The 56,889-nt window shown below is 68.1% G+C and carries 50 protein-coding genes (2 of these 50 only partly in view); 26 read left to right on the forward strand and 24 right to left on the reverse strand.

All coding sequences use genetic code 11. The annotated features are described in order from the left end of the window. The 3 genes in view from AB0L70_RS06010 to AB0L70_RS06020 are tightly spaced (each overlapping or abutting the next) and all read right to left on the reverse strand, a layout consistent with a single transcriptional unit that may run on beyond the window. Nucleotides 1-113, reverse strand: the beginning of a protein-coding gene (locus AB0L70_RS06010) for a response regulator transcription factor (RefSeq protein ID WP_363680514.1). The gene continues 535 nt to the left of window position 1, outside the view; 113 of the gene's 648 nt are visible here — the first part of the coding sequence; its start codon is at nucleotides 111-113; its stop codon lies off the left edge, out of view. Further along, nucleotides 106-867, reverse strand: a complete 762-nt coding sequence (locus AB0L70_RS06015) for a sensor histidine kinase (protein WP_363680516.1) — start codon at nucleotides 865-867, stop codon at nucleotides 106-108. The genes AB0L70_RS06010 and AB0L70_RS06015 overlap by 8 nt, the downstream gene beginning before the upstream one ends. After that, nucleotides 765-2,147 (reverse strand): hypothetical protein, encoded by a 1,383-nt coding sequence (locus AB0L70_RS06020; protein ID WP_363680518.1) that lies wholly within the window; start codon nucleotides 2,145-2,147, stop codon nucleotides 765-767. Before AB0L70_RS06020 ends, AB0L70_RS06015 begins: the two co-directional genes overlap by 103 nt. Nucleotides 2,148-2,289: 142 nt before the next feature. On the opposite strand from AB0L70_RS06020, the gene AB0L70_RS06025 reads away from it, so the two are divergent. Further along, nucleotides 2,290-2,916 carry a hypothetical protein gene (locus tag AB0L70_RS06025; RefSeq protein ID WP_363680520.1) on the forward strand — a complete coding sequence of 209 codons (627 nt, stop codon included), beginning with the start codon at nucleotides 2,290-2,292 and terminating at the stop codon, nucleotides 2,914-2,916. A gap of 45 nt (nucleotides 2,917-2,961) precedes the next feature. Here AB0L70_RS06025 and AB0L70_RS06030 read toward each other — a convergent pair whose 3' ends face one another. The 4 genes from AB0L70_RS06030 to AB0L70_RS06045 are packed head-to-tail and all read right to left on the reverse strand — an operon-like array spanning nucleotide 2,962 to nucleotide 8,253. After that, nucleotides 2,962-5,043 (reverse strand): ABC transporter ATP-binding protein, encoded by a 2,082-nt coding sequence (locus AB0L70_RS06030; RefSeq protein ID WP_363680522.1) that lies wholly within the window; start codon nucleotides 5,041-5,043, stop codon nucleotides 2,962-2,964. Continuing rightward, nucleotides 5,040-6,773 (reverse strand): ABC transporter ATP-binding protein, encoded by a 1,734-nt coding sequence (locus tag AB0L70_RS06035; RefSeq protein ID WP_363680524.1) that lies wholly within the window; start codon nucleotides 6,771-6,773, stop codon nucleotides 5,040-5,042. The genes AB0L70_RS06030 and AB0L70_RS06035 overlap by 4 nt, the downstream gene beginning before the upstream one ends. Further along, nucleotides 6,773-7,441 carry a TetR/AcrR family transcriptional regulator gene (locus AB0L70_RS06040; RefSeq protein ID WP_363680526.1) on the reverse strand — a complete coding sequence of 223 codons (669 nt, stop codon included), beginning with the start codon at nucleotides 7,439-7,441 and terminating at the stop codon, nucleotides 6,773-6,775. The genes AB0L70_RS06035 and AB0L70_RS06040 overlap by 1 nt, the downstream gene beginning before the upstream one ends. 41 nt (nucleotides 7,442-7,482) lie before the next feature. Further along, complete coding sequence (locus tag AB0L70_RS06045; protein ID WP_363680528.1) at nucleotides 7,483-8,253, reverse strand: TetR/AcrR family transcriptional regulator; 771 nt, start codon at nucleotides 8,251-8,253, stop codon at nucleotides 7,483-7,485. A gap of 176 nt (nucleotides 8,254-8,429) precedes the next feature. Between AB0L70_RS06045 and AB0L70_RS06050 the strand changes: the two genes are divergently transcribed. The 10 genes from AB0L70_RS06050 (at nucleotide 8,430) to AB0L70_RS06095 (ending at nucleotide 22,833) form a co-directional block, all read left to right on the forward strand. Next, entirely contained in the window at nucleotides 8,430-10,310 is a 1,881-nt protein-coding gene (locus AB0L70_RS06050) for an ABC transporter ATP-binding protein (RefSeq protein ID WP_363680912.1), read from the forward strand. Between the two features lie 947 nt (nucleotides 10,311-11,257). Further along, nucleotides 11,258-13,495, forward strand: a complete 2,238-nt coding sequence (locus AB0L70_RS06055; protein WP_363680530.1) for a DEAD/DEAH box helicase — start codon at nucleotides 11,258-11,260, stop codon at nucleotides 13,493-13,495. Continuing rightward, nucleotides 13,492-14,685, forward strand: a complete 1,194-nt coding sequence (locus AB0L70_RS06060; RefSeq protein ID WP_363680532.1) for an SWIM zinc finger family protein — start codon at nucleotides 13,492-13,494, stop codon at nucleotides 14,683-14,685. Before AB0L70_RS06055 ends, AB0L70_RS06060 begins: the two co-directional genes overlap by 4 nt. Before the next feature lie 182 nt (nucleotides 14,686-14,867). Beyond that, entirely contained in the window at nucleotides 14,868-15,368 is a 501-nt protein-coding gene (locus AB0L70_RS06065; RefSeq protein ID WP_363680534.1) for an N-acetyltransferase, read from the forward strand. A gap of 187 nt (nucleotides 15,369-15,555) precedes the next feature. Continuing rightward, nucleotides 15,556-17,253, forward strand: a complete 1,698-nt coding sequence (locus AB0L70_RS06070; protein ID WP_363680536.1) for an ABC transporter substrate-binding protein — start codon at nucleotides 15,556-15,558, stop codon at nucleotides 17,251-17,253. Nucleotides 17,254-17,281: 28 nt separating this feature from the next. Next, nucleotides 17,282-18,235 carry an ABC transporter permease gene (locus tag AB0L70_RS06075; RefSeq protein ID WP_363680538.1) on the forward strand — a complete coding sequence of 318 codons (954 nt, stop codon included), beginning with the start codon at nucleotides 17,282-17,284 and terminating at the stop codon, nucleotides 18,233-18,235. Further along, the gene (locus AB0L70_RS06080) at nucleotides 18,235-19,116 is read left to right on the forward strand and encodes an ABC transporter permease (RefSeq protein ID WP_363680540.1); all 882 of its coding nucleotides are present in this window, start codon (nucleotides 18,235-18,237) and stop codon (nucleotides 19,114-19,116) included. Before AB0L70_RS06075 ends, AB0L70_RS06080 begins: the two co-directional genes overlap by 1 nt. After that, nucleotides 19,113-20,090 (forward strand): ABC transporter ATP-binding protein, encoded by a 978-nt coding sequence (locus tag AB0L70_RS06085; RefSeq protein ID WP_363680542.1) that lies wholly within the window; start codon nucleotides 19,113-19,115, stop codon nucleotides 20,088-20,090. Before AB0L70_RS06080 ends, AB0L70_RS06085 begins: the two co-directional genes overlap by 4 nt. Continuing rightward, complete coding sequence (locus AB0L70_RS06090; protein ID WP_363680543.1) at nucleotides 20,090-21,079, forward strand: oligopeptide/dipeptide ABC transporter ATP-binding protein; 990 nt, start codon at nucleotides 20,090-20,092, stop codon at nucleotides 21,077-21,079. The genes AB0L70_RS06085 and AB0L70_RS06090 overlap by 1 nt, the downstream gene beginning before the upstream one ends. After that, a complete protein-coding gene (locus AB0L70_RS06095) occupies nucleotides 21,076-22,833 on the forward strand; it encodes a gamma-glutamyltransferase (protein ID WP_363680544.1) in 1,758 nt (585 codons plus the stop codon). Before AB0L70_RS06090 ends, AB0L70_RS06095 begins: the two co-directional genes overlap by 4 nt. Here AB0L70_RS06095 and AB0L70_RS06100 read toward each other — a convergent pair. Continuing rightward, on the reverse strand, nucleotides 22,815-23,468 hold the full coding sequence (locus tag AB0L70_RS06100; RefSeq protein WP_363680545.1) for a GntR family transcriptional regulator: 654 nt from the start codon (nucleotides 23,466-23,468) through the stop codon (nucleotides 22,815-22,817). The genes AB0L70_RS06095 and AB0L70_RS06100 overlap by 19 nt on opposite strands. A gap of 126 nt (nucleotides 23,469-23,594) precedes the next feature. On the opposite strand from AB0L70_RS06100, the gene AB0L70_RS06105 reads away from it, so the two are divergent. Both AB0L70_RS06105 and AB0L70_RS06110 read left to right on the forward strand, forming a co-directional pair. Continuing rightward, nucleotides 23,595-24,467: a GNAT family N-acetyltransferase gene (locus tag AB0L70_RS06105; RefSeq protein ID WP_363680546.1), complete on the forward strand. Its 873-nt coding sequence runs from the start codon at nucleotides 23,595-23,597 to the stop codon at nucleotides 24,465-24,467. Between the two features lie 9 nt (nucleotides 24,468-24,476). Next, nucleotides 24,477-24,857 carry a tautomerase family protein gene (locus AB0L70_RS06110; RefSeq protein WP_363680548.1) on the forward strand — a complete coding sequence of 127 codons (381 nt, stop codon included), beginning with the start codon at nucleotides 24,477-24,479 and terminating at the stop codon, nucleotides 24,855-24,857. Here the strand turns inward: AB0L70_RS06110 and AB0L70_RS06115 are convergent, their stop codons facing one another. Next, entirely contained in the window at nucleotides 24,858-26,630 is a 1,773-nt protein-coding gene (locus tag AB0L70_RS06115; protein ID WP_363680550.1) for a M1 family metallopeptidase, read from the reverse strand. It lies immediately after the preceding gene. A 154-nt stretch (nucleotides 26,631-26,784) separates the two neighbouring features. Here AB0L70_RS06115 and AB0L70_RS06120 point away from each other — a divergent pair, with 154 nt between their 5' ends. Beyond that, nucleotides 26,785-28,341: an adenylate/guanylate cyclase domain-containing protein gene (locus AB0L70_RS06120; RefSeq protein ID WP_363680552.1), complete on the forward strand. Its 1,557-nt coding sequence runs from the start codon at nucleotides 26,785-26,787 to the stop codon at nucleotides 28,339-28,341. Here the strand turns inward: AB0L70_RS06120 and AB0L70_RS06125 are convergent. The 3 genes from AB0L70_RS06125 to AB0L70_RS06135 are packed head-to-tail and all read right to left on the reverse strand — an operon-like array spanning nucleotide 28,316 to nucleotide 30,594. After that, entirely contained in the window at nucleotides 28,316-29,050 is a 735-nt protein-coding gene (locus AB0L70_RS06125; protein WP_363680554.1) for a TioE family transcriptional regulator, read from the reverse strand. The genes AB0L70_RS06120 and AB0L70_RS06125 overlap by 26 nt on opposite strands. Continuing rightward, the gene (locus tag AB0L70_RS06130) at nucleotides 29,040-29,780 is read right to left on the reverse strand and encodes an SDR family oxidoreductase (protein ID WP_363680556.1); all 741 of its coding nucleotides are present in this window, start codon (nucleotides 29,778-29,780) and stop codon (nucleotides 29,040-29,042) included. Before AB0L70_RS06130 ends, AB0L70_RS06125 begins: the two co-directional genes overlap by 11 nt. A gap of 19 nt (nucleotides 29,781-29,799) precedes the next feature. Beyond that, a complete protein-coding gene (locus tag AB0L70_RS06135; protein ID WP_363680558.1) occupies nucleotides 29,800-30,594 on the reverse strand; it encodes a GNAT family N-acetyltransferase in 795 nt (264 codons plus the stop codon). A 108-nt stretch (nucleotides 30,595-30,702) separates the two neighbouring features. Between AB0L70_RS06135 and AB0L70_RS06140 the strand changes: the two genes are divergently transcribed. Further along, entirely contained in the window at nucleotides 30,703-31,488 is a 786-nt protein-coding gene (locus tag AB0L70_RS06140) for a metalloregulator ArsR/SmtB family transcription factor (protein ID WP_363680560.1), read from the forward strand. Here the strand turns inward: AB0L70_RS06140 and AB0L70_RS06145 are convergent, their stop codons facing one another. The 3 genes from AB0L70_RS06145 to AB0L70_RS06155 form a co-directional block, all read right to left on the reverse strand. Next, on the reverse strand, nucleotides 31,489-33,615 hold the full coding sequence (locus AB0L70_RS06145) for a DEAD/DEAH box helicase (RefSeq protein ID WP_363680562.1): 2,127 nt from the start codon (nucleotides 33,613-33,615) through the stop codon (nucleotides 31,489-31,491). 62 nt (nucleotides 33,616-33,677) lie between these two features. Further along, a complete protein-coding gene (soxR, locus tag AB0L70_RS06150) occupies nucleotides 33,678-34,157 on the reverse strand; it encodes a redox-sensitive transcriptional activator SoxR (RefSeq protein ID WP_363680564.1) in 480 nt (159 codons plus the stop codon). Between the two features lie 66 nt (nucleotides 34,158-34,223). Continuing rightward, nucleotides 34,224-35,501, reverse strand: a complete 1,278-nt coding sequence (locus AB0L70_RS06155) for an MFS transporter (RefSeq protein ID WP_363680566.1) — start codon at nucleotides 35,499-35,501, stop codon at nucleotides 34,224-34,226. Nucleotides 35,502-35,572: 71 nt separating this feature from the next. Here AB0L70_RS06155 and AB0L70_RS06160 point away from each other — a divergent pair, with 71 nt between their 5' ends. Next, a complete protein-coding gene (locus tag AB0L70_RS06160; protein ID WP_363680568.1) occupies nucleotides 35,573-36,559 on the forward strand; it encodes a helix-turn-helix domain-containing protein in 987 nt (328 codons plus the stop codon). Here AB0L70_RS06160 and AB0L70_RS06165 read toward each other — a convergent pair. Further along, nucleotides 36,556-37,683 carry a Xaa-Pro peptidase family protein gene (locus tag AB0L70_RS06165; RefSeq protein WP_363680570.1) on the reverse strand — a complete coding sequence of 376 codons (1,128 nt, stop codon included), beginning with the start codon at nucleotides 37,681-37,683 and terminating at the stop codon, nucleotides 36,556-36,558. The genes AB0L70_RS06160 and AB0L70_RS06165 overlap by 4 nt on opposite strands. 78 nt (nucleotides 37,684-37,761) lie before the next feature. Here AB0L70_RS06165 and AB0L70_RS06170 point away from each other — a divergent pair, with 78 nt between their 5' ends. From AB0L70_RS06170 to AB0L70_RS06180, 3 genes are read left to right on the forward strand one after another with little or no spacing between them, the layout of a single operon-like run. Continuing rightward, a complete protein-coding gene (locus tag AB0L70_RS06170; RefSeq protein ID WP_363680572.1) occupies nucleotides 37,762-38,541 on the forward strand; it encodes an alpha/beta hydrolase in 780 nt (259 codons plus the stop codon). Nucleotides 38,542-38,582: 41 nt separating this feature from the next. Continuing rightward, nucleotides 38,583-39,461 carry an SDR family NAD(P)-dependent oxidoreductase gene (locus AB0L70_RS06175; protein ID WP_363680574.1) on the forward strand — a complete coding sequence of 293 codons (879 nt, stop codon included), beginning with the start codon at nucleotides 38,583-38,585 and terminating at the stop codon, nucleotides 39,459-39,461. Continuing rightward, nucleotides 39,458-41,062: an AMP-binding protein gene (locus AB0L70_RS06180; protein WP_363680576.1), complete on the forward strand. Its 1,605-nt coding sequence runs from the start codon at nucleotides 39,458-39,460 to the stop codon at nucleotides 41,060-41,062. Before AB0L70_RS06175 ends, AB0L70_RS06180 begins: the two co-directional genes overlap by 4 nt. Here the strand turns inward: AB0L70_RS06180 and AB0L70_RS06185 are convergent. From AB0L70_RS06185 to AB0L70_RS06200, 4 genes are read right to left on the reverse strand one after another with little or no spacing between them, the layout of a single operon-like run. Further along, nucleotides 41,049-41,858, reverse strand: coding sequence for a TIGR03619 family F420-dependent LLM class oxidoreductase (locus tag AB0L70_RS06185; RefSeq protein WP_363680578.1), 810 nt, complete (start codon nucleotides 41,856-41,858; stop codon nucleotides 41,049-41,051). The two genes, AB0L70_RS06180 and AB0L70_RS06185, sit on opposite strands and share 14 nt — an antisense overlap. Nucleotides 41,859-41,876: 18 nt before the next feature. Next, on the reverse strand, nucleotides 41,877-42,656 hold the full coding sequence (locus tag AB0L70_RS06190; RefSeq protein WP_363680580.1) for a citryl-CoA lyase: 780 nt from the start codon (nucleotides 42,654-42,656) through the stop codon (nucleotides 41,877-41,879). Beyond that, complete coding sequence (locus AB0L70_RS06195; protein ID WP_363680582.1) at nucleotides 42,656-43,861, reverse strand: CaiB/BaiF CoA-transferase family protein; 1,206 nt, start codon at nucleotides 43,859-43,861, stop codon at nucleotides 42,656-42,658. Before AB0L70_RS06195 ends, AB0L70_RS06190 begins: the two co-directional genes overlap by 1 nt. After that, entirely contained in the window at nucleotides 43,851-44,621 is a 771-nt protein-coding gene (locus tag AB0L70_RS06200; RefSeq protein ID WP_363680584.1) for an IclR family transcriptional regulator, read from the reverse strand. The genes AB0L70_RS06195 and AB0L70_RS06200 overlap by 11 nt, the downstream gene beginning before the upstream one ends. A gap of 141 nt (nucleotides 44,622-44,762) precedes the next feature. On the opposite strand from AB0L70_RS06200, the gene AB0L70_RS06205 reads away from it, so the two are divergent. The 5 genes from AB0L70_RS06205 to hrpA all read left to right on the forward strand — a co-directional run bounded on the left by AB0L70_RS06205 (nucleotide 44,763) and on the right by hrpA (nucleotide 52,520). Beyond that, nucleotides 44,763-45,779: a tripartite tricarboxylate transporter substrate binding protein gene (locus tag AB0L70_RS06205; RefSeq protein WP_363680586.1), complete on the forward strand. Its 1,017-nt coding sequence runs from the start codon at nucleotides 44,763-44,765 to the stop codon at nucleotides 45,777-45,779. Continuing rightward, a complete protein-coding gene (locus tag AB0L70_RS06210) occupies nucleotides 45,776-46,345 on the forward strand; it encodes a tripartite tricarboxylate transporter TctB family protein (RefSeq protein ID WP_363680588.1) in 570 nt (189 codons plus the stop codon). Before AB0L70_RS06205 ends, AB0L70_RS06210 begins: the two co-directional genes overlap by 4 nt. Then, nucleotides 46,342-47,904 carry a tripartite tricarboxylate transporter permease gene (locus AB0L70_RS06215; RefSeq protein ID WP_363680590.1) on the forward strand — a complete coding sequence of 521 codons (1,563 nt, stop codon included), beginning with the start codon at nucleotides 46,342-46,344 and terminating at the stop codon, nucleotides 47,902-47,904. The genes AB0L70_RS06210 and AB0L70_RS06215 overlap by 4 nt, the downstream gene beginning before the upstream one ends. 127 nt (nucleotides 47,905-48,031) lie before the next feature. Beyond that, nucleotides 48,032-48,436 carry a universal stress protein gene (locus AB0L70_RS06220; RefSeq protein WP_363680592.1) on the forward strand — a complete coding sequence of 135 codons (405 nt, stop codon included), beginning with the start codon at nucleotides 48,032-48,034 and terminating at the stop codon, nucleotides 48,434-48,436. A 43-nt stretch (nucleotides 48,437-48,479) separates the two neighbouring features. Beyond that, entirely contained in the window at nucleotides 48,480-52,520 is a 4,041-nt protein-coding gene (gene hrpA, locus AB0L70_RS06225) for an ATP-dependent RNA helicase HrpA (RefSeq protein WP_363680594.1), read from the forward strand. Here hrpA and AB0L70_RS06230 read toward each other — a convergent pair. Continuing rightward, nucleotides 52,517-53,458: a WYL domain-containing protein gene (locus tag AB0L70_RS06230; RefSeq protein ID WP_363680596.1), complete on the reverse strand. Its 942-nt coding sequence runs from the start codon at nucleotides 53,456-53,458 to the stop codon at nucleotides 52,517-52,519. The two genes, hrpA and AB0L70_RS06230, sit on opposite strands and share 4 nt — an antisense overlap. Before the next feature lie 64 nt (nucleotides 53,459-53,522). Between AB0L70_RS06230 and AB0L70_RS06235 the strand changes: the two genes are divergently transcribed. Then, nucleotides 53,523-54,356: a DinB family protein gene (locus tag AB0L70_RS06235; RefSeq protein ID WP_363680598.1), complete on the forward strand. Its 834-nt coding sequence runs from the start codon at nucleotides 53,523-53,525 to the stop codon at nucleotides 54,354-54,356. Here AB0L70_RS06235 and AB0L70_RS06240 read toward each other — a convergent pair. Beyond that, the gene (locus AB0L70_RS06240) at nucleotides 54,353-55,168 is read right to left on the reverse strand and encodes an AraC family transcriptional regulator (RefSeq protein WP_363680600.1); all 816 of its coding nucleotides are present in this window, start codon (nucleotides 55,166-55,168) and stop codon (nucleotides 54,353-54,355) included. The genes AB0L70_RS06235 and AB0L70_RS06240 overlap by 4 nt on opposite strands. Before the next feature lie 70 nt (nucleotides 55,169-55,238). On the opposite strand from AB0L70_RS06240, the gene AB0L70_RS06245 reads away from it, so the two are divergent. Further along, complete coding sequence (locus tag AB0L70_RS06245; RefSeq protein WP_363680602.1) at nucleotides 55,239-55,985, forward strand: phytanoyl-CoA dioxygenase family protein; 747 nt, start codon at nucleotides 55,239-55,241, stop codon at nucleotides 55,983-55,985. A 41-nt stretch (nucleotides 55,986-56,026) separates the two neighbouring features. Here AB0L70_RS06245 and AB0L70_RS06250 read toward each other — a convergent pair whose 3' ends face one another. Together AB0L70_RS06250 and AB0L70_RS06255 are read right to left on the reverse strand one after the other, a co-directional pair. Next, on the reverse strand, nucleotides 56,027-56,443 hold the full coding sequence (locus tag AB0L70_RS06250; RefSeq protein ID WP_363680604.1) for a VOC family protein: 417 nt from the start codon (nucleotides 56,441-56,443) through the stop codon (nucleotides 56,027-56,029). Between the two features lie 180 nt (nucleotides 56,444-56,623). Next, nucleotides 56,624-56,889: the 3' end of a CGNR zinc finger domain-containing protein gene (locus AB0L70_RS06255; RefSeq protein ID WP_363680606.1), read on the reverse strand. It continues 370 nt past the right edge of the window; only the last 266 of its 636 coding nucleotides appear in the window; the start codon falls outside the window, past its right edge; the stop codon is at nucleotides 56,624-56,626.

The following is a 56,889-nucleotide window of genomic DNA, read 5'->3' on the forward strand; positions in this document are numbered from 1 at the left end:
TCGGCCGCCGTACCGACGACCTCGACGCCGTCCAGCGACCCAAGCAGTGCAGCCAGACCGTCCCGGTAGACCGGGTGGTCGTCCGCCAGCAGCACCCGCACGGTCTCACCCATGAACAACCTCCGGTACGGCGTCCAGCGGCAAACGCACCCGTACGACGGTGCCCCCGTCGGGCGGACACGTGACACTGCAGACTCCCCCGAGCTCGGCCGCGCGCTCGCGAACCGACAACATCCCCACGCCTGCAGTCACGTCCGCTCCGATCCCGATCCCGTCGTCCCGCACGGACAACTCCAGCGCTGACTCATCCAGCCGCAGCGCGATGTCGCATCGACTGGCGGCAGCGTGCCGAGCAACATTCCTCAGCGCCTCGGACGCGATCCGGTACGCCGCGACCTCGACGCCGGCCGGCAACGCCCCGAGCGCATCCGCGTCCACCGACACCGCCAACCCGCCCAGCCGGAACCGCTCCGCCTGCTGTTCGATCGCCCGAACCAGCCCGAGTTCGTCCAGCGCGGGCGGGCGCAGATCATGGACCAGCCGTCGTACGTCGGCCAACGCGGCGGTCACCTCCGTGGTCGCCTGATCCAGCATCCGGTCAGCCTCCGCCGGCGAGGAGCTCGCCAGGTTCCGGGCCGTCTGGATGCGCAGCGCCACCGCACCGAGACTCGGGCCGAGGCTGTCGTGCAGATCGCGCCGGATCCGTCGTCGCTCCTCCTCGCGAGCAGCCACCAGCCGACTCCGCCCCTGCTGCAACTCGGTGCTCAACTCACTCGCCCGCGCCGCCGCGGCCGCTTGCCGGACGAGATCACCGAGCAACCGCTGATCCCGGTCGGACAGCGCGGTCCCGTCGCCAGGACAGAACACGAGCCAGCCAACCGACTCCCCGCGATAGCCGACCGGCAGCGCATGCGTCGGACCCACCGCCCGTCCGTGCTCGACGATCGCGAACCGCTCGATCTCCACCCGCACGTACGGGAGACGGAAGGCCTCGGCCACCGTCCGGGCGACCGCACGAAGCTGCTCGTCCGGGCCGGCGGCCGACTCGAGCCGTTCGGCGAGCGTGGACATCGTCGCGTACGGATCATCCCGGGAGCCGCGGACGAGACGTCGTACCCATTGCCACAGCCGGCTGCGCAGCGGGGCGTAGACCACAGCGACGACCGCGATCGCCACCAGGGCGGCGTCCCGTTCCCCGAGGACACCGCCGGCGATCGCGAACACGGCCAGGTCGACGCCGACCACGAGCACCGCGAGTACCCGTACAGGAAAGTGGCCGAGAGCAACCGATCGACGGCGTACAGGCGGTGCTTCGTGACGGCGACGACGATCGCGGCCGAGGTGAGGGCGATGGCCAGGCCGAACATCAGCGCCGGTACGGCGGGTGGGTTCTCGAACGGCACGAGCAGAACGATCATGTCGATCAGCGCGGCCCACATCAGCCAGCGGATCTGGGCCCGCCGCTCACGTGACGCTGCGCGGTAGCGATGCACCGTCACTGCGAACGGCACGACCAGGCTGACGAGTACGGCGGTGTAGGCGACCTGGAGCAACGGCGACCAGACGTCGTACGACAGGTGGATGCTGAGCGGGTCTAGTGACAACCTGCTGATCTCCGGCGGCAGCGAGGTGTCGTGATAGCGCTGCATGACGTCGATGGGCGCGACGAGGAGCAGGAGTGGAAGCAGCAGCGTCAGTGCGAGGCTGACGATCGACAGCCAGCGCCAGCCGCGTGCGGTCACCAACTTGCCGTCCGGGAAGAGCAGGATGAGCAACGGCAACCCGAGCAGCAGGAACGCGCCGAAGCGGGAGTAGAACCAGTACGCCGCCGACGCGCCGGGCAGGCCTGGTGACGTGTAGATCGCGTACGCCGCCCAACTCGAGGCGAATCCGTCCACGACCCACAGCAGGCCGGATCCCGTCAGGATCCACGCGATCGGATGTCGCGGGAGCCTGTGTAGGAGCAGCAGGCCCGGCACCACCTGGGCGAGTCCGGAGAGCACCGCGGTCCAGCCCGCGTCCAGTTCCGCGGCGGCCGGGATACCTGTGCCGTTGCGAAGGTCGAGTACGACGGTTGCGACCGCAAGCAGGAGCGCGGCTGCGCCTAGTGCAGCCGGCCCCCATCCCCGCCGTACGTCCTCCCCCACGGCTGCATTGTCACCCAGAGCGTGTCCCGCCGTCTTGGGTCAGTTGTCCCGCGCCGCATCGGGACCGTGGGCTCTGCCGTGCGGGTCGGCGTGCCCCGAAGACTCAGTGGACATGAACCACACCTCAAGGGGAGGAACCGCAATGACTACGACACCCGCCAGGGCCCGCACTGATGTGGCACCGGCGATGACGGCCACAGCTGGTCTGTCCGAACGCACCATCCGGCAGCTGGGTTTGGGGCTGACCGCAGGGACGCTGTTGTGGGCCGCGAGCATCTTCGCGTTCACCACGGTGACCGAGGGGGTGCCCGAACGAATCGGCGACCTGACCGGGCTCGCGTTCCAGCTGGGCGTGTTCTGCCTGCTGGCGATCCAGTACCAGACCCGCGCCACCGGGAAGTCCGTCGTACTGCTGAAGGTGGAGGCGGTGATCCTCGGTATCGCGAGCGTCTGGTCGCTGCTGCACGGGGTGCTGCCGTCGAACCTGCAGGACGCCGCGTGGCTGGTCCCGATGGACATCTGCTGGCCGCTGTCGATGATGGGCATGGCCCTCATCGCGATCAAGATCGCGGTGGCCGGTCGGTGGCGCGGGGCTCTACGGTGGTGGCCGCTGATCGCCGAGAGCTGGGCGATCGTCGCGATCCCGTCGATGGTGATCCTCGGCGACGACGTCGCCCGGTGGGTCGGCGGTGGTCATCTCCTGATCGGCTACGCGACCGTCGGCGTACTGCTCGCGCTCAAGCCGCATCTGGTCGTACCGACGAACTGAGAAACGGGCGCCACCCCTGGATGGGGTGGCGCCCGTTCTTGTTGTTCAGCTGCGTGCTGGTGCTCGCACCGGAGCAGCGATCGCGGCGGCTTCCTCGTCCACGTCCACTACCGCGCCGCTGAACTGGGCGTTGTAGAGGCGGGCGTAGGCACCGTCGGCGACGAGCAGCTCCTGGTGGTTGCCCTGCTCGACGATCGCACCGTTCTCCATGACCAGGATGAGGTCCGCGTCGCGGATCGTGGAGAGCCGGTGGGCGATGACGAAGCTGGTGCGGTCGGACCGCAGCGCGGCCATCGCCCGCTGCACCAGGACCTCGGTGCGGGTGTCGACCGAGCTGGTGGCCTCGTCCAGGATGAGCAGCTGCGGGTCGGCCAGGAACGCGCGTGCGATGGTGAGCAACTGCTTCTCACCGGCGCTGACGTTGCTGCCCTCCTCGTCGATCACCGTGTCGTACCCGTCGGGCAGGCTGTGCACGAAGCGGTCGACGTACGTCGCCTTGGCCGCGGCCAGCATGTCCTCCTCGGTGGCGTCGAGGTTGCCGTACATCAGGTTGTCCCGGATCGTGCCGCCGAACAGCCAGGTGTCCTGCAGCACCATGCCGATCCGCGACCGCAGGTCGTGCCGGGTCAGCTCGGTGATTTCCACACCGTCGAGCGTGATCCGTCCGCCGTTCAGCTCGTAGAACCGCATGATCAGGTTGACCAGCGTGGTCTTGCCGGCCCCGGTCGGGCCGACGATCGCGACCGTCTGGCCGGGCTCGGCGACCAGGCTGAGGTCGGTGATCAGCGGCTTGGCCGGGTCGTACGAGAACGACACGTGCTCGAACTCGACCCGCCCGCGAGCATTGCTCACCTTCTCCGGCGTCGCGTCGTCCGGCACCTGCTCCTCGGCGTCCAGCACCTCGAAGACCCGCTCGGCCGAGGCGACCCCGGACTGCAGCAGGTTGGCCATCGAGGCCACCTGGGTCAGCGGCTGGGTGAACTGCCGCGAGTACTGGATGAAGGCCTGCACATCACCCAGCGACATCGTGCCGGAGGCGACCCGCAAACCACCCACGACCGCGATCACCACGTAGTTCACGTTCCCGATGAACATCATCACCGGCATGATCAGACCGGAGATGAACTGCGCACCGAACGCGGCCTGGTACAGCTCCTCGTTCTTCTTCGCGAAGCTCTCCTCGATCTCCTTCTGCCGGCCGAAGACCTTCACCAGCTCGTGCCCGGTGAACGCCTCCTCGATCTGGCCGTTCAAGGCGCCGGTATGACGCCATTGCGCGACGAACCGGGTCTGCGACCGTTTCGCGATCACCGCGGTCAGCACCATCGAGATCGGGATCGTCACGAGGGCGATCAGCGCCAGCAGCGGCGAGACCACGAACATCATCGTCACCACGCCGATCACCGTCAGCAGCGAGGTGAGCAACTGGCTCAGCGTCTGCTGCAGGCTGGTCGAGATGTTGTCGATGTCGTTGGTCACCCGGCTGAGCAGCTCACCGCGAGGTGCTCCGTCGAAGTAGCTCAGCGGCAGCCGGTTCAGCTTGTCCTCGACGTCGGAGCGCAGGCTCAGGATCGTCCGCTGGACCACGCCGTTCAGGATGTAGCCCTGCATCCAGGAGAGGAAGAAGGCACCGACGTACAGCGCCAGCACCGTCAGCAGAACGTTGCGCAGGGCATCGAAGTCGATGCCGACACCCGGGATCAGGTCGATCCCGCCGAGCAGGTCGGCGAGCCGGCCGTTGCCGGAGGCCCGGGTCTGCTCGATCACCTGCTCCTTGGTCAGCCCGCTCGGCAGCCGCTTGCCGATCGCACCGGCGAAGATCAGGTCGGTCGCCCGGCCGAGGATCTTCGGACCCATGACCGACAGCGAGACGCTGCCGATCGCGAGCAGGATGACACCACTCACCTGCAGCCGGTGCGGCCGGAGCCGGCCGAGCAGGCGCTTGGCCGACGGGAGGAAGTTCATCGACTTGTCCCCCGGGATACCACCCGGAGGGCCGAACGCGCGGCCGGTGGTCGGCCGCTCGGTCGCCTTCACCGTCTTGGCTCCACCCTCCGGAGCCTGCCCGTTGGACTTGGCCGTCTCCCCATTCGGAGAGGACGGCGGAGTCTTGTTCTCCTCGCTCATGCCGCCTCCTCCGCGGAACGCTGGGACTCGACGATCTCGACGTACGTCGGGCAATCCTCGAGCAACTGTTGATGCGTACCCTTGCCGACGATCGCGCCGTCCTCGATCACCACGATCTGGTCGGCGTCGATGATCGTGGAGACCCGCTGCGCGACGATGACCATGCAGGCGTTCGCCGTGATCGGCCGCAGCGCGGCCCGCAGCCGGGCGTCGGTGGACAGGTCGAGCGCCGAGAACGAGTCGTCGAACAGGTAGATCTCGGGCTTGCGGACCAGCGCCCGCGCGATCGCGAGCCGCTGCCGCTGCCCACCGGAGACGTTCGTACCGCCCTGTGCGATCGGCGAGTCCAGCCCCTCCGGCATCGCCTGGACAAAGTCCTTGCCCTGGGCAATCTCCAGCGCTTCCCAGAGCTCGTCGTCAGTCGCGTCCGGGTTGCCGTACCGCAGGTTGCTCGCGACCGTCCCCGAGAACAGGTAGGGACGCTGTGGCACCAACCCGATCCGCTCCCACAGTGCCTCCGGAGCGATATCTCGTACGTCGATCCCGTCGACGAGCACGCGTCCACCGGTCGTGTCGAACAACCGCGGAACCAGTGAGAGCAACGTCGTCTTACCCGCGCCGGTACTACCGATGATCGCGGTGGTCTGACCCGGCGACGCGACGAAGTTGATGTCGCGCAGCACCGGCTCGGCGGCACCCGGGTACTTGAACGACGCGTTCTCGAAGACCAGCTGGCCGCGCCCGGTGAAGGTCCTGATCGGCGTGACCGGCGGCTGGACCGAGGATTCGGTGTCGAGCACCTCGGCGATCCGGTCCGCGCAGACCGAGGCGCGCGGCACCATGATCATCACGAACACGCCCATCATCACCGAGAACAGGATCTGGATCAGGTAGCTCAGGAACGCGGTCAGCGCACCGACCTCCATCGTCCCGTTCTCGACCCGCGACGCTCCGAACCAGAGCACAGCGATGCTCGACACGTTCAGGATCAGCATCACGGTCGGGAACACCAGCGCCATCAGCCGGCCGGCCTTGATGGCCGTGTCGGTCAGGTTCTGGTTGGCCGCACCGAACCGCTCGACCTCGTGCGGCTCGCGGATGAAGGCGCGAACCACGCGGATGCCGGTGATCTGCTCGCGCAGGACCCGGTTGACCCCGTCGATGTTCTTCTGCATCTTCCGGAACTGCGGGACCATCCGGCTGGCGATGAAGCCGACGCAGATCGCCAGCAGCGGTACGGCGACGGCCACCAGCCAGGACAGGCCGACGTCCTCGCGGACCGCCATGAACACGCCGCCGACCATCGTGATCGGTGCGGCGACCAGCATCGTGCAGGTGGTGACCACCAGGATCTGGATCTGGGTGACGTCGTTCGTGCTGCGCGAGATCAGCGTCGGTGCGCCGAACTGGTTCACCTCGCGGGCCGAGAACTCCCCGACCCGGTGGAAGACCGCCGCCCTGACATCGCGACCGAACAAGGCCGCCGTCTTGGCGCCGAAGTACACCGCGGTGACCGTGCAGGCGATCTGCAGCAGGCTGACCCCGAGCATCCAGCCGCCGGTGCCCATGATGTAGCCGGTGTCACCCTTGGCCACGCCGTTGTCGATGATGTCGGCGTTCAGGCTGGGCAGGTAGAGAGAGGCGATCGTCCCGACCAGCTGCAGGACCACCACCAAGGACAGGTTTCCTGCGTACGGACGCAGGTGCGTACGCAAGACGCGAAGTAACATCAATCATCCCCAGAGTCGTGATGGCGGGCACCGTCGAGCGCGTACTCGGCGATGTCCTCGGTGGCCAGTGGCTGACCGTTGTCGTGCTTGCGGAGACCGTCGAACGCGAAGTCGACGATCTCTTCGGCGGTCAGCACAGCGCCGCCGGAAATCATTGGGTGGGTTGCGGAGAAGGTGAGCATCCCGATCATCCGGACCACGTCCTCGGGTGCGACCTTCAGTTGGTCCGCGTCCGGCCGGAGCAGGTCCGCGAACGCCGCGTTGGCGAGGTCCGCCTGCCGTTTGCGGCGGGCCTCGTCCATCGGAGTGGACTTCAGATCGGGTGGGCGGCGGATGCGCAGCGTGAACATCAGCTTGAACACGCCCTGCAGCCGCTTCTGGCCGAGCTCGACGGCGGCGATGGTCCGCTCCCGCAGCGGCAGTGAACGGTCGATCCGCTCGAGTGCCGTGATCAGATCCGTGGTGTCCATCGCGGCCGCCAGCGTGGCGTCGACGAGCGCGTCCTTACTGCCGAACGCGCGGAAGATCGTGCCCTCGGCGACACCGGCCGCCTCGGCGATCTGCTTCGTACTGACCTCGGTGCCGTACTCCTCCAGCAACGGCAACGTGGCCCGGACGATCGCGGCGCGTCGTTCCTCGGGTGGTAGTGGTGTCGCTCGTGGAGTCACGCATCGAGATTAACTGAGTGAGTACTCACTCACAAGCACATTCAACCTTGCGGCGCAGACCGGATCTCCACCAGCGCAGAAACGCCGTCCAGGAGCCGTTCCAGACCGTATTCGAACGCGTGATCGGAGTCGTAGGGAGCGTCGAACTCATTCCCGACGGCCGTTCCGACCCGGGATGCGAGCGGGAACTTCTTGGTATCACCGATCTGGTCCAGGTGAGGTACGTGCGCCAGCCACCACTCCTTGTCCGTGATCCCGGAGCGCTGGATCACCTGCCGCGCCTCCACCGCCGTACGCACGGCGCCGTGCACGTAGCCGTTGACCAGGGCGACGGTGTCGTCCATCTCGATATCGGTCAGCCCGATCCCCTCGATCGCGGCCAGCTCGTACTCGTACTTGGCCATCACGTTCGGCCCGAGCGGCGGCCGGCTGACGGCGACATGCAGCATCCACGGGTGACGCAGGTACAGCTCGCGGTTCTCCCGGGCGACCTCGTCCAGCCTGGCCCGCCAGTCGCCGTCCACGTCGCGCCGCGGAAGTTCGCCGTACACGGTGTCGAGCATGACGTCGAGGAGTTCCCCCTTGCCGGGGAAATAGCGGTACAGCGTCATCGCACCGGACCCGACCTCCTCGGCGACCCGGCGGATCGACATCGCGGTGAGTCCCTCAGTGTCGGCGACCCGGAGCGCGGCCTCGACGATCTGGTCGACCGTCAGCGCCGGCTTCGGCCCGCGCGTCGGCTGTGGGCGGCGGCGCCAGAGCAGTTCGAGACTCCTCGCGGGGTCGCCGCTGCCGCTGTACTCCTGATTCATGTGCGCGATTCTCTCGAAGTGGCTACACTCGTGCGACTACTTCGTACAGCGTACTCAGTTAACCACGGGTTGACCTAAAGCAATGTCGAGGTTCTAGCGTCGATTTTGTCGGTGGTGTCCGGAATCATCGACTTTCCGATCGACCGATCCAGCGGAGCGCAACCGTGAGCATGGAAATGACCGCGTGGAACTCGCTGTACCACGCGATGCACGCCCAGGACGAGAGACGCCCGTTCTCGCGGGCCACACTGCGACGGATCCTCGCGTTCGCGCAGCCACACAAGCGGCAGCTGATCTGGTTCCTCGTGCTCAGTGTCGGCGCGGCCGTTCTTGCGGTCGCGACTCCGGTGCTGGCCGGGAAGGTGGTCGACGCGATCGTCGGCGGGAAGGCCGTCGGCGTCGTACTGCAGCTGGCTGTGCTGATCGCGATCATCGCCGTGGCCGAGGCCGGGATCAGCATGCTCACGCGCTGGCTGTCGGCGGGGATCGGTGAGGGCCTGATCCTGGATCTGCGGACGGCGGTGTTCGACCACATCCAGCGGATGCCGATCGCGTTCTTCACCCGGACGCGGACCGGCGCACTGGTCTCCCGGCTGAACAACGACGTGATCGGTGCGCAGCGGGCGTTCAGCGACACACTGTCCGGCGTGGTCAGCAACTTGGTGATGCTCGTGCTGACGCTGGTCGTGATGCTCGGTGTGTCCTGGCAGATCACTCTGCTCGCGCTGATCATCCTGCCGGTCTTCGTCATCCCGGCGCGTCGGGTCGGGACCAGGCTGGCCGGGCTGCAGCGGGAAGCGGCCGACTACAACGCGACCATGAGCACACAGATGACCGAGCGGTTCTCGGCACCGGGTGCGACCTTGGTCAAGCTGTTCGGGCGACCGAAGCGGGAGTCGGCGGAGTTCGCGGTCCGGGCTCGGCGGGTGCGGGACATCGGGGTCCGGACGGCGATGGTGCAGTGGTTGTTCGTCACCGCGCTGACGCTGGTGTCGGCGCTGGCTCTGGCTGTGGTTTACGGGCTGGGCGGGTTCTATGCGTTGCGCGGACAGTTGGACGCGGGGTCGGTGGTCGCGATGGCGTTGCTGCTGACGCGGTTGTACTCACCGCTGACCGCGCTCGCGAGTGCGCGACTCGAGGTGATGACGGCGCTGGTCAGCTTCGAGCGGGTCTTCGAGGTGCTGGACCTCGAGCCGCTGATCAAGGACAAGCCGGACGCGGGTCAGGTGCCTTCCGGGCCGGTTTCGGTCGAGTTCTCCAACGTGCGGTTTGCGTATCCGTCGGCGGACAAGGTGTCGCTGGCTTCGTTGGAGGAGGTTGCGAAGCTCGATACCCGGGGTGGGGTCGAGGTGCTGCATGACATGTCGTTCCGGGCCGAGCCTGGGCAGATGGTCGCGCTCGTCGGTTCGTCCGGGGCGGGGAAGTCGACGATCGCGCAGCTCATTCCGCGGTTGTACGACGTCGATTCGGGTGCGGTGAAGCTGGCTGGGGTCGACGTTCGGGACGTGTCGGCGGAGTCTTTGCGAGACACGTTGGGGATGGTGACGCAGGACGGGCACCTGTTCCACGACAGCATCCGGGAGAACCTGCTGCTCGCTCGTCCAGAGGCGACGGAGAGCGATCTGTGGGATGCGCTGACTCGGGCGCGGTTGGGTGAGCTGATCCGGTCGTTGCCTGATCAGCTGGACACGGTGGTTGGTGAGCGTGGGTATCGGTTGTCTGGTGGTGAGCGTCAGCGGCTGACGATCGCGCGACTGCTGCTGGCCCAACCGCGGGTGGTGATCCTCGACGAGGCGACCGCGGCTCTCGACTCGACCAACGAAGCCGCCGTACAGGCTGCTCTCACGGAGGCGCTGGCCGGCCGCACGGCGATCGTCATCGCCCACCGCCTCTCCACCATCCGCGCCGCCGACCAGATCCTGGTGATCGAGGCCGGCCAAATCATCGAGCAAGGCACCCACACGGATCTCCTCGCAGCCGGCGGTCGCTACGAGGAGCTCTACAGAACCCAATTCGACCAACCCGGCACAGAAGATGCGGAGGCACTTACGGTCTAGCCACACCACGGCTGGCAGGTTCGCAAACTGAGCGCGGCGGCGTTCGCACGCACCGGCTCGTGGTCGAATCGGCGGACCGTGGTGCCGACGACCCGTGGTTGCATCAGGTGTTAGCGGCAGGCTGGTAGAGGCAGCGGGCTCGTGGTTGCGGGCTGGTTTGACGCAACGGGCTCGTGGTTGCGGGCTGGTTGAGGCAGCGGGCTCGTGGGTGCGGCGGCGGGCTGGGGTTCGCGAAGGGATATCCGTTTGAGTTGTGGGTTCTTCGGTGGTGTGGCAGCGGAGAACCCACAAGATGCAGGGAGATCCCCTGATCTTGGGTGAGTTGGAGGGTGTTGGGGTTGGTGGGTTCGGGGCAGGAGTTGGTGGGGTTTGCTGCGGTGTTTGTGCCGGCGGATCCGCCGCGGGAGGGGCGGGTTGCGTTCTGGGATCCTGAGGGTGGGTCACTCCCCCTCGGAGTTGGTGAGCAGACTGAGCTCGAGCTGATCGTTGACGCGGAACCGCGTTCGGTTCGTGCGATCGAGCTCCCGGTCGCCGCGGCCGTTCCGATCCTCGGTCGCGCGCGCCAGGCACCCACCGCACACCCCTCGGCGAAGTTCTGGGGTGCCGCCGCCCTCACCGCCCTCCAACTAGTTGCCCGAGGCAAACTCCTCCCCGGCATCTCCCCCACCGGCCAAGACACCTGGCGAGTAGGCCCCCTGGACCCCGCCGACATAACCAAACTCCTAGACCTAGCCGAAGCAATGCCTCCCTCAGCCCGAGCACTCCCCCTCCCAACCGAGGTTCCATCACCCACCCCACCCGACACCTCTCCTCCTGCCTCCGACGTATCTCCCGTCCCTCCAGGGGTTCGGGTGCCTGTGGCTGAGGTGTTGTTGCGGGGGTTTTTGGATGCGGTGGCTGACGGGATGCCTCGGTCTCCGGCAGCGGGTAAAGCGCACAAGACCGGGGTGTTTGCGGGTGCTAAGCCGCAGCGGGCTGAAGGGTTGCGGACGTGGGCGGACGAGGTGTCGGTGGGCCTCGACACCGGAGTGCGGATCTCGTTGCGGATCGAGATGGCCGACTCGCTCGCCTTCAGCGCCGCGGTCCAGCTTCACAGCCTGAAGGACCCAACCCTCGTCCGGGACGCGTACGCCGTCTGGTCCGAAGACGTCCCCGGGTTCGGGCCGCGCGCTCGGATCGACGCCACCCTCGCGATCCGCCGAGCGGCACGTGTGTGGTCCCCACTCAGCCGCCTCCTCGACTCCGCCGTACCGGATCAGATGGACCTGGCCGACGAGGACATTGCCGAACTACTCGCCGGCTCGGCGCAACGACTGACCGCCGCCGGCGTGGACGTGCACTGGCCGCGCAGCCTCGGCCGCGCGCTCACCGCGCGGGCCGCGATCACCTCCCAGGACGGCCCACCGAGCAACATGCCCAGCTTCTTCGGCGGCGGCGCGACCCTCGACTTCAGCTGGCAGGTTGCTCTCGGCAACGACCCCGACAGCGAACCGCTGACCGAAGCAGAGCTCGACCAACTCGCCGAAGCCACCCGCCCGGTCGTCCGCCTCCGCGACCAGTGGATGCTCATCGATCCCGACCTCGCCCGCAAGGCCCGCGAACGGATCCTCAAGCCCGTCACCGCGATCGACGCCCTCGGCGCGGCACTCACCGGCACCACCGAGATCGACGGTAAGCAGATCGCCGTCACCCCGACCGCCTGGCTCGCCGACCTCCGCGCCCGCATCGCCGACCCGGATCGCGCCGATGAGCCCATCGATGCACCAACCGGTCTGCACGCAACCCTCCGCGACTACCAACTCCGCGGTCTGCGCTGGCTGGCCCGGATGACCTCACTGGGCCTCGGCGGCTGCCTCGCCGACGACATGGGCCTCGGCAAGACCATCACCCTCATCTCGCTCCACCTACACCGCCAGCAATCCCCCGACACCGCCGGCCCGACCCTCGTTGTCTGTCCCGCATCCCTCCTGGGCAACTGGGAACGCGAGGTCCAACGCTTCGCTCCCGGCACGCCAGTACGCCGCTTCCACGGGGCATCGAGATCACTCGAAGACGCGCGGGAGGGCTTCGTCCTGACGACGTACGGGACCCTGCGGCGAGACGCCGTACGACTGGCTGAACATCAATGGGCGCTGGTCGTCGCAGATGAAGCACAGCACGTGAAGAACCCTTCGTCCGGTACGGCGAAAGCCCTGCGGACCGTGCCCTCACAAGCGCGGGTAGCGCTGACCGGCACGCCGGTGGAGAACAATCTCTCCGAGTTATGGGCGATCCTCGACTGGACCACACCTGGGTTGCTGGGCCGGCTCTCGACGTTCCGCAACCACTGGGCGGCGCCGATCGAGGCGGACAAGGACGAAGAGGTCGCGGCACGGCTGGCGAAGCTGGTCCGCCCATTCCTGCTCCGACGACGGAAGTCGGACCCGGGCATCGCGCCGGAGCTGCCGCCGAAGACTGAAACAGACCAGCCGGTCTCGCTCAGCCGCGAGCAGGTGGTCCTCTACGAGGCGACCGTCCGCGAGCTGATGGCGGAGGTGCAGGCGAGCGACCGGATGGCGCGGCGCGGCCTGATCGTGAAGTTGCTGACCGGACTCAAGCAGATCTGCAACCATCCCGCGCAGTACCTGAAGGAAGGCGAGGATGCCCGACTGACCGGACGCTCCGGCAAGCTCGAACTCCTGGACGAGCTCCTCGAAACGATCGTTGCCGAGGACGGCGCCGTCCTCGTCTTCACGCAGTACGTCGCCATGGCGCGACTGCTCGAACGACACCTGGCCGACCGCGGGATCGGTACACAGCTCCTGCACGGTGGGACGCCGGTGCCGAAGCGGGAGGAGATGGTCGACCGGTTCCAGGCGGGTGACGTGCCGGTGTTCCTGCTGTCGCTCAAGGCGGCCGGCACCGGGCTGAACCTGACCCGGGCGGATCATGTCGTGCACTTCGACCGATGGTGGAATCCGGCGGTCGAGGATCAGGCGACGGACCGTGCGTACCGGATCGGCCAGACCCGACCGGTCCAGGTGCACCGATTGATTGCCGAAGGCACCATCGAGGACCGGATCGCGGCGATGCTCAGCAGCAAACGCGAGCTCGCCGAAGCGGTCCTCTCCGGCGGCGAGTCGGCCCTGACAGAACTCTCCGACACCGAACTGGCCGACCTGGTCGAGCTGCGAGGTGGACGATGAGCGCGGCACGCGGGTTCGTCGCGTTCGGGCCCCAACGGCGAAGTACCCGGGGGCGTTCGTGGTGGGCGAGGGCCTGGGTGCAGGCGCTCGAGGACACTTCGCTGGACCTGAATCAGCTGAAGAAGGGCCGCCGGTACGCGAGTTCCGGCCAGGTCGGCCCGATCACGATCAGCGCGGGCCGGATCGGGGCGATGGTGTACTCACCCGACGACACGTACGAAGCCGTCGTACGGGTGGATCAGCTGAGCGAGGACGCGTGGCGCCGGTTCCTCGATCAGGTGGCAGAGCGGTCGGGGCACATCGCCGCGTTGCTCGACGGGGACATGCCGCATGATCTCGTCGAGGCGGCCGCGGATGCCGGCGTACCGCTGCTGCCCGGCATCGGTGACCTCGACCCCAGCTGTACCTGCGACGCCTGGGAACTCCCCTGCCAGCACGCCGCCGCCCTCTGCTACCAGGTTGCCTGGTTGCTCGACGACGACCCGTTCATCCTCCTGCTGCTGCGCGGCCAGGCCCGCGAAGACCTCCTCGACCAACTCCAAGCCCGCAGCCAGTCCAGGGCAACCGACCAGCCAAGGCCCACCGAGCCGGGCGTCGCACTCGACGACGTACTCGGGACCCCGGTCGGCGAGTTGCCCGAGGCCCCTAACCTCCCCGCCAAGATCACCCTCGACGACCTACCGGTGAGCGGCATCGAGCCACCGCCCGGATTCGCGCCAACCACTCTTCCGCTCCTCGTACTGGACGCCGCCCGACGAGCGCGCGCACTCCTCCACGCCCTCCTCCACGGAACCCCCGAGCCGCAACCACTCGACGAGTGGGCCGACGCCGTCCGACTGGCAGCCGACTTCCCCGAGCTGACCACACCCCTCGCCGAGGCAACCGGCAGATCCGAAGAACTTGCCCGCGGCATCCAAGCCTGGCGGTACGGCGGCGCCGCCGGCCTCGACGTACTCGAACACACCTGGTCACCGGATCCGGCCGAGCTGGCCCGCGCCCGCACCGAGCTCCTCGCGGCGGACGACGACCTCACCGTCGAGACGACCGGCAACCAACTCACCCTCAGCAACGACCTCCAGCTCCGCCTGGATCGCCGTGGTCGCTGGCATCCCTATCGCCTGGTCGACGACACCTGGACCCCATCGGCACAGTCCACCACCGACCCACTCGCCGCACTGACCACCGAATGAAGATCCGATGCGCCACCGAATGAAAAATCCGATGCGCCATCCACGACCACTCGAGTAGGGTCACCAGAACTACGAAGGAGGTGGGTTGATGTCGGTCTCGAGCGGTGTTCTCGCGTGCCCGATCATCCAGCTCACCTCGGCACCTGCCTGAGGCAGGTTCCCCTTGCCCGAAAGGGACTTCGTTGTCTATCACTTGGAACACCCGCGTCGAGACCCCCGCTGACCTCGAGCCGATTCGCGACATCACCCTGCAGGCGTTCGGCCGGCAGTTCGAGGTCGACTTCCTCGACGCGCATCGGGCCGACCCGGTCGCGTGGTCGCCGGGACTGTTGATCGTCGCAACCACCCCGGACGACCGGCCCATCGCCTACGCAGCCCTTACCCGCTGTCATATCGGCGACGCTCCGCTGCTGTCACTCGGGCCGGTTGCCGTGCTTCCGGCGTACCAGAAGCAAGGCGCCGGTAGTGCAGTCGTCATCGCCGCCCTCGCCACCGCGCGTGATCGTGGTGAGCAGAGCGTGGTGGTGCTCGGACACGCGGAGTACTACCCGCGGTTCGGGTTCCGGCAGGCGACCGAGTTCGGCGTCCATCACCCGGAGTACGACGGGCCGAGCATGATGGCGCTCGCCTTCGACGGTCACGCCGTACCGGCTGGCGATCTCAGCTACCCGGTCACCCTCTGACCCAGTTGCGCCAGGCCGTCGGAGACGTGCGTCAGTCTCCGGCGGCCCGGGCGGCGGTCGGCATTGAACGTTCCATTCGCTGTACGGCGGGTACTGGTAAAAGGTTCAGCCAAACTCGCCGAATCACTTGCGCACCTACCTTGTATACATGAAACAGTCGACGAGACCGCCTACTCAGGAGCACGCCATGAGCCGTCGACTTCCGTTGTCACTGAACCGCTTCAGCTGGAGCCGCCACCGCAGGTCGGTGGCCGGAGCCGTCGCGGGGGTGATCGCGTTGGCCCTGGCCGGAACCGCCTGTTCCCCGGTGGAACCGGCCGGCAACGACAACTCCGGCGGCGACAGCAGCCAGTCACCAGCCGGGCAGGACGTCTTCGGTGATCCGGCGGACGCGGCGCAGGTGAAGCAGGGCGGCACACTCACCGTTGCGCTGTCGGCCGACCCGGACAAGCTCGACCCGTCGCTGTCCCGCAGCCTGTACTCGCGGTACGTCTTCCACACGATGTGCGAGAAGCTGTACGACCTCGGCCCCGACGCCAAGATCGTGCCGCAGCTGGCGACCGCGCTGCCGACGATCTCCGCGGACGGCCTCAGCCTGAGCATCCCGCTCAAGCAGGGCGTCAAGTTCGCCGACGGCGGCACGCTCGACTCGAACGCGGTCAAGATCTCGATCAACCGCGGCCTGACGCTGGCCGGTTCCGGCCGCAAGAGTGAGCTCGGCCCGATCACCTCGATCGAGACCCCGGACCCGAACACCGTAGTGATCAAGCTGTCGAAGCCGTTCGCCCCGCTCACCGCGGCACTCGCCGACCGGGCCGGCATGGTGCTCAGCCCGGCTGCCGTCGCCAAGCTCGGTGCCAACTTCTCCACCGCACCGGTCTGCGTCGGCCCGTTCAAGTTCGCCAGCCGGGTCGCGCAGAACTCGATCAAGGTGGTCAAGGACCCGCTGTACTACGACGCCGCCAAGGTGCACCTGGACGCGATCGAGTACCGGATCATCACCGACTCGAGCATCCGCTCGGCCAACCTGAAGTCCGGTGACGCGCAGGTGGCCGACTCACTGTCGACCCAGGACGCGCCCTCGCTGCAGAAGGACGACACGATGACCGTCCTGCAGTCGCAGTCGCTCGGGTACCAGGGCCTGACCATCAACGTCGCGAACGCGAACGGCATCGGCAACCCGCTCAAGCAACTCGACACCCCGATCGCGAAGGACCCACGGGTCCGGCAGGCCCTCGACCTCTCGATCGACCGGGCCGCACTGGTGAAGTCGATCTTCAACGGACTGAACACGGTCGCCTGCTCGCCCGTGAGCCCGAAGAGCGAGTTCACGTCCGACGCCGCGCAGGTCTGCCCCGCGCACGATCCCGCCAAGGCCAAGCAACTGCTTCAGGATGCCGGCGTGACCACGCCGTACAAGGTCACGATGATCACCTCGAACAACCCGGACAGCCTCCGCCTCGCGCAGGCGTTGCAGGGCATGGTCAAGGAGGGTGGATTCGACCTGGTGATCAAGCCGGTCGAGTACGCCGCTCTGCTCGACCAGCAGGACCGTGGTGACTTCGAACTCCTGCAGCTCGGGTGGTCCGGCCGGGTCGACCCGGACGCGAACATCTTCAACTTCGTCGGCACCACCGGCAGCCAGAACGTGGCCGGCTACAGCAGCCCGGACATCGACAAGCTCCTCACCGACGCCCGGCAGGCGACCGACAAGGCGCAGCGGATCAAGCTGTACGGCGATGTCGTCACCAAGCTGCAGCAGGACGACCCGCTGATCTACATGTACCGCCAGCGCAACCTGACCGGCGTCACCAAGAAGCTGCTCGGTATCCAGGTCTTCCCCGACGGCGTGATCCGGACGGCCTTCGCAGGATTCGCCAAGTGAGCACCAGGAAAGCGAGGAGGGAGAGGTCGTGAGGAGGTATCTCCTCAACCGGTCGTGGCAGTCGGTGGTGACGTTGATCCTGGCAACGATCGTCGTCTTCGCCGGCGTACGGGCGTTGCCCGGTGACCCGGCCCTCGCCCTGGCCGGAGAGGACCGGGACCCGGAGTCACTCCGAGCCATCCGGCAGCAGTACGGGCTGGACCAGTCCTGGCTCGTGCAGTTCTGGCAGTTCGTGAGTCACGCGGCCCGCGGTGATCTCGGTCAGTCGATCCGGACCGGTGAGTCGGTCCGGACGATGATCATCAACGCGTTGCCCGTGACGATCGAGCTGTCCGTCCTGGCGATCCTGGTCGCGAGTGTGATCGGCGTCGGCGCGGGCGTCGTTGCCGCCGTACGCCGAGGCCGCCCGGCTGAATGGGCTGCCAACGCACTCGCGCTGCTCGGTCTGTCCGTGCCGAACTTCTGGCTCGGACTGATGGCGATCCTCTACCTGTCCGTTGCCCTGGGCCTCTTTCCGGCGTCCGGTTTCGTACCGTTCTTCAGCGATCCGATCGGCAACCTGCACCACCTGATCCTGCCCGCGGTCATCCTCGGCACCGGTCTCGCCGCGGTGATCATGCGCCAGACCAGATCCTCGATGCTCGACGCCCTGAGCGCCGACTACATCCGTACGGCGGAAGCCAAAGGACTCCCGCCCCGCGCGGTGATCGGCAAGCACGCCCTCCGCAACAGCCTGATCGTGGTCGTCACGATCGTCGGCCTCCAACTCGGCGCACTGATCTCGGGTGCGGTCGTGACCGAACGGATCTTCGCGTTGCCCGGCTTCGGCAAGCTCACCGTCGACGCCGTCTTCCAGCGCGACTACCCCGTCATCCAGGCCGTCGTCCTCGTCACGGCGACCGCCTACATTGTCATCAATCTGCTCGTCGACCTGCTCTACTCCGTGATCGATCCGCGGATCCGCGTGCGAGGTGATGCGTGATGGCCGTAGCCGAAACAGTCACCACCGGGATGCCGCTGCGCAGCAACCGCCGCAAGGTCGTACGCCGGATCCTCCGCAACCCGCTCGCGATCGCCGGGCTGGTGGTCCTGTGCATCGCGATCATCCTCGCGGTGTTCGCCCCGTTGCTCGCACCACATGACCCGACGCAGACCCACCTCGACCGGGCGTTCGCACCACCGGGAACCGCCGGCTACCTGCTCGGCACCGACGACCTCGGCCGCGATGTGCTCACCCGGATCATGTATGGGCTGCGCGCATCCCTGCACGTCGGCCTGCTCGCGGTCGCGACCTCACTCGTCATCGGCGTACCGCTCGGTCTGATGGCCGGGTACTTCCGGGCGGTCGACGCGCTGATCTCGCGGTTCACCGATCTCGTCCTGGCGTTCCCGTTCCTGATCCTCGCGGTCGGGCTGGCGGCGATCCGGGGCGCGAGCCTCGGCAACGCGGCGATCGCCATCGGTATCGCCCAGATCCCGGGCGTGATCCGGATCGTCCGGTCCGAGACGCTGCGGCTGAAGTCGCTCGACTTCGTCGCCGCCGCCATCGTCGAGGGCGCCGGCGACGCCTGGATCCTCGGGCGGCACATCCTGCCGAACGCGGCCTCGGTGATCATCGTCCAGGCGACCGTCGCGATCCCGGCGGCGATCCTCGGCGAGGCGGTGCTGTCGTTCCTCGGACTCGGCATCCAGCCGCCGGCGCCGAGCCTGGGCACGATGCTGTCCGACGCCCAGCAGTTCGCATCGCGCGCTCCATGGGCCGCGGTGATGCCCGGTCTCGCGATCATGCTGCTGACCCTGGCGTTCAACATCGTCGGCGACAGCCTCCGCGACGCACTAGACCCGAAGGCGAGCCGCCGATGAAGAATGTTCTAGCGGTCAAGGATCTCTCCGTCACCTTCCGCACCGAGGACGGCCCGCTGTCCGCGGTCGACCGGGTCAGCTTCGAGGTCGGCGACGGCGAGGTGCTCGCGATCGTCGGTGAGTCCGGGTGTGGCAAGAGCGTCACCGCGATGAGCGTGGCCGGTCTCCTCCCCCGGTCGGCGACGGTCGAGGGGTCGGTCACGCTCGACGGGACCGAACTGATCGGCGCCGACAAACGCACCCTTCGGTCGATCCGCGGCCGCGAGGTCGCGTACATCTTCCAGGAGCCGATGACGTCGCTGAACCCGGTCTTCACCGTCGGCCACCAGATCGGCGAGGTCCTCCGCACCCACATCGGCCTCAGCCGCCAGGCCGCCCGGGACCGCTCGATCGAGCTCCTCAAACTCGTCGGCATCCCGTCCGCCGAGCGACGTGTGGGCGACTATCCGCACCAACTGTCCGGGGGCATGCGGCAGCGCGTGATGATCGCGATGGCGGTCGCCTGCGATCCGAAGGTGCTGATCGCCGACGAGCCGACTACGGCCCTCGACGTCACGATCCAGGCCGGCATCCTCGACGTACTGCGTGAACTTCGGGAGCGACTCGGGACCAGCATCGTGCTGATCACGCACGACCTCGGAGTGGTCGCGGATCTGGCCGACCGAGTAGCCGTCATGTACGCCGGTCGTGTGGTCGAGACGGCCGAGGTCCACGACCTGTTCGCCCACCCGCAGCACCCGTACACAACCGGCCTCCTCGGTGCATCACCGGCCGCGGGACGTCACGCCGAGACCCACCGCCTCAACGAGATCCCTGGACTCGTGCCCGTCCTCACGGAACAGCCCGACGCGTGCACCTTCGCAGACCGCTGTCCAAGGGCACTCGACACGTGTACGACGTCCCAACCGGAACTGATCGGTGGTCCGCATCGCGTCGCGTGCTGGAACCCGGTCCGAGAACCAGTGGAGGTCTGATGGAGACGACAGCCCTCGCCCTGGAGGTCGAAGACCTGGTCATGCACTTCGGCCCGGTCCGGGCCGTCGACGGTGTGACCCTGCGGATCCGCCAAGGCTCGGTCGTCGCGCTGGTCGGTGAGAGCGGGTCTGGCAAATCCACGGTCGGCAGGTGCATCGTCAGACTGCTCGAACCGAGCGGTGGGACGGTCAGACTCGCGGACGCCGACATCACGCACCTGAATCGCCGTCAGCTCAGACCGCACCGGCGAGACGTCTCGATCGTGTTCCAGGACCCCGCTGGTTCGCTTGACCCACGCCTCTTGGTCGGAGACATCGTTGGCGAGCCGCTCCGGCTCATGCGCCGCAAAGACATCCCTGCAAAGGTCGCTGAGTCGCTGCGCCGGGTCGGACTTCGCCCGGAGGTCGCACAGCGCTCGCCGCACGAACTGTCCGGCGGTCAGCGCCAGCGGGTCAGTATCGCCCGCGCACTGATCTCAGAGCCGCGGCTACTCGTTGCCGACGAGCCAACGAGCGCACTGGACGTGTCGGTCCAGGCAGCGGTGCTCAACCTGCTTGCGGACCTCCAGCGGGACTTGGGCTTCGCCTGCCTGTTCATCACCCACGACCTGTCCGCGGTCGAGTACCTCGCGGATGAGGTGGCGGTGATGTACCTGGGCCAGCTGGTCGAGCAGGGTCCGCGTTCCAGGATCTTCGGTGCGCCGGCCCATCCGTATACCCAGGCGCTGCTGTCGGCGGCGCCCGTACCCGATCCGGCCGAGCAGCGGGCCCGCAAGCCCGTGCTGCTCGGTGACGACCTCCCGTCGGCCATCGACCCTCCGTCCGGGTGCCGCTTCCACACCCGCTGCCCGGTCGCCGTGGACAAATGCCGGACAGTCGTCCCGGAGCAACGGGTGATCGGAGAAGGTGGACATCAGGTGGCCTGTCATCTCGTCAACGACGACGGGACCGGACCAGACGTACGCATAGTTGAAGGAGTTAAACCATGACCTTCACGACCCGGCCAACTCTGCGCGGTACGTTCGGGATGGTTTCGTCGACGCACTGGTTGGCGTCGCAGTCGGCGATGCGGATTCTCGAGCTGGACGGCAACGCGTTCGACGCGGCCGCCGCTGCCGGGTTCGTGCTGCACGTGGTCGAGCCGCATCTGAACGGGCCGGGCGGTGAGGTGCCGGGAATCATCGCGACTGCCGACGACCCCACTCCGCGAGTGCTGTCCGGTCAGGGCGTCGCCCCGGCCGGTGCGACCATCGAGCACTACCGTTCGCTCGGTCTGACGCTCGTACCGGGTTCTGGGCCGCTGGCAGCGACGGTGCCGGGCGCTGTGGACGCATGGCTGCTCTTGCTGCGTGATCACGGGACTCTGCCGCTGCGCGTCGTACTGGAGCCTGCGATCGAGTACGCGCGCAACGGTCACCCCCTGGTGCCGCGAGTCAGTGACACGGTCGGGACCGTGCAGCAGCTGTTCGAAGAGCACTGGCCGACCTCTGCGGCGCTGTGGTTGAAGGACGGGCGGCCGCCGACGGGCAGGTTCCGCAACGAGGCGTACGCCGCCACCCTCGAGAAGCTCGTGGTCGAGGCCGAGGCGGCCGGTGCGGATCGTGAGGCCCAGATCGAGCAGGCCCGGAAGAGCTGGCGGGAAGGGTTCGTCGCGGAGGCGGTCGACAAGTTCTCGCGGCTGCCGCACCGGGATTCCAGCGGTTCGGACCACGCCGGGCTGATCACCGGCCAGGACATGGCGTCGTTCTCCGCGAGCTGGGAGGACCCGGCGACGTTCGACTGGAACGGGTACACCGTCGCCAAGACCGGGCCGTGGGGTCAGGGACCCGGGTTGCTGCAGTCGCTCGCCGTACTGGCGGAGCTCGGCGACGTCGACCTGGACAGCGCGGAGGGTGTCCACACGACGGTCGAGGTGATGAAGCTGTCGTACGCCGACCGCGAGGCCTGGTACGGCGATGGCGCCGACGTGCCGCTGAAGACGCTCCTCTCCCCCGCGTACGCCGCTGAGCGCGCCAAGCTGGTCGGATCCGAGGCCTCACTCGAGCTGCGGCCCGGCCGTCCGGACGGCCGGAAGCCGGTGCTGCCATCGATTGCCGTCGGCAACGAACCCGGTGACGCGACCACCGGTGAGCCGACGGTCTCCTCTGCTGGCGAGACGCGCGGCGACACCTGTCACGTCGACGTGATCGACCGGTGGGGCAACATCATCTCCGCGACGCCGAGTGGCGGCTGGCTACAGTCCTCGCCGACGATCCCGGAGCTCGGGTTCTGCCTGGGCAGCCGGGCGCAGATGTTCTGGCTAGAGGACGGACTGCCGGCCTCGCTGGCTCCGGGGAAACGTCCGCGGACGACGCTCACGCCGACGCTCGTACTGCGCGACGGGCAGCCGGTGATGGCGTGTGGGTCGCCGGGTGGCGACCAGCAGGACCAGTGGCAGTTGCTCTTCCTGCTGCGTCATCTGGGCCAAGGGATGGACCTGCAGGAGGCGATCGATGCGCCGGCCTGGCATACGACCGGGTTCCCGTCGTCGTTCTACCCGCGCACGAGCGAGCCGGGTGGGCTGGTGATCGAGACCCGCGTCGGCACCGCCGTACGCGATGAGCTGGTGCGTCGCGGGCATGTCGTGACCGACAGCGACGCGTGGAGCCTTGGCCGGTTGTGCGCCGTACGCAAGGAGGCCGACGGGGTGCTCGCGGCGGCGGCCAACCCGCGTGGGATGCAGGGCTACGCGGTCGGACGCTGAGTCAGGGCCGCCTTGGCGGCTGCTTCCACGTGGTCTCTGGCCGCGCTGGTGGCGGCCGCAGGGTCGCCGGCCGCGATGGCCTCGACCAGGCGGGTGTGCTCCTCCCACGAGTGTGGTGCGCGCTGGGCGGCGCCGACGCGGAAGACCCAGTGGACGTGGTGGTACATGGCGGCAGACATCGACAGCAGCCAGCGGTTCCCGCTGACCTCGATCACCGCGCGGTGGAACGCGCTGTTCAGTTCGGCGACCTGGTCGAAGTCCTTCGCCTCGGTCGCCGCGCTCGCCTCCTCGAGAAGGTCGCGCAACCGGGTCACGTCGGCCGGTGTCGCGCGCTCGGCCGCCAGTCCGCCGGCGAGAGTCTCAAGCTGCGCGCGTACGGCGAAGAGGTCACGGACCGCGGTCTCGTCCAGGGTCACGACGACCGCGCCGCGGCGGGGCAGGATCTGGACGAAGCCCTCGGCCTCGACCACGCGCAACGCCTCCCGGACGGGATTGCGCGACACCCCGAAGTCGTCCGCGAGCCGGGTCTCGGTCAGCCGCTCACCTTGGGCGTAGTCGCCGTCCACGATCCGCCGGCGCAACTCCGCGAGTACCTGCTCGCGTAAAGCCACGTGATCGGCACCGATCGTTCGCACCTGTGCTTGAGATAGGGCCCCACTCGGCTCCTCCACCCCGCACTCCTCTCCCCGCTTGGTTTCGCGCCACGGTAGCCGATCCGTTGACCAGCGGCACGTGATCCGGGTGGACGTTATGTTGGCGACTTGAGCATCACACTGACTCCCCTGACGGATCCCGACTACCGGCCCTTCAGCCGCCGGATCGCCTGGCTCGCCGCGGACGCCGACGGCAACCCGGTCGGATCCGCGTTCCTGCGGCTGAACAGCCGCCAGGTCGCGGCCCATCTGGCCGAACTCCAGCTCAACGTCCACCCGGCCGAGCGTCGTCGCGGGATCGGGTCGCAATTGCTCGGCGCGGTCGTCGGTGGCGCACGGGATCACGAGGTACGCACCCTGATCACGGACGCTCCGGCTGGCTCGCCTGCAGATCTCTTCCTCGAGCACCACCACTTCGAGATCGGGCTGACGCTCGTATACGCGCGGCTTCAACTCGCGGACGCCGATCCGACCGTTGACGACGTACCGGGGTATCGGTTGATCTCGTGGCGGGGCGTCGTACCGGATGAGCTCGCGCAGAGGTTCACCGATGCGCGGACCGGGATGAACGATGCGCCGTCAGGGTCGATCGAGTACGGCGAAGACGTGTGGGACGTCGAGCGGACCCGGTACGCCGCCCAGGTCATCGAGCAGCGTGGTGAGCACCTGGCCACGGTGGCTGCGGTCGACGAGTCCACCGGCCTGATCGTCGGCTTCAGCGAACTCGTCGTACCAGGCGACGGGAAGGGCGAGGCCCAGCACTACGGCACCGCCGTACTCCCCCAGCACCGCGGTCACGGCCTGGCCCGCTGGATGAAAGCCGAGCAGATCCGTCAGACCCGCGATCACTTCCCCGACCTGTCCACCCTCATCACCGACACGGTCGACACCAACACCGCCATGCGCCGCACCAATACCGCCCTCGGCTACAAACCCACGGAGACGATCCACCGCCGCATTCTCGACGTCTGTACCTACTAGTATGCAGGTATGCCTCTCGTTCGCATCGACGCCCTCCGCGCAGACCCCGAACGCCTCGACGCCCTCGGTCGCGCGGTGCAGGACGCACTGGTCGAGACGATCGGTATCCCACCCGACGACCTGTTCCAGGTGCTGACCAGCCACGACGGGATGACCAGCACCCTTCGGTACGCCGACTTCCTCGGCATCGAGCGGGACGACGACATCGTGTTCATCGCCATCACGCTCCGGGCCGGCCGGCCCGCCGAGCTGAAGCAGGCGATGTACCGGCGCATCGCGGACCTCGTCCACTCCTACGCCGGCACGCACCCTCGGAACGTCCTCATCACGCTCACCGAGAACGCCGACCCCGACTGGTCCTTCGGCAACGGTCAGGCGCAGTACCTGTAGCTACTGACCCAGGATCTTCTGGACTGCGGCTGTCGTGATCGGGTGGTAGCCGGGGCGGGCCTTGGCGAAGACCTCGGCGGCGAAGGCTCGGTCCGTGCCGGCCAGGGCGTGGTAGACGGGCAGGACGAGCTTCATCCTGCCGACGTTGGTGAGGAACTCGGCGAGTTCGGCGTACGACGCCTCATAGCTGCTGGCGGCGACGATCTGGTACCAGCGGCGGGCGATCTCGCCGTTCGCCGTGCCGGTCAGGCCGAACGCGCGGTCGAGCTGCTGCAGCAGCAACGGGCTGAGTACGTCGGGAGCCGCATCAAGGAACCGCAGCCACTCCTGCGTGGTCCAGTCCTCGGCACCCGCGGGCAGCTCGCCGGTCGTCAGCCACCGGTTCCGGGCACCGTCGACCACCTGGAAGCGCTCCGACACCGCCCGCCGTGCGAACGACGGGATCCCCGGCTCGTCCAGCCACGCCGCCACCTCGGCGTCCGTCACGACACCCGGGTGCGGCTCGAGCAGGTGCTCGCGGAGATGCGCGACGAAGTCGTCGGAGTTGATACTGCGGAACGCGAACCGATCGAAGTACCCGCGCAGGAACGGATCGAACACCTCCCGCGAGAACCGCTCCTCCAGCCACGACAGGAACCACGACCCCTTGAGCGGCCCGGTCGACGTCGTCCCGTGGTACTCCGTCCCGTGGTTCAGTCCCGGCAGCTCGACCGCCAGCTCGGCCGGCGTCAGCGGGTCCAGCTTGACCACGGTCGCGTGCTGCTTGATCGCCGTCTCCATCACCGCGAACTCGGTGCCGTAGACGGCCTCGACGATCCGGTTCTCGACGTACGACGTGAAGCCTTCGTTCAGCCAGATGTCGTCCCAGCTGTCCTGGGTGACCAGGTTGCCCGACCAGCTGTGCGCGAGTTCGTGCGCGACGACGCTGACCAGCGACTTGTCCCCGATCACCACCGTCGGCGTCGCGAACGTCATCCGCGGGTTCTCCATGCCGCCGTACGGGAACGACGGCGGCAGCACGAGGAGGTCGTAGCGACCCCAGCGGTACGGGCCGAACAGCTCCTCGGTGACCCGCATCATCTCCTCGGTGTCGGCGAACTCGGTCGCCGCCCGCCGCGCCATCTCCGGCTCGGCCCACACGCCGGATCGCTGGCCAATCGGCTCGAACACCAGGTCCCCCGCGGCAATGGCCAGCAGGTACGACGGAATTGGCTCGGGCATCACCACGTCGTACGAACCGGTGCGGCGCGATGTCGTGCCGTTGTCGGCGCTCATCAGCACCATCAGCTCGGGCGGCGCGGTCACGTGGGCGGCGTAGCTGAACCGCACGCTGGGGGTGTCCTGCACCGGCACCCAGCTACGGGCGTGGATCGCCTGCGACTGACTGAACATGAACGGCATCACGCCACCGGCCGTCATCGACGGCTCGAGCCACTGCAGACCGGTCGCGGTCGGCGCGGTCCGGTAGCTGACCCGGACACGCTCGTGCTGAGCGGTGCGGATGGTCAGTGCGGAGCCGAGCTCCTGGTCGGGCAGGGCGAGGCTGTACTCCAACGGCTCCCAGCCACCCGAGATCGCGCCCTCGACCGCGAGCACGGTCAAATCACGGGTGTCGAGGATGAATCGGTCACCCGCACCCGCCCCTGACCACGCCAACGTGTGCGTGGCCGTACCGGCGAGCACCTTCGCGCCGAAGTCCAGCTCGACGTCGAGTTCCAGGTGGGTGGTCCGGACCATGGCAGGTTCGGCGTAGGAGTGGCGATCGTGCGTCACGGATAACTCCCCGAGTCAGGTGTCCGGGGAACAGTACCCACGCCGCACCCCGATCAGGCGGCCATTCTGAGCCACCCGCACGATGGTGCCAAAACCCCGGTTTGATCCTGACGCCGGTTGCGGAGATGAGACCGGCTCATAGCAGACTGTCACCATGGTGTCGCAGGGAAGACCCGAACTGGTGCTGAAAAGACGGCCGTTCGGATCGTGGTTGCTCGGGCCGGTCGACCAGAGCACCCGGATGCTGCGGTTCCGGCTGCAGGTGCTGATGACGACGTTCTCGATCGTCACCAACCTGATCGGCGCGGTGGTCGTGTTCGTGCTCGCGGTCTTCGTGCTGCCCGGGCCGCCGCTGATCGATCACCTCAGGTTCGCCGAGGCGATCGTGATCCCGTCGTACTTCCTGCTCGCGATCGCGATCGGCTGTGTCTGGAGCACGCGGCTGACCAAGCGCGTGACGAGCTGGGTCGATCTCGGCCGGCCGGCGACGCGCAAGGAGCAGATCGCAACCCTCCAGCTCCCGTTGAGATTGACGTTGATCGAGGTGCTGCTCTGGCTGGTGGCGGTGGTGATCTTCACCGGGATGACGCTCGTACTGCAGCCGGAGAACGCACTGCGGATCGCGGTCACGGTCTTTGACGGCATGATCATCACCTGCACGATCTCTTATCTGCTGACCGAGTTCGCGCTCCGTCCGGTCGCAGCCCGGGCACTGGTCGATTCACCACCGCCGCGGCGGTTGCTCGCGGCCGGTCTCGAGGTGCGGATGGTGATCTTCTGGGCGGTCGGCTCCGGCGTACCCGTGGCCGGTTCGATGCTGGCCGGTCTCCTCGCGCTGATCGAGAAGGACGTGACGTCGACCCGGCTGTCGGTCGTGATGCTTGCCCTGGGCATCGTGGCGCTCGGCAACGGCTGGCTGCTGACGTTGCTGTCGGCCCGCTCTGTGGTCGCGCCGGTCCGCTCGGTGCGGACCGCGTTGAGCCTGATCGGCGAAGGACGGCTCGACGTGACCATCCCGGTCTTCGACGGCACCGAGCTCGGGTCGCTGCAGGCCGGGTTCAACCGGATGACCGACGGCCTCCGCGAGCGGGAGCGGATCCGGGACGTGTTCGGCCGGTACGTCGGTCCCGGTGTCGTCCAGGAAGCACTGACCAGCGATCAGCTCGGCGGGGAGGAGCGGTTCGTCGCCGTACTGTTCGTCGACCTGGTCGGGTCGACCGAGCTGGCGGAGACCCGGCCGCCGACCGAGGTGGTCCAGCTGCTGAACCGGTTCTTCGCGATCGTGGTGGACGAGGTCGACCGCCAGGGCGGGTTCGTGAACAAGTTCGCCGGTGACGCCGCGCTGGCGATCTTCGGTGCACCGGCCGAGCTGCCCGATGCCGCTGGGAGTGCGCTGTCCGCGGGGCGCGAGCTGGCCCGGCGGTTGACCGAGGAGTTGCCGGAGGCAACGGCTGGGATCGGGGTGACGGCCGGGATCGTGGTGGCCGGCACGGTCGGCGACGTACGGCGGCACGAGTACACGGTGATCGGCGATCCGGTGAACGAGGCGGCGCGATTGAGCGAGCTGGCCAAGTCGACGCCCGGCCGGCTGATCGCGTCGATGTCCGCGGTGGCGGAATCAGCTCCCGCCGAGGCTGACCATTGGCAGCCCGGTGATCACGTCACGGTCCGCGGCCGCTCGTTGCCTACCCAACTCGCGGTTCCGCAGTAGCCTCGCGGTTCTCCTCGATCAGCTCATGCAGCAGGGCGGCGCCGTGCAGCATGGCCCTGGTCTGCCGATCGTGAGCCGCCCGCCGCTCGGCGATCGCATTCCGCAACGCCTCGGTGCTTCCGGTACGCCGGAGCCCCTCGACCACCGGCTTGATCTGCTCGAAGTTGTACCGCCCTTGCCGCAGCATGTGGATGATCCGCGCATCCCGCACCTGCTCCGGCCCATACCGCCGATACTTCGTCCCAGGCTCTCGCGTCGGCGCCAGCAACCCCGCTGCCTCCCACACCCGAAGAGCTGACGTCCTGACGCCCAGCCGATGCGCCAACTCCCCCACCAGCAACGACGGCCCGCTCACCGGCGGCTCCTCGACGTACTCGGCGGCCAGCGCGGCGAGCGCCTCACTCGCGGCATCGGTCGCCAGCCGCTGCTCGTGCAAGGCGGCATGTGCCGCATCCACCAGCCGATACGCGTACGCCTCGTCACCCCGGTGCACGGCCCGCATGATCTCGGTTGCCGTCTCCGGCCAGTACCCGGGCGCCAACGCGCGGTAGGTCAGCAGCGCGGACAGATGCTCAGGCCCGTACTGGCGATACCCGGTATCCGACCGCGGCGCCGGCGGCAGGATCCCGGCCGCTTCGTAGTTACGCACGAGCTGCGTCGACACCCCGGCCCGTCGCGCCAGGTCGACGGGCCGCAACCTAACGACCACCCGAGACGTCCACGGTGGTGCCGGTCATGTACGACGCACGCGCGGAGGCGAGGAACGCGATCACCTCGGCGACCTCGTCGGCCTTACCCGGTCGACCGAGCGGAGGGGTACTGCCGAGACGGTCGAGCCGACCTGTTTCGTGGATGTCGGTCTCGATCAGGCCGGGCCGGACACCGAGCACCCGGACGCCCTCCTTGGCGACCTCGTTGGCCAGGCCCACGGTGAGGGCGTCCACGGCAGCCTTGCTGGCCGCGTAGTCGACGTACTCGCCGGCCGACCCGAGGACGGCCGCCCGTGATGACACGTTCACGATCACTCCGCCGGATCCGCCGTACGCCGTGGACATCCGTCGTACGGCGGCACCGGCGACGAGGAAGGCGCTGATCGAGTTGATCCGGAAGACGCGGTCCAGGCGCTCGGCGTCGTACTCCGCGACCCGGCCGGCTGGGGAGACAATCCCGGCGTTGTTGATCACGGCACCGATCGGCCCGAGTTCACCGGTGACGGTGTCGAAGAGCCGCTCGATCTGCTCGGGCTCGACCACATCCGCCTGGATGGCGATCGCACGCCGGCCGAGCTCCTCGCACGCCTTCACGACGCGGTCAGCGTCGTCCGCGCGAGTCCGGTAGTTGATGCCGACGTCCCATCCGTCGGCCGCGAGAGCCACCGCTGACGCAGCCCCGATCCCACGACTCCCACCGGTAATCAGGACGACCCCACGATCAGTCATGTCCCTAGCCTGTCATGGCTCAGTCAGCGGGTGGGAGGCTGAACCCGAGCTGCGTCTCCGTGTCGGTGAATCCGAGGGCACGATAGATCCGGATCGCGAGGTACTCCGGGTCCGCGACCATCACCAGCGTCCGCGCCCCACCCTCGGTCAGCCCGTACGTCGACGCGCGGTGGACGAGCGTGCTGGCGAGGCCGCGACCGCGGTCCTCCGGCGAAGTCTGTACGTGCTGGAACCGGGCCACGCCCTTGCCGTCGAACATCAGTCCGAGCGAACTCTGCAGCCGCTCACCGTCGAAGGCCCCGAACCACTTCCCGTGCCCGGCATCCACCAGCGCCCGCGTGGCCACCAGCCTCCGCCGGGTGAACCGCACATACTCCTCGTCGACCGTCATCGTCGCGGTCGCCAGGCTCTGCTGCAGCAGCTGCTCCCAGTCGTCATCCCCGTCGAGCAGCCGGTACGTCGCCTCCTCGTTCGGCCGGGCCGGCGCGACGACCTCACTCGCGGTCATCACCACGTCGCGGCCGAGGTCGAACCCGGCCGCGGTCAACTCGCCCTCGGCGCCGATCACCCCGTCCACGCTGTCGATGCCCAGGGCAACATGTCGCGCGGCCGGGAACTCCTGCCGGAACGTCTCGACGCGGGCCTTCGTGTCACCGGGCGCGAACGGGCTGCGGAACAGCAGGAAGTTCCCCCACCAGAAGCCCGGGTTGCCCGGCGTCCGGACGACGACGTAGTCCCCCGCGTCGTGGAACACGCTGCCGCTCAACTCGAGCAGCAACAGGTCGGTGCGGTAGCCGAGGCTGGTGATCTCCACCCGTCCATCCTCGCGGATCCGTCAATCGCATTCCGCGTTGACATGCAGCCTTTTAGCTGCCTATTGTGATCAGGCAGCCAGACGGCTGCATGAGTTGATCGGAGTGGCATGGACGACGAGGTGTTCCGCGCCCTGGCCGACCCGAGCCGGCGGCAGCTGCTCGACATGCTGAACGCGCGCAACGGTCAGACGCTGCGGGAACTCTGCGCCGGCCTGGACATGGCCCGGCAGTCGGTGAGCAAACACCTCGCCGTGCTGGAGGGCGCGAACCTCGTCACCACCGTGTGGCGCGGCCGGGAGAAGCTGCACCATCTCAACGCCGAACCGATCAACGCCATCGCGGATCGCTGGATCAACCAGTACGACCGTCCGCGGGTCCAGCTGTTCGCCGATCTCAAGACGGCTTTGGAGGCCGAGACCATGAGTGACAACGACTTCGTCTACACCACGTTCATCAAGACCACGCCGGAGCGGCTGTGGCAGGCGCTGACCGACCCGAAGTTCACCGAGCAGTACTGGCAGCTGCACCTCGAGACCGACTGGAACCCCGGCTCGGACATCGTGTGGCACATGGGTGAGGTCACCGTGGCCGGGCCGGGGCAGGTCGTGGTCGAGCACAGCCCGTACACGCGGTTGTCCTACACCTGGCACCACATGACGCCGGAGTTCGCGAAGAAGTACGACTTCGACGACGACCTCTACCGCCGGATCAGCCGCGAGCCGCTCTCGACCGCCAGCTTCGACCTCGAGCAGGTCGACGACCAGGTCAAGCTCACCGTCATCCACAGCGGCTTCGAACCGGGCAGCGCCATCCGCGAGATGGTCAGCGAAGGCTGGATCCCCCTCATCTCCGACCTCAAGTCCCTGGTTGAATCCGACTTTGCTGCGGAGTGACTACGGGCGCTTGTGAATGAGGAGCGGGAGGACCGCGGCGGCGCCGGCCTCCCGGAGCTTGGCGGCCGCCACGGTGACGGGCCATTGTGACGAGCTCGCATCGACGAGCAGCAGGACTGTGCGGGCGGTCACGGCCTGAGCGGTGGTGCTGTCGACGGACAGGCCGTCACGCCAGACCCTCGCTTCCTCGGCCGAGGACAGGTCGTCGGTGAAGCCGCTGCGATCGACTGCCACCTCAGCCCGGTCCAGACGGCCAACCGTGGCGACATGGTCCGCGATCGCGGACGTCAGCTCACGGTGACCCGCGGCCGGTAGGGGTACGACGACCTCGGGGCGACCGGACCACGATCCACGCCACCGGGACAGAGCTGCCACCGCGCCCGCCTTCAGGACCTCGAGTGCGTCGTCCGTCGGGTTGCCGCTGAAGGCGGCTTGCAGGACTTCGCGCCACTCGGGTGCGTCGGCGTACACGATGGTCCGGCCGGGCTCGGCGGCGAGCTCGGCCGGGATCTTGCCGCGGGCGCCGAACGCACCGCCCGGCCACATCTTCCGCGGCTCGAGCACGTGCACCTCACCACGCAGCAACCGCGTGATGGTGCCGACCGTCTCCGCGTCCGGTCGTGCCGTCAACGGGTCCGGCAACTCCCCCAGGCACACCGAACACCGGCCGCAGGCCTCTGCCGACGGATCGTCCAGCGACTCCTGCAGAAGTTGCATCAGGCAACGATCACCGCGGGTGTAGGCGCGCATGATGTCCGCCTCACGCCGTCGTACCGCGACGATCCCGTCGTAGTGCGCGGCGTCGAACTTCCACTCGACCCCGGTCCGGACCCACCCCTTCTCGACCCGGTCGACGACTCCATCCACCGCCAACTGCTTCAGCATCAACTCAACCCGCGTACGACGAAGCCCGGTCTCCGCCTCCAACGCCGGCACGCTGGCCGGTTGGTCCGGCCCGTATCCCTCCAGCCCATGCAGCAATCGCTGGACGTTCTCCGGCACCGGGATCGTCGCGGTCGCGAAGTAGTCCCACACACCGGCATCCGCATCGGACGGCAGCAAGGCCACCACCGCGTGGTCGATCCCGCGGCCGGCACGACCCACTTGCTGGTAGTACGACACCGGCGACGGCGGCGAACCGACGTGCACCACGAACCCGAGGTCCGGCTTGTCGTACCCCATCCCCAAGGCCGACGTAGCAATCAGAGCCTTCAACCGGTTGTCCCGCAACGCGTCCTCGAGGCTGTGCCGCTCCCCCGCGTCCAGCCCACCGGTGTATGCCGCGACAGGAACGTCCCGACCGTGGACCTCCTGGATCAGCGCGGCCAGACGCTGGGCATCAGCAACGGTCAACGCGTAGACGATGCCGGAGCCGGGCAGCTTCGCCAAATGATCCACAACCCACGCGAAGCGGTCGAGCGGCGAGAGTGCGTCGACGACGGCGAGTTGGAGGCTCGACCGTGCGAGTGGACCACGCAGGACGAGAGTCGACTCACCCAACTGATGAGCGACATCCTCGGTCACCCGCGCGTTCGCCGTCGCCGTGGTCGCGAGGACCGGCGTCTTCGGGTTGAGCTGCTGCAAGACATCGGACACCCGCCGATAGTCCGGCCGGAAGTCATGACCCCAGTCCGAAACCGCGTGTGCCTCGTCGATCACCAACAGCCCGACCTGGCCGGCCAACCCATCGAGCACTCGTCGGCCGAAGCCAGGATTCGCCAATCGCTCCGGCGAAACCAGCAGGACGTCGATGGCCCCCGAGCGCAGGTCGTTCTCGATACTCGACCACTCGTCGATGTTGTTCGAGTTCAAGGTCGCCGCCCGCAGCCCGGCCTTGCTCGCGGCCGCGACCTGATCCCGCATCAGCGAGAGCAACGGCGACACGACCAGCGTCGGCCCCGCACCCTCGGACCGTCTGATCGCGGTCGCTGCCCAGTAGACGGCCGACTTGCCCCAGCCGGTCGCCTGGACGACCAGCACCCGCGCCGCCGCCTCACACAACGCCGCGACCGCGGTCTCCTGGTCGGCCCGCAGCCGCGCACTCTCCCCGGCGATCGCCTGGATCACGCCGCCTGCGATCCCTGCGCGTGCCTCGGTCAGAGTGAGCGTCCCGCTGGTGTCAGCCATGCCGAAACCCTAGACGCCCGCACCTACAGTTCGCTCGGCCCGACCATCGACCTGTGGATAACTCAGGCGCACTTCCCCGGATGGCATGGCTCGCCCTCGGCCGTCACCAGCCGTTGCGGACCCGGCCCCTTCGCGGCCAGAGCGTCGTACGGATTGGCCAGGGCGCAGCGGTCAAGGGAGAGGCAGCCGCAGCCGACGCAGTCCTTGAAGTCGTCGCGCAGCTGCTCGAGGTAGAAGATGCGCTTGTCGAGCTCGGCCTGCCAGCACTCGGAGATCCGTTCCCAGTCCGCGCGTGTCGGCGTCCGGTTCTCCGGCAGCAGGGCCAGGATCGCCGCCACTTCGGCGAGCGGTATCCCGACCCGTTGCGCGATCCGGATCAGCGCCACCCGGCGGAGCGTGTCCCGCTTGTAGCGGCGCTGGTTTCCCGACGTACGGCGACTGACGATCAGGTTCTGCCGTTCGTAGAAGTGCAGAGCCGAGATCGCCACGCCACTGCGCTGCGACAGCTGTCCGACTGTCAACTCACCCGGCTCGATATCCATCGCCCATCCCTCCAACCTCGGAGGCTGTCCGACAACCTCAACCTAGATCGAGGCTAGCCGACAAGGTCAGGCGGTTACGAGGCGACGTCCGATGCTTGCGGACATCAGGGCGGCTGCGGCGCACAGCCCGCCGGCCAGGTACCACGCGAGGTTGTAGCTGCCTTGCGCATCCCGGATCCAGCCGGCGCCCGTCGCGGCCAGTGCAGCACCGATCTGGTGCGAAGCGAACACCCAGCCGAACACGATCGGCCCGTCCACACCGAACCACTCCCGGCACAGCGCCACGGTCGGCGGAACGGTCGCGACCCAGTCCAGCCCGTAGAAGATGATGAACACCCAGACACTCGGCTGAGCCGTCGGACCGAGCAGTGACGGCAGCACGAGCAGAGAAAGACCCCGCAACGAGTAGTACGCGATCAGCAGGAACCGCGGGTCCCACCGGTCGGTCAGCCACCCGGACACGATCGTCCCGCCCACATCGAACACTCCGACCAGCGCCAGCAACGAGGCTGCGGTGGTGGCCGGCATGCCGTGGTCGTGCGCCGCCGTCACGAAGTGCGTACCGATCAGACCGTTCGTCGACGCACCACAGATCGCAAACCCACCTGCCAGCAGCCAGAACGCCGGACGCCGCATAGCCGTCCGCAACGCATTCAGGGCCCGCATCGCACTGCTGCCCGTCGTCTCTACCCGCTGCCCAGCCGCACTGCCCTCGGGAGCGCCGTACGCGCGCAGTCCGACATCACTCGGGTAGTCCCGCAGGAAGAACAGCACCAGCGGTACGACGGCCAGCGCAGCGCCGGCCGCGACCAGCGCAGGGATGCGCCAACCGTAGTTGGTGGCCAAGTTCGCGATCAGCGGCAGGAAGATGAGCTGCCCGGTCGCACCGGCCGCCGTCAGGATGCCGGTGACCAGACCGCGACGGTGGACGAACCAGCGCCCGGTGATCGTCGCCACGAAGGTCATCGACATCGATCCGGTGCCGACGCCGACCAACAGGCCCCAGCAGAGCAGCAGCTGCCAGGACGAGGTCATGAAGACGGTCAGCCCACTGCCGAGCGCGATCAGGACGAGCGCCCCGCTGACGACCTTGCGCAGGCCGAGCCGGTCCATCAGCGCGGCCGCGAACGGCGAGATCAGGCCGTACAGCATCAAGTTGATCGACACTGCCGACGAGATGGTCGCGTGCGACCACCCGAACTCGTCGTGCAGCGGATCCAGCAGCACGCCCGGCACCGACCGGAAGCCGGCCGCGCCGATCAGCGTTACGAACCCCACCGCGGCGACCGCCCAGGCCAGATGCACCCGGGCCGTCTTCTTCTTCGTCTCCAGAATTTCCGTCACGCGCTCCAGCGTGCAGGTTCGACGAGCGTCGAACAAGTGGCCGAATTGCCATCATATGTCAAGATATGGCCATGAGCCCTCGTCACCTGTCCGCGGTCGGCCCGCACGTGATCGCCGTACTGGCCCTCGAACCGGTGGTCGGGTTCGACCTCACTATCCCACCGACCGTGTTCGGCGCGGCCACGAAAGCCGACGGCACCCGGCTGTACGACGTACGGATCTGTGGGCTCGACAGCAGTCCGGTCCGGGCCAGCGCGGGCTTCAGCCTGATTCCGGACTACGGTCCCGAGGTGCTCGCCGAGGCGGACACGGTGATCATCCCGGGCACCTACATTCCGCAACCGCGGTACGAGGGCACGCTGCCCGATGACCTGGCCAAGGCGCTCGGGACGATCCGGCCGGGCACGCGGATCGCGTCGATCTGTACGGGTGCGTTCGTACTCGCGGCGGCCGGGCTGCTCGACGACCGGCCGGCGACCACGCACTGGCAGCGCGCCGAGCTGTTCCGCAGTGTTTATCCACAGGTGCTGCTCGACGAGGACCGGCTGTTCATCGACGAGGGCGACATCCTCACGTCAGCCGGTCTCGCGGCGGGCGTGGATCTGTGTCTGCATCTGATCCGTCGCGACTTCGGCAGCGAGGTCGCCAACCGGGCCGCTCGGCACTGCGTCGTACCGCCGTGGCGGGACGGCGGCCAGTCGCAGTTCATCGAGCGCGTCGTACCCGACGAAGGCAGCGAAGGGACCGCGCCGACGCGGGCCTGGGCGCTCGAACGGCTCGGTGACGAGCTCAGCCTGCCCACGCTGGCCGCGCAGGCAAAGATGAGCGTGCGGACGTTCAGCCGTCGATTCAAGGCCGAGACCGGACAGTCGCCGGGCACCTGGCTGTTGCAGCAGCGCGTCCGGCACGCCTGCCACTTGCTGGAGACAACCGACCTGTCGGTCGACCGGGTCGCCCAGGAAGCCGGCCTCGGTACGGCGGCCTCGCTGCGGCACCACCTCCGCTCCGAACTCGGCGTCTCTCCCCTCGCCTATCGCAAGACCTTCCGCGCTGGTTAGAGCACGACCATCTCGTGCGGACGGCTGTTCATCGACTCGAAGCCGTCCGCGGTGACCACGACGATGTCCTCGATCCGGGCACCCCAGCGTCCCGCCTGGTAGATGCCCGGCTCGACGCTGAACGCCATGCCTGGTTCGAGAATCAGCTCGTTCCCACCAACAATGTACGGGTGTTCGTGGACGTCGAGCCCGATCCCGTGTCCGGTCCTGTGGATAAACAGGTCGCCGAAGCCGGCCGCCGTGATCAGATCCCGAGCCGCCGCGTCGATCGACTCCGCGGACACGCCCGGTCGCACCGCCTCCACCGCAGCCTGCTGCGCCTGCTGCAGGACGGCGTACGTCTCGGCGACGTCCGCATCCCGCGGTTCGCCGACGGCGTACGTCCGGGTCGAGTCGGAACAGTAGCCCTCGGCAACGGGTCCGCCGATGTCCACGACCACGACGTCGCCCGCCTCGATCACGCGGTCCGACACGTCGTGGTGCGGGCTGGCGCTGTTCGGACCGCTGCCGACGATGACGAAGTCGGCCAGCAGGTGGCCCTCCTCGATGATCGCGGCCGCGATGTCGGCGCCCACCTCGGCCTCGGTCCGACCCGGTCGGAGCCAGTCGCCGACGCGCGCATGCACCCTGTCGATCGCCCCGCCGGCCTTCCGCAACGCGTCGACCTCCGCCGCGTCCTTGCGCATCCGCAGCTCGCGCACGATCGGCCCGGCCAGGATCTGCTCGGCCTTCGGCAGCGCATCCCGCAACGCGAGCACGTGCAGGGCCGGCGTGAAGTCGCTGACCGCGACTCGATCCGCGCCCTGCAGCCGATCCGCGGCGACGCCGTACGGATCGTCGCTGTCGACCCAGGTGAGGACCTCGACGCCCAACTCCTCGAGCGGCGCACCGGCGAACCCGGGTGCTTCCAGCTTCGGTACGACGAGCGCGACCGGACCGTCGGCCGGGATCACCAGCGCCGTCAGCCGCTCGAACGAACCTCCAGCCTTGCCGATCAGGTAGCGCAGATCGGAGCCAGGCGCGATCAACAGACCGGTGCCGGCGGCGGCCGCACGGGCACGCTCCAGCCGGGCTCGGAGGACGGAGGCTTCAGGTGCGGGACCTTGCGGTGTGCGACTCGACATGAGGCGAACTCTAGAACTGTCGGAGGGGGTTGCTACAACTTGTTTCCCTCGAAGCTGCACGGCGAAAGGCGATCCCTCATGACACTGCATCAAGTGTCCTACGGCGACGGCGTTCCGGTCTTGGCGCTGCACGGCTGGACCCCCGATCACCGACTGATGACTGGTTGTCTCGAACCGATCTTCGCCGGGCTGCCCGGCTACCGGCGGATCTACCCGGACCTGCCCGGCATGGGCCAGTCGCCGGCCGGTGATATCGACAGCTCCGACGGGATCCTTGCGGCGGTCAACGAGTTCATCGACGCGGAGATCGGGGCCGAGCCGTTCCTGCTGATCGGTGAGTCGTACGGCGGCTACCTCGCGCGGGCCCTGGCCAGGGAGAGACCTGAGCAGGTGCTTGGCCTCAACTTGATCTGCCCGATCGGCGCAGTGGTCGACAACGCGGACCGGACCGTGCCTGAGCATGTCGTGCTGCGGTCCGAGCCGGGTGTAGTCGAGTCGCTGACCGAGGGCGAGGACTTCACCGACATCGCCGTCGTACAGACGGCTGCTGCGCTGGCGGCGTACCGGAAGGATGTCGCGCCGGGGCTGGCGCTGGCGGACACCGCGGCGCTGGATCGGATCCTGAAGAAACGGGAGCTGTCGGTCGATCCGGAGAGCGGGCCTGCGTACGCCGGGCCGACGCTGATCGTGTGCGGTCGGCAGGACTCGGTGACCGGGTACGAGGACACGTACGTCCTGCTTCCGCACTACCCGCGCGCGACCTTCGCGGTCCTCGATGTGGCCGGGCACAACCTGCAACTGGAGCAGCCCGAGCTGTTCGGCGCCTTGGTGACCGAGTGGTTGCAAAGGGTCAGCTGAAACCTCCCCACGGATGGCTACCTGCGGGTAATGTCGGGCGCATGGTGACTGGGAGACGTCCGATCGGGTGGCCGTTGCTCGTGGCGCTGACCAACGGGCGGACCCGCATCTCCGACGAGCGACTCGCGGCGGCCGTCCGGGATCAGGTGGTCCTGGTCACCGGTTCGTCGTACGGGATCGGCGAGGCGACCGCGCGGCGACTGGCTCGGGCAGGCGCGACCGTGTTGCTCGTGGCGCGGACAGCGGATCAGCTGGAGGTTGTGGCGGAGGAGATTCGCAGCGCCGGAGGTACGGCGTACGCCTATCCGACGAACCTCGCGGACCCGGCTGCGGTTGAAGGGCTGGCTCGGACGGTACTGGCTGAGCATGGGCGGGTCGACGTACTCGTGAGCAACGCCGGCAAGTCGATCCGGCGGTCGATCGCGGACTCCTACCAGCGCTTCCACGACATCGAGCGGACGAACGCGGTCAACTACCTCGGCCCGGCCAAGCTCGTGCTCGAACTGCTGCCGTCGATGCGCGAACGCGGCTCCGGCCATATCGTCAACGTGTCCACTGCGGGCGTGCGAACTCCCCCGATGGCCCGCTGGTCGGCGTACCTCGCGTCGAAGAGCGCGTTCGACGTCTGGCTGCGCTGCGTCGCGCAGGAGGTCCGTGGTGACGGTGTGACCACCTCGACCGTCTACATGGGTCTCGTGCACACCCGGATGAGCGAACCGACGCCGATGCTGAACAAGCTGCCCGGCCTCACGCCGGAGCAGGCCGCAGATCAGGTCTGTACGGCGGTCGCCGAGCGGCCGCACAACATCACTCCCCCGATGGTTCGCCCGGCCGATGCCTTGGGCAACCTCTTGCGGGTCCCGACGGACCGGCTGCTCGAGCAGTACTTCCGGCGGACCGCGGGGAGGCCGAAGCGATGAGAACGCTCCGCCCGATCGGGCCGATGCGGCCGCCGGACTGGCTCGTGCACAGCGCCGCCGAGATGGGTGGCTTGTCGGTTGCCCTGATCAAGTCAGGGGTCTGGAAGTCGGCGCGTCCGGGCCACCTGATCGGGATCGAGCGAGCGCTACGCACCTGGGGTCAGTCGATGGCGGCGCTCGGCGCGATCGCGGCCATCCGTTATCCCGATCGCCTGGCCATCATCGAGGGATCCGACTCGATCACGTACGCCGAGCTCGACCGCCGCTGTGAGCGGATTGCGGCCGGACTGCACGCTCGCCACGGGATCGTTGCTGGCGGCAAGGTTGCGGTGTTGTGCCGAAACCACCGCGGCTTCCTGGAGGCGACGCTGGCCGCGTCCCGGATCGGTGCGGACGTACTGTTCGTCAACACCGAGTTCGCACCGCCACAACTGCAGGAGGTGCTCACGCGCCACCGCCCGGACCTGCTCATCCACGATGCCGAGTTCACTCCCCCGGCGGAGATTACGGCGATCCGGTCGGATCTCGACGAGCTAGCCGGATCCACGGCCTCGCCCGCGCCGGCTCCGGACTCACCCGGGCACATCACGATCCTCACGTCCGGGACCACCGGTGCACCAAAGGCGGCGCCGCGGGTTCCGACCGCGCTGGGCCTGGCCGGGCTGACGGCGAGCGCGCTGAGCCGGTTCGGGCTGCGGTCGGGTGAGCCGGTGATCATCTGCCCGCCGCTGTTCCACGGGCTCGGCTTGCTGAGCTCGATGCTCGCGCTGTTCCTTGGCTCACCGCTGGTGCTGCGACCGAAGTTCGACCCGGCGACAGTGCTGGCCGATGCCGAAGCCACGGGCGCCGGCACGATCCTCGCCGTACCGGTGATGTTGCGGCGGATGCTCGAGCTCGGGCCGACGGAGATCGCCCGGTATGACCTGCGGTCGGTGCGAGCGGTGATCTCCGGGGCGTCGGCGTTGGGTGTCCCGCTGGCGGAGCGGTTCATCGAGCGGTTCGGGCCGGTGCTGTGCGACGCCTACGGGTCGAGCGAGGTCGGAATCGCGACGATCGCAACGTCGGCCGACCTGATCGCGGCGCCGGGGACGGTCGGGCGGCCGTGTCTTGGCAGCTCGATCCGGATCCTCGATGACGCCGACCGGCCGGTCCCGGTCGGTGCGACCGGCCGGATCTTCGCCGGTGGTGGGCTGGTGTTCGGCGGGTACGCCGATGGCTCGAGCAAGACCGTGGTCGACGGGCGGATGAGCACCGGTGATCTCGGGCATCTCGACCGGGCCGGGCGACTGTTCGTGGACGGGCGCGAGGACGACATGATCGTGTCCGGCGGTGAGAACGTCTATCCGGTCGAGGTGGAAGAGTGCCTCGCGGCGCATCCCGCGGTCGCCGAAGCGGTCGTGGTCGGGGTGCCCGACGAGGAGTTCGGCCAGCGGTTGGTCGCGTACGTCGTACTGCGGGATGCGGTCAGCGAGGACGAATTGATCGCGCACGTCCGAGCCAATCTGGCTTGGTACAAGACGCCGCGGCAGATCGTCGTACTGGAGGAGTTTCCGCGGAACGCGACCGGGAAGGTGTTGCGCGGCAAGCTCACTCAGCCGTGAAGAGGGCGCGGAAGCGGGTCATCCGGTCCAGCGTGTCGCGCTCGTCGCCGAAGGAGACCGCGATGGTCTCGGCGCCGGCCTCAGCGAGCTCGTAGGCCGACTGAACGACCGGGTCCGGCTCGCCGCTGGACCAGTCGAGCCGAGTCCCGACCCGAACCGACCGGGCGTGGGCTCCCGGCTGCTCGGGGTCCGCGCTGAGGGCTCGAAGGCGGCTCACGGCCGTGGCGAACGCGGTCGCATCCAGGCCCAGGCCCTGCCATTCGTCACCGAAGCGAGCGGCTCGACGCAGCGCCGGACCGGTGGTGCCGCCGATCATGATCGGGAGTGGCGCCCGAAGCTTCGGCTCGAAGACGCCGTCGCGATCCTCGCCCGAGAACAGGCTGCGGATGATCGCGAGCGACTCATGCGTCCGCCGGCCCCGATCCTCGAAGGACGAACCCACGGCGGCGAACTCAGTCGCTTCCCAACCGGCACCGAGTCCGAGTACGACGCGCTCCCCGGACAACCGGTGCAGCGTCGCGGCTTGCTTGGCGACGACGTACGGACTGCGCATCGGCAACACCAGCACCGACGTACCGAACCGGATCCGGGTCGTGCGGGCGGCCAGGTAGCCGATCGTGACGAGCGGCTCGTAGACACCGCCATACGTCGAGCCGAACTGTCCGGGCGGGAGCAGGTGATCGGGCAACCAGGCGGTGCCGTAGCCGAGTTCCTCGGCGGCGATCGCGAGTTCGACCAGTCGCTCGGGCGGCATGGCCGCCGACTCGTCCGGGAGGACCACCTGCAGTTCGACCATGCGGTCGACCCTAGCCGCTCAGAGGGAGCGTGGTGGGTGGCCGGTGTAGGTGGGGATGACGGACTTCGGCAGCGGGCCTTTGATGCGGGTGGGTTCTTGCTGCTGCTCGTGGGCGTGGGCGAGGAGGCCGACGGAACGGGAGAGGACGAAGAGGCCACGGGCGAGCTCGGCGGGGAAGCCCAGTTCGGCGTAGATGGTGGCTGTCGCGCCGTCGACATTCATCGGGACGGGAGCCAGCGCATCCTCCAGCGCGAGCGCGATCTCCAGGTAGCGGCCGTCGATGATGCCGTCGGCAACAGCTTGCTGGGCGGCGGTGATCAATGGGTCGCGGCGTGGGTCGTGCGGGTGGAAGCGGTGGCCGAAGCCGGGGACGTAGGCCTTGCGGGACTTGTACGATGCGACGAGGTCACGTGCCGCGGTGGTTGCATCGGTGCCGGTCGCGCGCAGCTCGTAAAGAACTTCGAGGCATTGTTGCCCGGCGCCACCATGGACGTCGCCGAGGAGGTTGACGCCGGTGGCGATCGCGTTGTTGAGCGCGAGGCCGCAGGACGCGGCCATCCGGGCGGCGGCGATCGACGGGGCTTGGGGTCCGTGGTCCACCGCAGCGACGAGGGTCTGCTCGAGGAGCTTGGCCTGGCCGGGTGTGGGTAGCTCGCCGCGAACCATCAGCCAGATCATCTGCGGGAAGCTGACTCCCCCGATCAGCTCCTCGATCGGATAACCGTGAAACCGGATCACTCCCGGCTCGATGTCAGAGATCCCCGTCGCCCACCAATCCGCGGCCTCGGTCTGTCCCATCAGGTCGCTCCTTCCGTCTCGAGGGCGGCGATCTCGTCTTGGCTGTAGCCGAGTTCGGCCAGGATCTCCCGGGAATGCTCGCCCAGGCGCGGTGGTCGCGTCGAGGGACCGATGGGCCGGCCGTTTACGTGGACGCTGCTGCCAAGCACGCGAAGCTCACGACCATCGGGCAGGTGGACCGAGTGCAACAGTTCGCGGTCGACTAGCTGCGGTAGCGAGAGTGTCTGCTCGACGGTGAGCACCGGAGCGACGGGAACGCCGGAGTTCGCGAGCAACTCGTCCCAGTGGGTGGCCGATTGTTGAGAGAGCGTCCGCTCCAGCTCGGCCTTCAGTTCGAGCCGATGCGCCTTCCGAGCCTCGCGGGTCGCGAAGCGGTCGTCCGTGATGAGTTCCGGGCGGTCGAGCGCCGTGCAGAGTTCGACGTACTGCTCCTGTTTGTTGGCCGCGATGTTCAGCGCACCGTCCGCGGTCTGGAAGGTGCCCGAGGGCGCGGACGTCGCGTTTTCGTTGCCCATGGCCCGTGGTATCCGGCCGCCGACCAGGTAGTCCGACACCACCCAACCCATCGCCGCGACAGCGGTCTCGAGCATCGACACGTCGAGGTAGCTGCCTTCGCCCGTACGGGAGCGCTTCACCAACGCCGCCGAGATCGCAAAGGCGGCCGCATACCCACCGAGCGTGTCAGCGATCGGGAACCCGGTCCGCGTCGGCGCGGTTTCCGGCGTACCGGTCACACTCATGATCCCGGACAGCCCTTGAATGATCTGGTCGTACGCCGGTCGCCCCCGCATCGGACCCGTCTGACCGAAACCAGAGACCGCGCAGTAGACCAGACCCGGATTCAGCGACCGCAACACCTCGACCGAGAAGCCTAGCCGCTCCAGCACTCCCGGCCGGAAGTTCTCCAAGAGGACGTCCGCCTCGTGCACCAGCCGTTCGAACACCTCCCGGCCGGCCGGGTTCTTCAGGTCCAACGTGAGCGAGCGCTTCCCGCCGTTCTGCGCCAGGAACGAGATCCCGAGCCCGTCCTTCGACAACGCCGGATCAGCGCCGAGATTGCGTGCCAGATCCCCTGTCCCTGGCACCTCGACCTTGATCACGTCCGCACCCATCAACGCCAGCTGGTAGCCCGCGAACGGCCCCGCCAACACGTTGGTGAGGTCGAGCACCCGCACGCCGGCGAGCAGGTCGGCATCAGGCTGCACTGAAGCCGCTCCATCCAGTGGCCACGATCGTGGCCGCACAACGCCGTACGGCGTGCACGTACGGCGGCAACCGGTCATCGCTGAAGCGGGTCGTCGGGCCACCGATCGCGATCGCAGCGACGACTCGGCCGTCGGGACGTCGTACCGGCGCCGCGACTCCGGAGGCACCGAGCTCACGCTCACCGTGACTGATCGCGAATCCACGAGCGGCCGCCTCGGTCACGGCGACGCGGAGCCGCTTCGCGTAATCGGCCGGGCGAGGTGCTTCCAGTGCGAGCTCCTCGATCAGCGAAGGATCGACGTCGAGGACGGGCGGGTCGGTGAGCAGCACCTTCGACGCGGCGCCTCCCCACAGCGGCATCGACGATCCGACCACGACCATGTGCCGGACGTTCAACGGGCCTTGGGCTTGGGCCAGGCAGACGCGGGTGCGGCCGACCCGGATGTAGAGGTTGGCGGTCTCGCCGGTGTCGGCGGCGAGTTTGCCCAGCGCGGCGCGGACCGCCGGCGGGATCTCCATCGCCTCGCTGCTCAGCCGCGACCAGCGCAGGAAGCCCGGACCGATCGCATACCGGCCCGGGCCGATCGAGGCGACGAGGCCACGCTGCTCGAGGGTGGTGACCAGCCGGAGCACAGTTGTCTTCGGCAGGCCGCTCGCGGCGGTCAGCGCGGCGAGCGTCCAGGTCGGGTGCTCGTCGTCGAAGCGTTCGAGCAGGTCCAGCGCGCGGTGCACACTACGAACCCCGTCACCGTCACTCATCCGGTCCCTCTCTCCGCTCTCCGCGCCAGTACGACGACTCGACGATAACTCGCCGTACCGTAGAACGGAATCTATGTACCTCCTGGTGGAATGCTGCTACCGTCGCGGCAATCGCGCTCCTCGCCCCCAGGAGGTATTCCCATGTCGCGACCCCGCACGGCGCTGGTCGCCGCGGGTCTGGCCGTCAGCCTGCTCGCCAGCGGCTGTTCGGCACTGGAGAAGACGCTCGAAGGCGGCAGCGTCGCCGGCGACTTCCCGAGCCGCAACGTCGAGATCATGGTGCCCGCCGCGCCTGGTGGTGGCTGGGACCTGACCGCGCGGCAGTTCCAGCACGTGGTGCAGGAGAAGAAGCTGCTGCCGAGCGGCCGGTCCGTGTCCGTCGTGAACGTGACGGGCGCCGGCGGCGCGGTCGGCATCTCCAAGCTGGTCACGAAGAACCGCAAGGACCCGCACACGCTGATGATCACCGGCCTGGTGATGGTCGGTGCGCTCACGCTGAACCAGTCCGAGATCACCGTCTCCGACACGACCCCGATCGCGACCATCACCGCCGAGCAGGAAGTGCTGGTGGTGAAGGCGGACTCACCGCTGAAGTCGTTGAAGGACCTGGTCGAGATGTACAAGGCCGACCCGTCGAGGGTCAGCTGGGGCGGCGGCACGATCGGCGGCACCGACCACATCACCGCGGGGACGCTGGTGAAGGCGGCCGGCGCGGATCCGTCGAAGGTGAAGTACATCAGCTACTCCGGCGGTGGCGAGGCGACCGCCGCGATCCTGTCCGGCGACGTGACCGTCGGGATCTCCGGGCTGAGTGAGTTCGAGGAGCAGATCACCGCAGGCAAGATGCGCGTACTCGCGACCTCCGGCACCGAACCGGTCTCCCTCAACGGCAAGCAACTGCCGACGATGAAGGCCGAGGGATACAACGCCGAGGTCCTGAACTGGCGCGCGATCGTCGCGCCGCCCGATATCCCGGCCGCGGACCGGCAACGCCTGATCGACTTCGTCACCCAGGTGAACTCGTCGCCCGAGTGGGCCGAGATCCGCAAGAAGAACGGCTGGACCGACTTCTTCAAAACCGGCGACGACGCAACGAAGTTCATCGCCGACGAAACCGTCCGCGTCCAGGGTCTCGAGAAGGAGTTGGGGATCATATGAGCGCGTCCGACGAGGTGAAGGCAGGCGACGTCCCCGCGGCCGAGGCCGCCGGCGGCGCTGGCGGCGGGTCTGTGGATGAGGCGACCGGAGTCCGGGCCGCTGACGTTGAGGTCGAAGCCTCGCGGGTGGTGCGGATTGTTGCGGCGGTTGTGCTGATTGTTTTGAGTGGGACGTTTCTGGTGGGTGTGTTCGACATTCGCAGTCCGAAGGGGTTCGATCCGGCGGGGCCGCGGTTCTTTCCGTTGTTGGTGACGTCGGCTTGGTTGCTGTTGTCGATCGGGTACCTGGTCGAGGGATTGCGGTCGCCGCGGGCCGGCTCGAACGCGGACCGGAGTTGGTTCGAGCCGGTGTCGGTTTCGGCGTTGCTCGTGTTGTACGCGTTGCTCGTCGTACCGCTGGGCTACATGATCGCGACCGCGTTGCTGTTCTTCGCCGCGGCTCGGGTGCTCGGGAGCCGGCAGTTGGTGCGTGACATCGTCGTGGCCGTCGTACTCGCGGTTGTCGTGTATGTCGCGTTCACCCAGTTCCTCGACATCTCGCTGCCGGAGGGGGTGCTGGGGCTGTGATCTCCTTGACCGTCTTCGGCGATCTGCTGCACGGGTTCGGGACCGTGCTCGATCCGATGAACCTGCTGTGGGCCGTGCTCGGCGTCACGCTCGGCATGCTCGTCGGCATCCTGCCCGGGATCGGGCCGGCGCTGACGATCGCGCTGCTGTTGCCGATCACCTTCAACTTCTCCGACCCGATCGGCGCGTTCATCATGTTCGCCGGGATCTACTACGGCGCTATGTACGGCGGCTCGACCACATCGATCCTGATCAATACGCCCGGTGAGTCCGCGTCGGTCGCGACCGCGATCGAGGGTCACAAGATGGCGCTGAAGGGGCGAGCCCGGGCAGCGCTGGCGACGGCGGCGATCGGGTCGTTCGTGGCCGGGACGATCTCCACCGTGCTGCTGACCTTCGTCGCGAAGCCGATCGGCAACCTCGCAAGTCACTTCCAGGCGACGGACTACTTCGCGATCACGCTGCTCGCGATGGTCGCGGTGACCGCCCTGGTCGGGCACTCGCTGGTCCGCGGTCTGTTGTCGCTCACGGTCGGTCTGTTCATCGGGCTGATCGGGTTGGACAGCTTGTCCGGCGCACCGCGGTACACGTTCGGCACCTTGCGGTTGCTGGACGGGGTCGACGTCGTCATCGTGATCGTCGGACTGTTCGCAATCGGCGAGACGTTGCATGTGGCATCGAAATTGCGGTCGACCCCAGAGCGTCCCGCCGTACTCGAGAAGGGGCGGCTGCGGACCGGATACCTGAACAAGTCGGACTGGAGCCGGTCGTGGCGGCCGTGGTTGCGGGGCACGGCGCTCGGGTTCCCGTTCGGGGCCATTCCGTCAGGTGGTGCGGAGGTGCCGACGTTCCTGTCGTACTCGATCGAGCGTCGGCAGGCACGGAAGAAGGGCCGGGACGAGTTCGGTGACGGCGCGATCGAGGGGGTGGCGGGGCCGGAGGCGGCCAACAACGCATCCTTCTCCGGCGTACTCGTGCCGCTGCTGACACTCGGGTTGCCGACGTCCGCCACGGCCGCGGTGATGCTGGCGGCGTTCCAGATCTTCAACGTGCAGCCGGGGCCGCAACTGTTCGAGGACCAGAGCACGCTGGTGTGGACGCTGATCGCGTCGCTGTACATCGGCAACCTGATCCTGCTGATCATGAACCTGCCGTTGATCCAGATCTGGGTGCAGGTGCTCAAGGTGCCGAGGCCGCTCCTGTACTCCGGGATCCTCGTGTTCGCGTGTCTCGGGGTGTACTCGCTGTCGGGCTCCGGGTACGAGGTGCTGATGGCGCTGCTGATCGGGGTGATCGGCTTCTTCATGCGCAAGCTCGACTTCCCGATCGCGCCGGTGATCCTCGGGGTCATCCTCGGGCCGACGATGGAGGAGCAGTTCCGCCGGGCGCTGGTGATCTCGAACGGGGACGGGAGCGTGTTCTTCACCCGGCCGCTGAGCCTGATCATCATCGTGCTGACCGTGCTCGCGCTGTTCGTCCCGTACCTGCCGCGGATCGTCGCGCGGATCCGCGGCACCCAGCCCACCCACGACCGCCTCACCTTCGGCGAGGACGACTGACTCCCGGACCTCCGCCACTCACCAACCCGCCTTCGGGCTCGCTCCGCCCGGCGCGCTGAGCGGGCGATGCCGAATTGGTGTGCGGTTGGTGAGTGGTGTGGGTCCGCCGGATGGGAGAGTGTGAGGTGTGAAGATCCTGGTCGGGTATGTGCCAACTGCCGAGGGTGAGGCCGCGTTGACGGCCGCGGCCGCCGAGGCGAAGCTGCGCGGGGCGTCGGTCCTGCTGCTGAACACCAGCCGCGGTGACGCCTACATCGACGCCCGCTACGCCAACGCCGACGAACTGGCCGCGGCCGAAGCCAAGCTCCGCGAGTACGGCGTCGAGGTCACCATCCAGCAAGCGGTCTCCAGCGGCGACGTAGCCGGCGAGCTCCTGAAGACCGCCGCCACCGAAGACGTAGGCCTCATCGTCCTTGGCCTCCGCCGCCGGAGCCCGGTAGGAAAACTCATCCTCGGCAGTACCGCCCAAAGAGTCCTCCTGGAGTCCCCCGTGCCAGTGCTAGCCGTCAAGGCCGAGTCGCCGCACGACTAATCCAGGTGAGGGGCTGGGGTGGGGCGCCTAAACTGGGGTTGTTATGCCTGATGCCCGGACCGAGTCGTCGAGTCCCACCCCTGCCACCGGTCCCGTCCAGGACCCCGCTGTCCGTCGTCCGCGGCGGCGACGGGGGCGTAAACCTTCCAATCCGGCGCCGGTCGACGGTGAGCTGAACGTCGGTGAAGTAGCGGCGCGGCTCGACGGGTTGCTGGGGCATGACCGGGAGCAGCTCGGGCGGCGGCTCGAGCGGGTGCGCCGGGCCAAGGACGCGCAGGCGCTGCAGGGCGTGGTGACGGCGATCGAGCAGGCCGAGCGGCGGGTCGAGGTACGGCGGGAAGCCGTCCCGGAGATCACGTATCCGCCGGAGTTGCCGGTCAGCCAGCTCAAGGACGAGATCGCGGCCGCGATCCGCGACAACCAGGTCGTCGTGGTCGCGGGTGAGACCGGGTCCGGGAAGACGACGCAGATCCCGAAGATCTGTCTCGAGCTCGGCCGTGGTGTCCAGGGCATGATCGGCCACACCCAGCCGCGGCGACTCGCGGCCCGCACGGTCGCGGAGCGGATCGCGGAGGAACTCGGCACCGAGCTCGGCGACACCATCGGGTTCGCGGTCCGGTTCACCGACAAGGTCAGCGAACGCTCGCTGGTCAAGCTGATGACCGACGGCATCCTGCTGAACGAACTGCAGCGCGACCGCGATCTGACCCGCTACGACACCCTCATCATCGACGAGGCGCACGAGCGCAGCCTGAACATCGACTTCATCCTCGGCTACCTCAAGCGCCTGCTCCCCCGCCGCCCGGACCTCAAGGTGATCATCACCTCGGCGACCATCGACCCCGAGCGGTTCGCCGAGCACTTCGCCGACAGCTCCGGTACGCCGGCACCGATCGTCGAGGTGTCGGGCCGGACCTACCCCGTCGAGGTCCGCTACCGCCCGATCAACGACCCGGACGACCCGGCCACGATCGATCGGGACCAGACCCAGGCGATCCTCGACGCCGTCGACGAACTCGAGTACGAGGCCGACGGCGACGTACTGGTGTTCCTCAGTGGTGAACGCGAGATCCGGGATACCGCCGACGCGCTGAACGACAAGTTCCGCAATGAACGGCGGACCACCGAGATCCTCCCGCTCTACGCCCGGCTGTCCAACGCCGAGCAGCACCGGGTCTTCCAGTCGCACTCCAACCGCCGCATCGTCCTCGCGACCAACGTCGCCGAGACGTCGCTGACGGTCCCCGGCATCAAGTACGTCGTCGACCCCGGTACGGCGCGGATCTCGCGGTACAGCCATCGGACCAAGGTCCAGCACCTACCGATCGAGCCGGTCTCGCAGGCCAGCGCCAACCAGCGCAAGGGCCGCTCCGGCCGGACCAGCGACGGCATCTGTATCCGGCTGTATTCGGAGGAGGACTTCGAGAACCGCCCGGAGTTCACCGACCCGGAGATCCTGCGGACCAACCTCGCCTCGGTCATCCTGCAGATGACGTCGATCGGTCTCGGCGACATCGCCGCGTTCCCGTTCATCGACGAGCCCGACAAGCGCAGCATCACCGACGGCCTGCAGCTCCTCACCGAGCTCGGCGCGATCGAGCCGGCCAAGACCGGCGACCGGCATCGCCGCCTCACCCCGATCGGCCGCCAGTTGGCGCAGATCCCGCTGGACCCGCGACTGGCCCGGATGATCGTCGAGGCCGACAAGCACGCCTGTGTCCGCGAGGTGATGGTGATCGCCTCGGCGCTCTCCATCCAGGATCCTCGCGAACGCCCGACCGACGCCGAGGCGCAGGCCCAGCAGGCGCACGCGCGGTTCCGTGACCCGAACAGCGACTTCCTCGGGTTCCTGAACCTCTGGAACTACCTGAAGAAGCAGCAGAAGGAGCTGTCCGGTAACCAGTTCCGCAAGATGTGCCGCAGCGAGTACCTGAACTATCTACGCGTCCGCGAGTGGCAGGACATCTTCGCGCAGCTCCGCCAGGTCGCATCCCAGATCGGCGTCACCCTCAACAGCGGTGAGGCCGCCGACCCGGACAACGTCCACATCTCGCTGATGTCCGGCCTGCTCTCCCATCTCGGTCTGAAGGATCCGGCCAACCAGCACCAGTACATCGGTGCCCGCGGCACCAAGTTCGCGATCTTCCCCGGATCGGGCCTGTTCAAGAAGCCGCCGCAGTTCGTGATGGCCGCCGAGCTGGTCGAGACGTCCCGGTTGTGGGCGCGGGTGAACGCGAAGATCGAGCCGGAGTGGGCCGAGGATCTCGCGCCGCATCTGATCAAGCGGTCGTACTCCGAGCCGCACTGGGAGCGCAAGGCCGGCGCGGTGATGGCGTACGAGAAGGTCACGCTGTACGGCGTACCGATCGTTGCCCGGCGCAAGATCAACTACGGCAAGGTCGACCCGGAGGTGTCGCGGGAGCTCTTCATCCGGCACGCGCTGGTCGAGGGTGACTGGGACACGCACCACAAGTTCTTCCACGAGAACCGCAAGCTGATCGAGGAAGTCGAGGAGCTCGAGGAGCGGACCCGCCGTCGCGACCTGCTGGTCGACGACGAGACACTGTTCGCCTTCTACGACGAGCGGATCGGCGCCGAGGTGGTCACCGGCCGGCACTTCGACACCTGGTGGAAGAAGGCCCGTCAGCGCGACGCCGACCTGCTCGACTTCGAGCGGTCCTTGGTGGTCCGCGAAGGCGCGGAAGTGAAGGAAGAGGAGTTCCCGCTGCACTGGACGCAGAACGGGATGACCTTCGATCTCACTTACGCCTTCGAACCTGGTACGGACGCCGACGGCGTGACCGTGCACCTTCCGCTGCTCGTTCTGAACCAGGTCACCGCGGACGGGTTCGAGTGGAGCGTCCCCGGGTTCCGCGAGGAGCTCGTCACCACGCTGATCAAGTCCTTGCCGAAGGCAATCAGGCGCAACATCGTGCCCGCGCCGGACCACGCCCGGCAGGTGCTCCCCCACCTGGACCCGACCTCCGGCCCGCTCATCGACGCGCTCGCCCGTGAGTTGCGAGAGCTACGCGGTGTCGTGATCGAGTCCGCCGACTGGGACTGGACGCGGGTGCCCGAGCACCTGCGGATGACCTTCCGGGTGGTCGACGACAATGGCAAGACGGTGGCCGAGAGCAAGGATCTCGCCAAGCTCAAGGAACGCCTCAAGCCGAAGACCACGGCCGCGATCTCGAAGGTCGCGTCCAAGGCGGTCAGCGGCCTCGAGCGGTCGGGCCTGACCGACTGGACCTTCGGCGACCTGCCGCGTAGCTTCTCCGAACACCGCAACGGGCTGACCGTGGCCGGTTACCCCGCGCTCGTCGACGAGGGCAAGAGCGTCGCGATCCGGTTGCAGGAGACCGAACGGGACCAGGCCGCGGCGATGTGGGACGGCACCCGCCGGCTCCTGCTGCTCACGATGCCGTCGGTGATCGACGTCGTACAGCGGAATCTGACCAACCAGCAGAAGATGACGCTGATGGCCGGGCCGCACCGCAATGTCGGTGAGCTGCTCAACGACGCGATCGCGGCGGCCGTGGATCAGCTGATGGCGGCGGCGAACGGCCCGGCCTGGAACCTGACCGCGTTCTCGATCCTGCGCGACGCCGTCAGGTCGGATCTCGCCGACACCGTGCTGACGATCCTGCGTCAGGTCGAGCAGGTGCTGGGTCACGCCCGTACGGTCGACAAGCAGATCTCGCGGGCCTCCAGTCCGGCGTTGCTCGCGGCGTTGTCCGACGTACGCGGTCAGTTGGAGGCGCTCGTCCACCCCGGGTTCATCACCCAGACCGGCGCCAAGCGGCTGCCCGATCTGGTCCGGTACCTGCGCGGGATCGAGCAGCGGCTCGACAAGATCGGCGCCAACGCGATGCGCGACCGATCGGGTATGGCGATCGTCCAGACCCTCACCGACGAGTACGAGAAACGCCTCCGCGCCGTTCCCACCGGCAAGTACCCGAGCCCCGAGTTGCTCGAAGTCCGGTGGATGCTCGAAGAGCTCCGGATCAGCCTCTTCGCCCAGACGCTCGGTACGCCGTACCCGGTGTCGGAGAAGCGGATCCGGAAGGCGCTGGCCGAGAGCTAGGAGTCGAGCAGGCGCTGGCCGTGGATGTGCACGGCGGCGCGGAGCTCGGGTGGGCCGAGTACCTCGAATGGCCAGTAGATGCGGACGATCTGGGCGACCAGCGGGCCGAGTTCGTTGGCGGCGAGTCGGAGCTCGCAGGTGGTCGCGTCGATCGGCTCGACCACCGCCTGACCCGGCGGCAGGAACCTCGCGACAGTGTCCGCGCCGGCATGGACACGAACCCGCGCGACGATGTCCCACGGCGCCACTCCGGTGCCCTCGGCAACGAGTGCGACCGGGTCGGGTGGGTCGTCGAACTGGTAGCGCTGACCGGTGAGCACCGGGTCCGCGATCCGGTCGACCCGGAAGGTCCGCCAGGCCTGCCGATCGCGGTCGCGGGCGACGAGGTACCAGCGCCGGCCGGTGTGCACGATCCGCAGCGGCTCGACGCTGCGCTCAGACTCCGCGCCGCCGTGGGTGCGATAGCGGAACCTGATGCCTTCGATGTCACGGCACCCGGTCGCCAGCGTCACCAGCACCTCGCCGTCAACGGTCGGAAGGTCGCCCTGCGGGAACTGAGCGACCTGCGCGCCGATGGCCGCGACCTGCTCACGCAGTCGGACCGGCAGCACCTGATGGAGCTTGGCCAGCGCGGAGATCGCCGCCTGCTCAACCCCGGACACCGTCGTGGTGGTCGCGACGCGCAATCCGACCGCGACCGCCACCGCCTCCTCGTCCTCGAGCAGCAGCGGCGGCAGCCGCCCGCCGGGACCGAGTCGGTAGCCACCGCCGATTCCCGCCTCCGCCTCGATCGGGTACCCGAGTGATCTGAGGCGCGTGACATCACGGCGTACGGTCCGAGGCGTGATGCCGAGCCTCGCCGCCAGGTCCGCGCCGTCCCACTGCTGACGCGACTGGAGCAAGGACAACAAACGGAGCAATCGGGCCGCGGTATCCATCGTCCTGCCATTCTGCCCGAACCTGCGGACCGATCCTGTCCGCAGGTCGTCCTACGGTGGTGCCATGACGACGCTCTCGCAGAATCTCCTGGACCTGTCCGACTTCGCTTGGCAGCGGCTGCGCGGCCGGGTCGAGGGCCTGACCGACGAGGAGTACCTCTGGGAGCCGTTCGACGGCTGCTGGTCGATCCGGAAGACCGACACGGGCTTCGCCGCCGACTGGGCCTGGATCCCGCCGGAACCGGCGCCGTTCACCACGCTGGCCTGGCGGATCACGCACATCGTCGACATCCTGCAGGAGGACCGCACGGCCACCTGGTTCGGACACCAGCCCGCCCCGGAGGACGGCCAGCCGCCAGTCCCAGAGACCGCAGCCGCCGCACTTGTTGCTCTCGATCACGCGTACGACGTCTGGCGCGGCCGGCTGGCCGCACTCAGCCAGGAGACGCTGGACAGCCCAATGGGCGAGCCCGCGGGACAGTACGCCGAGCACGACGGCACCTCGTTCGTCCTGCACATCCTCGACGAGCTCATCCACCACGGCGCGGAGCTCGGCACGGTCCGCGACTTCTACCGCGACCAGCGCGCCGAGGACCCGTTCGCGGGCGAAACCACCCCGGCCGAACGCCCGACGCTCCTCGCCGAGGCAGCCGCCGCGCAGCGCTGGGAGATCATTCCGCAGCTCGCCGACCGAGGCTTCGACGTCAACGAACGTACGGCGAACGGCTTCACCGCAGCTCATCTGGCCGCGGGGAACGGCGCTGTGGACACGCTGCGGTACCTGGTCGAGCACGGCGCCGACCTGTCCGCGAAGGACCCGCGATTCGATGCCGACGTACTCGGCTGGGCGAAGTGGTTCAAGCAGGCGGAGGCAGCCGCGTATCTCGAATCGCTCTAGGGGACGAAGGCGCGTTGGGAGCGGCGGCGGAACTCGCGAGGGGCCACTGCGTGGGCCGCGGTGAAGCAGCGAGTGAAGTAGGACTGGCTGGTGAAACCGCAGCGGTCGGCGATGCCGGCGACCGGGATGTTTGTTGCCGCTAGCAATGAGGCGGCGTGCTCCAGGCGGAGATCGGTGACGAACGTCGTGGGAGTCACGCCGTACGCGGCGCGCATCGAGCGGGAGAGGTGCGCCGGGCTGACGGCGGCGAGTTCCAGGATGCGTGGGACGCCGCCGCGGAGGTTGTCCTCGGCGCGCATCGCCGTGCAGGCCTTGGCCAGCCAGTCCGGCGTGCCCGGACCTCCTGTGTCCGCGGGCGCGAGCAACTGCAGCAGGTCGATCCAGAAGCGGATCAGGTCGTAGGGGCCGGGCTCGGCCTGGAAACGGGCCAGGGCGTGCTCGAAGACGGCGATCGCCGCCGCCGTGTGGAAGGTGACCGGCCCTGACGGGGCCAGCTGGGTGCGGGTGAGGTCGAGGAAGCCCAGCCAGGCCGAGCTCGGGAAGGCCACATTTACGAACTCCAGCCCGTCCGGCGCGGAGCCACGGACGGCGTGCCGATCGCTCGGCCGGACCAGGACCACGTCGCCGGCTCGCAATGGCTCGACGCCGGTGGTGAGCAGATGCTCGCCGGTCCCGGACACCACACCCATGAACTCGTGGAAGTCGGCGTGCGTGTGCAACTCGGTGTCGCGGGCTCGAGCCGGGATGCGCACCCGGGCCGCGTGATACGGCCGGCCGAACGCGTGCGACTCGAACCGCAGCACCTGGTCCACATCAACACGCTACAAGTTCACGGCAGCTCGTTGCTAGCCATCGACTGCCGCCAGGGCGAACCATGGAGGCATGTTCGAGCGCGATGGTTACGTCATCTTCCGCAACGTCATCGACCAAGAGCTGATCAAGGAGGTGAACGATCATGTGGAGTGGCTGCAGGCCAGGCATCCCGACGTACGGCCGGAGCAGTTGGGGCACGTCTACCTGCGCGACGACCCGTTCTGGGTGCGGCTGGTGAGCGACGACCGGCTGCTCGATATCGCGTCGCAGTTCGTCGGGCCGGATCTGGCCCTGTTCGCGTCGCACTACATCTCCAAGCCGCCGTACTCGGGTCAGCCGGTGCTGTGGCACCAGGACGCCGCGTTCTGGCCGCTCGACCCGATGAAGGTCGTCACGCTGTGGCTGGCCGTCGACCACTCGACGCCGGAGAACGGCTGCGTCCGGGTCGTCCCCGGCAGCCATCTTTCCGGGGTGGCCGGGATGCGGGACAACACCGAGGTCGAGAGCGTGCTCGGGAAGGAGATCGCGGTCGAGGTCGACGAGTCCGCCGCGGTCGACATGGTGCTGGCGCCCGGCGATGTCGAGGTGCACCACCCGAACATCGTCCACGGCAGCAACGCGAACACCTCGCCGAACCGGCGTTGCGGCCTGACCATCCGCTACATCCCGACCTCGACCCGGATCACGGACCCGGAGCAGCCCTACCCGAGCGCCTTCCATCTGCGCGGCGAGCCGGGTGTGAACAGCTACCAGCCACGACCCCGGTACGACGAGAGCCGCCACTTCGCGTTCACCGGCAGCAGTGCCTGGACATGAAAAAGCGCCCGCCCCCAACACAGGGCGGGCGCTCGAAAGGCCTACTCGAGGCAGATTCTGAAAGGGTGTCCCGCCGGGTCGGCGTAGATCCGCCAGCCCCTGGTGTTCTCGGCGGGCGGTGGGTCCAGGGGGTCGAGTGGTTCGGCCCCGAGCGCGACCACGGTGGCGTGGCCGCTGGAAAGGTCCTCGACGATCAGGTCGAGATGGAGGTCGTGCGCGTCGGTGCCGGGCCAGGTGGCCGGCACGTACTCCTCCGAGCGCCGGAAGGCCAGCGTCGAGAATCCCAGCGAGGAGCCGGGGCCGGTCAGGCTCCGCCAGTCCTCGTCACCGTTCTCGTCGATCTCCAGCCCCAGCAGAGCTGAGTAGAACTGGGCGAGCTCGAGTGGGTCCAGGCAATCCAGCACCACCGAGCCGAGCCGCCCGGCAGTACTGCCCGGCTGCTCTGCCACCTGCGTCATCTGTCCTCCAGCTTCCTCTTCATCTACCTGCCCCGATCGCGGAGCAGGCCCGGCCAGGCCCGTCGTGGTCGAAGGCCCGGCCGCCTACGATGACAGGTCCGACGGACAGTTCGCATCTTTCGACACGCCTTCTTAGCCCGTAAGACGGTTGCTGACAGTGAATGAACTTTCTCGCTCCCGCTAAACCGGCTTGACGGTGGTAGCGCGGCGGCGTTCGGTGAGCTTGCGGATCTTGGCCCGGGTGCCGCAGTCCTCCATCGAGCACCAACGCCGCGAGCCGTTCCGGCTGCGGTCCAGGAATAGCCACCCGCAGCCGCCGTCGTCGACCGGACAGGACCGCAACTGCCGGTGGTCGACCGTCCGCACCAGGTCGACGACCGCGAACACCAGCCGGTCCGGAATCATCAACGCCGGCGCCGTCCCGACCCGCAGGTCAGCGACCCCCG

This window comes from Kribbella sp. NPDC051952 (assembly GCF_040680855.1).
Classification (GTDB): domain Bacteria; phylum Actinomycetota; class Actinomycetes; order Propionibacteriales; family Kribbellaceae; genus Kribbella.

What these genes read in the sequence shown, in the direction of transcription:
- AB0L70_RS06025 (WP_363680520.1), top strand. Translation starts at nt 2,290, where the DNA reads ATGACTACGACACCCGCCAGGGCCCGCACTGATGTGGCACCGGCGATG.
- AB0L70_RS06030 (WP_363680522.1), bottom strand. Translation starts at nt 5,043, where the DNA reads ATGAGCGAGGAGAACAAGACTCCGCCGTCCTCTCCGAATGGGGAGACG.
- AB0L70_RS06035 (WP_363680524.1), bottom strand. Translation starts at nt 6,773, where the DNA reads ATGTTACTTCGCGTCTTGCGTACGCACCTGCGTCCGTACGCAGGAAAC.
- AB0L70_RS06045 (WP_363680528.1), bottom strand. Translation starts at nt 8,253, where the DNA reads ATGAATCAGGAGTACAGCGGCAGCGGCGACCCCGCGAGGAGTCTCGAA.
- AB0L70_RS06050 (WP_363680912.1), top strand. Translation starts at nt 8,430, where the DNA reads ATGACCGCGTGGAACTCGCTGTACCACGCGATGCACGCCCAGGACGAG.
- AB0L70_RS06060 (WP_363680532.1), top strand. Translation starts at nt 13,492, where the DNA reads ATGAGCGCGGCACGCGGGTTCGTCGCGTTCGGGCCCCAACGGCGAAGT.
- AB0L70_RS06070 (WP_363680536.1), top strand. Translation starts at nt 15,556, where the DNA reads ATGAGCCGTCGACTTCCGTTGTCACTGAACCGCTTCAGCTGGAGCCGC.
- AB0L70_RS06080 (WP_363680540.1), top strand. Translation starts at nt 18,235, where the DNA reads ATGGCCGTAGCCGAAACAGTCACCACCGGGATGCCGCTGCGCAGCAAC.
- AB0L70_RS06085 (WP_363680542.1), top strand. Translation starts at nt 19,113, where the DNA reads ATGAAGAATGTTCTAGCGGTCAAGGATCTCTCCGTCACCTTCCGCACC.
- AB0L70_RS06090 (WP_363680543.1), top strand. Translation starts at nt 20,090, where the DNA reads ATGGAGACGACAGCCCTCGCCCTGGAGGTCGAAGACCTGGTCATGCAC.
- AB0L70_RS06095 (WP_363680544.1), top strand. Translation starts at nt 21,076, where the DNA reads ATGACCTTCACGACCCGGCCAACTCTGCGCGGTACGTTCGGGATGGTT.
- AB0L70_RS06110 (WP_363680548.1), top strand. Translation starts at nt 24,477, where the DNA reads ATGCCTCTCGTTCGCATCGACGCCCTCCGCGCAGACCCCGAACGCCTC.
- AB0L70_RS06120 (WP_363680552.1), top strand. Translation starts at nt 26,785, where the DNA reads ATGGTGTCGCAGGGAAGACCCGAACTGGTGCTGAAAAGACGGCCGTTC.
- AB0L70_RS06130 (WP_363680556.1), bottom strand. Translation starts at nt 29,780, where the DNA reads ATGACTGATCGTGGGGTCGTCCTGATTACCGGTGGGAGTCGTGGGATC.
- AB0L70_RS06140 (WP_363680560.1), top strand. Translation starts at nt 30,703, where the DNA reads ATGGACGACGAGGTGTTCCGCGCCCTGGCCGACCCGAGCCGGCGGCAG.
- AB0L70_RS06145 (WP_363680562.1), bottom strand. Translation starts at nt 33,615, where the DNA reads ATGGCTGACACCAGCGGGACGCTCACTCTGACCGAGGCACGCGCAGGG.
- soxR (WP_363680564.1), bottom strand. Translation starts at nt 34,157, where the DNA reads ATGGATATCGAGCCGGGTGAGTTGACAGTCGGACAGCTGTCGCAGCGC.
- AB0L70_RS06160 (WP_363680568.1), top strand. Translation starts at nt 35,573, where the DNA reads ATGAGCCCTCGTCACCTGTCCGCGGTCGGCCCGCACGTGATCGCCGTA.
- AB0L70_RS06165 (WP_363680570.1), bottom strand. Translation starts at nt 37,683, where the DNA reads ATGTCGAGTCGCACACCGCAAGGTCCCGCACCTGAAGCCTCCGTCCTC.
- AB0L70_RS06170 (WP_363680572.1), top strand. Translation starts at nt 37,762, where the DNA reads ATGACACTGCATCAAGTGTCCTACGGCGACGGCGTTCCGGTCTTGGCG.
- AB0L70_RS06175 (WP_363680574.1), top strand. Translation starts at nt 38,583, where the DNA reads ATGGTGACTGGGAGACGTCCGATCGGGTGGCCGTTGCTCGTGGCGCTG.
- AB0L70_RS06180 (WP_363680576.1), top strand. Translation starts at nt 39,458, where the DNA reads ATGAGAACGCTCCGCCCGATCGGGCCGATGCGGCCGCCGGACTGGCTC.
- AB0L70_RS06185 (WP_363680578.1), bottom strand. Translation starts at nt 41,858, where the DNA reads ATGGTCGAACTGCAGGTGGTCCTCCCGGACGAGTCGGCGGCCATGCCG.
- AB0L70_RS06190 (WP_363680580.1), bottom strand. Translation starts at nt 42,656, where the DNA reads ATGGGACAGACCGAGGCCGCGGATTGGTGGGCGACGGGGATCTCTGAC.
- AB0L70_RS06200 (WP_363680584.1), bottom strand. Translation starts at nt 44,621, where the DNA reads ATGAGTGACGGTGACGGGGTTCGTAGTGTGCACCGCGCGCTGGACCTG.
- AB0L70_RS06205 (WP_363680586.1), top strand. Translation starts at nt 44,763, where the DNA reads ATGTCGCGACCCCGCACGGCGCTGGTCGCCGCGGGTCTGGCCGTCAGC.
- AB0L70_RS06210 (WP_363680588.1), top strand. Translation starts at nt 45,776, where the DNA reads ATGAGCGCGTCCGACGAGGTGAAGGCAGGCGACGTCCCCGCGGCCGAG.
- hrpA (WP_363680594.1), top strand. Translation starts at nt 48,480, where the DNA reads ATGCCTGATGCCCGGACCGAGTCGTCGAGTCCCACCCCTGCCACCGGT.
- AB0L70_RS06230 (WP_363680596.1), bottom strand. Translation starts at nt 53,458, where the DNA reads ATGGATACCGCGGCCCGATTGCTCCGTTTGTTGTCCTTGCTCCAGTCG.
- AB0L70_RS06235 (WP_363680598.1), top strand. Translation starts at nt 53,523, where the DNA reads ATGACGACGCTCTCGCAGAATCTCCTGGACCTGTCCGACTTCGCTTGG.
- AB0L70_RS06245 (WP_363680602.1), top strand. Translation starts at nt 55,239, where the DNA reads ATGTTCGAGCGCGATGGTTACGTCATCTTCCGCAACGTCATCGACCAA.
- AB0L70_RS06250 (WP_363680604.1), bottom strand. Translation starts at nt 56,443, where the DNA reads ATGACGCAGGTGGCAGAGCAGCCGGGCAGTACTGCCGGGCGGCTCGGC.